The organism is Micromonospora wenchangensis (assembly GCF_002210435.1).
Lineage (GTDB): Bacteria > Actinomycetota > Actinomycetes > Mycobacteriales > Micromonosporaceae > Micromonospora > Micromonospora wenchangensis.
In genome coordinates this window covers 1-56,469 of record NZ_MZMV01000023.1, presented here as the reverse complement: position 1 = coordinate 56,469, position 56,469 = coordinate 1, and the positions used below count along the sequence as shown (strand labels likewise).

53 protein-coding genes and 2 pseudogenes (1 of these 55 only partly in view) are annotated in these 56,469 nt (G+C 72.2%); 19 read left to right on the top strand and 36 right to left on the bottom strand.

Going from position 1 to position 56,469, the window contains the following annotated elements; genetic code table 11:
- On the top strand, positions 1-1,238 hold the 3' portion of the coding sequence (locus B5D80_RS15480; RefSeq protein WP_144081682.1) for a thrombospondin type 3 repeat-containing protein. It extends 241 nt beyond the left edge of the window; the window shows 1,238 of its 1,479 coding nt (coding positions 242-1,479); its start codon lies beyond the left edge, outside the window; the stop codon is at positions 1,236-1,238.
- A 67-nt stretch (positions 1,239-1,305) separates the two neighbouring features.
- Here the strand turns inward: B5D80_RS15480 and B5D80_RS15475 are convergent, their stop codons facing one another.
- Entirely contained in the window at positions 1,306-3,882 is a 2,577-nt protein-coding gene (locus B5D80_RS15475) for a helix-turn-helix transcriptional regulator (RefSeq protein WP_088644577.1), read from the bottom strand.
- 578 nt (positions 3,883-4,460) lie between these two features.
- Complete coding sequence (locus B5D80_RS15470) at positions 4,461-5,144, bottom strand: alpha/beta fold hydrolase (protein ID WP_169733064.1); 684 nt, start codon at positions 5,142-5,144, stop codon at positions 4,461-4,463.
- Between the two features lie 49 nt (positions 5,145-5,193).
- On the opposite strand from B5D80_RS15470, the gene B5D80_RS15465 reads away from it, so the two are divergent.
- The gene (locus B5D80_RS15465; protein ID WP_211291509.1) at positions 5,194-6,054 is read left to right on the top strand and encodes a helix-turn-helix transcriptional regulator; all 861 of its coding nucleotides are present in this window, start codon (positions 5,194-5,196) and stop codon (positions 6,052-6,054) included.
- Between the two features lie 85 nt (positions 6,055-6,139).
- A pseudogene (locus B5D80_RS34340) lies at positions 6,140-6,262 on the top strand (transposase family protein); the annotation flags it as partial.
- A gap of 81 nt (positions 6,263-6,343) precedes the next feature.
- Here B5D80_RS34340 and B5D80_RS34335 read toward each other — a convergent pair.
- The 8 genes and pseudogenes from B5D80_RS34335 to B5D80_RS15425 all read right to left on the bottom strand — a co-directional run.
- Positions 6,344-6,628: pseudogene (locus B5D80_RS34335) on the bottom strand (GNAT family N-acetyltransferase); the annotation flags it as partial.
- A gap of 330 nt (positions 6,629-6,958) precedes the next feature.
- Positions 6,959-8,440 (bottom strand): phytoene desaturase family protein, encoded by a 1,482-nt coding sequence (locus tag B5D80_RS15455; protein WP_088644575.1) that lies wholly within the window; start codon positions 8,438-8,440, stop codon positions 6,959-6,961.
- 16 nt (positions 8,441-8,456) lie between these two features.
- Positions 8,457-10,274, bottom strand: coding sequence for an ABC transporter ATP-binding protein (locus B5D80_RS15450; RefSeq protein ID WP_211291508.1), 1,818 nt, complete (start codon positions 10,272-10,274; stop codon positions 8,457-8,459).
- Positions 10,271-11,041, bottom strand: a complete 771-nt coding sequence (locus B5D80_RS15445) for a class I SAM-dependent methyltransferase (protein WP_088644574.1) — start codon at positions 11,039-11,041, stop codon at positions 10,271-10,273. Before B5D80_RS15445 ends, B5D80_RS15450 begins: the two co-directional genes overlap by 4 nt.
- A complete protein-coding gene (locus tag B5D80_RS15440; protein ID WP_088644573.1) occupies positions 11,038-11,604 on the bottom strand; it encodes a hypothetical protein in 567 nt (188 codons plus the stop codon). Before B5D80_RS15440 ends, B5D80_RS15445 begins: the two co-directional genes overlap by 4 nt.
- Positions 11,601-13,490 (bottom strand): alpha/beta fold hydrolase, encoded by a 1,890-nt coding sequence (locus tag B5D80_RS15435; RefSeq protein ID WP_088644572.1) that lies wholly within the window; start codon positions 13,488-13,490, stop codon positions 11,601-11,603. Before B5D80_RS15435 ends, B5D80_RS15440 begins: the two co-directional genes overlap by 4 nt.
- Before the next feature lie 105 nt (positions 13,491-13,595).
- The gene (locus B5D80_RS15430; protein WP_088644571.1) at positions 13,596-13,826 is read right to left on the bottom strand and encodes a hypothetical protein; all 231 of its coding nucleotides are present in this window, start codon (positions 13,824-13,826) and stop codon (positions 13,596-13,598) included.
- Positions 13,827-13,859: 33 nt separating this feature from the next.
- The gene (locus B5D80_RS15425) at positions 13,860-14,084 is read right to left on the bottom strand and encodes a hypothetical protein (RefSeq protein WP_144081681.1); all 225 of its coding nucleotides are present in this window, start codon (positions 14,082-14,084) and stop codon (positions 13,860-13,862) included.
- A 161-nt stretch (positions 14,085-14,245) separates the two neighbouring features.
- Between B5D80_RS15425 and B5D80_RS15420 the strand changes: the two genes are divergently transcribed.
- The 3 genes from B5D80_RS15420 to B5D80_RS15410 are packed head-to-tail and all read left to right on the top strand — an operon-like array spanning position 14,246 to position 16,418.
- Positions 14,246-14,722 carry a helix-turn-helix domain-containing protein gene (locus B5D80_RS15420; protein WP_088644569.1) on the top strand — a complete coding sequence of 159 codons (477 nt, stop codon included), beginning with the start codon at positions 14,246-14,248 and terminating at the stop codon, positions 14,720-14,722.
- Positions 14,712-15,224 carry a hypothetical protein gene (locus B5D80_RS15415; protein WP_211291507.1) on the top strand — a complete coding sequence of 171 codons (513 nt, stop codon included), beginning with the start codon at positions 14,712-14,714 and terminating at the stop codon, positions 15,222-15,224. Before B5D80_RS15420 ends, B5D80_RS15415 begins: the two co-directional genes overlap by 11 nt.
- Before the next feature lie 15 nt (positions 15,225-15,239).
- A complete protein-coding gene (locus B5D80_RS15410; RefSeq protein ID WP_088644568.1) occupies positions 15,240-16,418 on the top strand; it encodes an MAB_1171c family putative transporter in 1,179 nt (392 codons plus the stop codon).
- A gap of 152 nt (positions 16,419-16,570) precedes the next feature.
- Here the strand turns inward: B5D80_RS15410 and B5D80_RS15405 are convergent, their stop codons facing one another.
- Genes B5D80_RS15405 through B5D80_RS15365 form a run of 9 tightly spaced genes read right to left on the bottom strand, consistent with a single transcriptional unit; the run spans position 16,571 to position 25,626 of the window.
- Positions 16,571-17,821, bottom strand: coding sequence for a metal-dependent hydrolase family protein (locus B5D80_RS15405; protein WP_088644567.1), 1,251 nt, complete (start codon positions 17,819-17,821; stop codon positions 16,571-16,573).
- On the bottom strand, positions 17,805-19,316 hold the full coding sequence (locus B5D80_RS15400) for an MFS transporter (RefSeq protein WP_088644566.1): 1,512 nt from the start codon (positions 19,314-19,316) through the stop codon (positions 17,805-17,807). The genes B5D80_RS15405 and B5D80_RS15400 overlap by 17 nt, the downstream gene beginning before the upstream one ends.
- Positions 19,313-20,122, bottom strand: a complete 810-nt coding sequence (locus B5D80_RS15395) for an S-methyl-5'-thioadenosine phosphorylase (RefSeq protein WP_088644565.1) — start codon at positions 20,120-20,122, stop codon at positions 19,313-19,315. The genes B5D80_RS15400 and B5D80_RS15395 overlap by 4 nt, the downstream gene beginning before the upstream one ends.
- Positions 20,119-21,318 (bottom strand): pyridoxal phosphate-dependent aminotransferase, encoded by a 1,200-nt coding sequence (locus B5D80_RS15390; RefSeq protein WP_088644564.1) that lies wholly within the window; start codon positions 21,316-21,318, stop codon positions 20,119-20,121. Before B5D80_RS15390 ends, B5D80_RS15395 begins: the two co-directional genes overlap by 4 nt.
- On the bottom strand, positions 21,315-22,049 hold the full coding sequence (gene mtnC, locus B5D80_RS15385; protein ID WP_088644563.1) for an acireductone synthase: 735 nt from the start codon (positions 22,047-22,049) through the stop codon (positions 21,315-21,317). Before mtnC ends, B5D80_RS15390 begins: the two co-directional genes overlap by 4 nt.
- A complete protein-coding gene (locus tag B5D80_RS15380; RefSeq protein WP_088644562.1) occupies positions 22,046-22,630 on the bottom strand; it encodes a 1,2-dihydroxy-3-keto-5-methylthiopentene dioxygenase in 585 nt (194 codons plus the stop codon). The genes mtnC and B5D80_RS15380 overlap by 4 nt, the downstream gene beginning before the upstream one ends.
- A gap of 43 nt (positions 22,631-22,673) precedes the next feature.
- Positions 22,674-23,342, bottom strand: a complete 669-nt coding sequence (mtnB, locus tag B5D80_RS15375) for a methylthioribulose 1-phosphate dehydratase (RefSeq protein WP_088644561.1) — start codon at positions 23,340-23,342, stop codon at positions 22,674-22,676.
- Positions 23,339-24,859 (bottom strand): S-methyl-5-thioribose-1-phosphate isomerase, encoded by a 1,521-nt coding sequence (mtnA, locus tag B5D80_RS34330; protein ID WP_088644560.1) that lies wholly within the window; start codon positions 24,857-24,859, stop codon positions 23,339-23,341. The genes mtnB and mtnA overlap by 4 nt, the downstream gene beginning before the upstream one ends.
- On the bottom strand, positions 24,856-25,626 hold the full coding sequence (locus tag B5D80_RS15365; RefSeq protein WP_088644559.1) for a class I SAM-dependent methyltransferase: 771 nt from the start codon (positions 25,624-25,626) through the stop codon (positions 24,856-24,858). The genes mtnA and B5D80_RS15365 overlap by 4 nt, the downstream gene beginning before the upstream one ends.
- Positions 25,627-25,963: 337 nt before the next feature.
- Between B5D80_RS15365 and B5D80_RS15360 the strand changes: the two genes are divergently transcribed.
- Positions 25,964-29,176 (top strand): non-ribosomal peptide synthetase, encoded by a 3,213-nt coding sequence (locus B5D80_RS15360; RefSeq protein ID WP_158224191.1) that lies wholly within the window; start codon positions 25,964-25,966, stop codon positions 29,174-29,176.
- On the opposite strand, the gene B5D80_RS15355 is transcribed toward B5D80_RS15360, so the two are convergent.
- On the bottom strand, positions 29,124-30,095 hold the full coding sequence (locus B5D80_RS15355) for a LysR family transcriptional regulator (protein ID WP_088644557.1): 972 nt from the start codon (positions 30,093-30,095) through the stop codon (positions 29,124-29,126). The genes B5D80_RS15360 and B5D80_RS15355 overlap by 53 nt on opposite strands.
- 150 nt (positions 30,096-30,245) lie before the next feature.
- Between B5D80_RS15355 and B5D80_RS15350 the strand changes: the two genes are divergently transcribed.
- Positions 30,246-31,205: a DMT family transporter gene (locus tag B5D80_RS15350; protein ID WP_158224190.1), complete on the top strand. Its 960-nt coding sequence runs from the start codon at positions 30,246-30,248 to the stop codon at positions 31,203-31,205.
- On the opposite strand, the gene B5D80_RS15345 is transcribed toward B5D80_RS15350, so the two are convergent.
- From B5D80_RS15345 to B5D80_RS15335, 3 genes are all read right to left on the bottom strand, one after another.
- The gene (locus tag B5D80_RS15345) at positions 31,199-31,570 is read right to left on the bottom strand and encodes a tRNA-binding protein (RefSeq protein WP_144081680.1); all 372 of its coding nucleotides are present in this window, start codon (positions 31,568-31,570) and stop codon (positions 31,199-31,201) included. The genes B5D80_RS15350 and B5D80_RS15345 overlap by 7 nt on opposite strands.
- 145 nt (positions 31,571-31,715) lie before the next feature.
- Positions 31,716-32,273: a dihydrofolate reductase family protein gene (locus B5D80_RS15340; protein WP_088644554.1), complete on the bottom strand. Its 558-nt coding sequence runs from the start codon at positions 32,271-32,273 to the stop codon at positions 31,716-31,718.
- 56 nt (positions 32,274-32,329) lie between these two features.
- Complete coding sequence (locus tag B5D80_RS15335; protein WP_088644553.1) at positions 32,330-32,776, bottom strand: AAA family ATPase; 447 nt, start codon at positions 32,774-32,776, stop codon at positions 32,330-32,332.
- 222 nt (positions 32,777-32,998) lie between these two features.
- On the opposite strand from B5D80_RS15335, the gene B5D80_RS15330 reads away from it, so the two are divergent.
- Positions 32,999-33,940, top strand: a complete 942-nt coding sequence (locus tag B5D80_RS15330) for an AEC family transporter (protein WP_088644552.1) — start codon at positions 32,999-33,001, stop codon at positions 33,938-33,940.
- Positions 33,941-34,055: 115 nt separating this feature from the next.
- Here B5D80_RS15330 and B5D80_RS15325 read toward each other — a convergent pair whose 3' ends face one another.
- The gene (locus B5D80_RS15325) at positions 34,056-35,453 is read right to left on the bottom strand and encodes a transposase (protein ID WP_088644551.1); all 1,398 of its coding nucleotides are present in this window, start codon (positions 35,451-35,453) and stop codon (positions 34,056-34,058) included.
- A 349-nt stretch (positions 35,454-35,802) separates the two neighbouring features.
- On the opposite strand from B5D80_RS15325, the gene B5D80_RS34325 reads away from it, so the two are divergent.
- The gene (locus B5D80_RS34325) at positions 35,803-35,979 is read left to right on the top strand and encodes a hypothetical protein (protein WP_245854609.1); all 177 of its coding nucleotides are present in this window, start codon (positions 35,803-35,805) and stop codon (positions 35,977-35,979) included.
- 157 nt (positions 35,980-36,136) lie between these two features.
- Here the strand turns inward: B5D80_RS34325 and B5D80_RS15315 are convergent, their stop codons facing one another.
- Genes B5D80_RS15315 through B5D80_RS15305 form a run of 3 tightly spaced genes read right to left on the bottom strand, consistent with a single transcriptional unit; the run spans position 36,137 to position 38,275 of the window.
- The gene (locus B5D80_RS15315; RefSeq protein WP_088644549.1) at positions 36,137-36,649 is read right to left on the bottom strand and encodes an O-acetyl-ADP-ribose deacetylase; all 513 of its coding nucleotides are present in this window, start codon (positions 36,647-36,649) and stop codon (positions 36,137-36,139) included.
- Between the two features lie 55 nt (positions 36,650-36,704).
- Complete coding sequence (locus B5D80_RS15310) at positions 36,705-37,622, bottom strand: Vgb family protein (RefSeq protein WP_088644548.1); 918 nt, start codon at positions 37,620-37,622, stop codon at positions 36,705-36,707.
- The gene (locus tag B5D80_RS15305) at positions 37,619-38,275 is read right to left on the bottom strand and encodes a CatB-related O-acetyltransferase (RefSeq protein WP_088644547.1); all 657 of its coding nucleotides are present in this window, start codon (positions 38,273-38,275) and stop codon (positions 37,619-37,621) included. The genes B5D80_RS15310 and B5D80_RS15305 overlap by 4 nt, the downstream gene beginning before the upstream one ends.
- A 48-nt stretch (positions 38,276-38,323) precedes the next feature.
- Between B5D80_RS15305 and B5D80_RS15300 the strand changes: the two genes are divergently transcribed.
- Positions 38,324-38,956, top strand: a complete 633-nt coding sequence (locus tag B5D80_RS15300; protein WP_088644546.1) for a TetR/AcrR family transcriptional regulator — start codon at positions 38,324-38,326, stop codon at positions 38,954-38,956.
- Positions 38,957-39,151: 195 nt separating this feature from the next.
- On the opposite strand, the gene B5D80_RS15295 is transcribed toward B5D80_RS15300, so the two are convergent.
- Together B5D80_RS15295 and B5D80_RS15290 are read right to left on the bottom strand one after the other, a co-directional pair.
- Positions 39,152-40,402 carry an alpha/beta hydrolase gene (locus B5D80_RS15295; RefSeq protein WP_144081678.1) on the bottom strand — a complete coding sequence of 417 codons (1,251 nt, stop codon included), beginning with the start codon at positions 40,400-40,402 and terminating at the stop codon, positions 39,152-39,154.
- A 471-nt stretch (positions 40,403-40,873) separates the two neighbouring features.
- On the bottom strand, positions 40,874-41,671 hold the full coding sequence (locus B5D80_RS15290; RefSeq protein WP_088644544.1) for a hypothetical protein: 798 nt from the start codon (positions 41,669-41,671) through the stop codon (positions 40,874-40,876).
- Positions 41,672-41,989: 318 nt separating this feature from the next.
- On the opposite strand from B5D80_RS15290, the gene B5D80_RS15285 reads away from it, so the two are divergent.
- From B5D80_RS15285 to B5D80_RS15275, 3 genes are all read left to right on the top strand, one after another.
- Complete coding sequence (locus B5D80_RS15285) at positions 41,990-42,394, top strand: VOC family protein (protein ID WP_088644614.1); 405 nt, start codon at positions 41,990-41,992, stop codon at positions 42,392-42,394.
- A complete protein-coding gene (locus B5D80_RS15280; protein WP_088644543.1) occupies positions 42,391-42,672 on the top strand; it encodes a winged helix-turn-helix transcriptional regulator in 282 nt (93 codons plus the stop codon). Before B5D80_RS15285 ends, B5D80_RS15280 begins: the two co-directional genes overlap by 4 nt.
- Before the next feature lie 71 nt (positions 42,673-42,743).
- Positions 42,744-43,439, top strand: a complete 696-nt coding sequence (locus tag B5D80_RS15275) for a hypothetical protein (protein WP_144081677.1) — start codon at positions 42,744-42,746, stop codon at positions 43,437-43,439.
- A gap of 40 nt (positions 43,440-43,479) precedes the next feature.
- Here B5D80_RS15275 and B5D80_RS15270 read toward each other — a convergent pair whose 3' ends face one another.
- Together B5D80_RS15270 and B5D80_RS15265 are read right to left on the bottom strand one after the other, a co-directional pair.
- Positions 43,480-44,184: an SIP domain-containing protein gene (locus B5D80_RS15270; RefSeq protein ID WP_088644541.1), complete on the bottom strand. Its 705-nt coding sequence runs from the start codon at positions 44,182-44,184 to the stop codon at positions 43,480-43,482.
- 24 nt (positions 44,185-44,208) lie between these two features.
- Positions 44,209-44,700, bottom strand: coding sequence for a hypothetical protein (locus B5D80_RS15265; RefSeq protein WP_211291505.1), 492 nt, complete (start codon positions 44,698-44,700; stop codon positions 44,209-44,211).
- A gap of 169 nt (positions 44,701-44,869) precedes the next feature.
- Between B5D80_RS15265 and B5D80_RS15260 the strand changes: the two genes are divergently transcribed.
- Positions 44,870-45,499: a TetR/AcrR family transcriptional regulator gene (locus B5D80_RS15260; protein ID WP_088644540.1), complete on the top strand. Its 630-nt coding sequence runs from the start codon at positions 44,870-44,872 to the stop codon at positions 45,497-45,499.
- A gap of 106 nt (positions 45,500-45,605) precedes the next feature.
- Here the strand turns inward: B5D80_RS15260 and B5D80_RS15255 are convergent, their stop codons facing one another.
- Positions 45,606-46,874, bottom strand: a complete 1,269-nt coding sequence (locus B5D80_RS15255; RefSeq protein ID WP_158224189.1) for a DUF4153 domain-containing protein — start codon at positions 46,872-46,874, stop codon at positions 45,606-45,608.
- 79 nt (positions 46,875-46,953) lie between these two features.
- On the opposite strand from B5D80_RS15255, the gene B5D80_RS33380 reads away from it, so the two are divergent.
- Together B5D80_RS33380 and B5D80_RS15250 are read left to right on the top strand one after the other, a co-directional pair.
- Positions 46,954-47,376 carry a hypothetical protein gene (locus B5D80_RS33380; protein WP_158224188.1) on the top strand — a complete coding sequence of 141 codons (423 nt, stop codon included), beginning with the start codon at positions 46,954-46,956 and terminating at the stop codon, positions 47,374-47,376.
- A 52-nt stretch (positions 47,377-47,428) separates the two neighbouring features.
- Positions 47,429-51,088: a WD40 repeat domain-containing protein gene (locus B5D80_RS15250; protein WP_088644538.1), complete on the top strand. Its 3,660-nt coding sequence runs from the start codon at positions 47,429-47,431 to the stop codon at positions 51,086-51,088.
- Here B5D80_RS15250 and B5D80_RS15245 read toward each other — a convergent pair.
- The 4 genes from B5D80_RS15245 to B5D80_RS15230 all read right to left on the bottom strand — a co-directional run bounded on the left by B5D80_RS15245 (position 51,074) and on the right by B5D80_RS15230 (position 54,399).
- Positions 51,074-51,601 carry a DUF6244 family protein gene (locus tag B5D80_RS15245; RefSeq protein ID WP_088644537.1) on the bottom strand — a complete coding sequence of 176 codons (528 nt, stop codon included), beginning with the start codon at positions 51,599-51,601 and terminating at the stop codon, positions 51,074-51,076. The genes B5D80_RS15250 and B5D80_RS15245 overlap by 15 nt on opposite strands.
- Positions 51,602-51,839: 238 nt before the next feature.
- On the bottom strand, positions 51,840-52,730 hold the full coding sequence (locus tag B5D80_RS15240; protein WP_088644536.1) for an NmrA/HSCARG family protein: 891 nt from the start codon (positions 52,728-52,730) through the stop codon (positions 51,840-51,842).
- An 85-nt stretch (positions 52,731-52,815) separates the two neighbouring features.
- Entirely contained in the window at positions 52,816-53,256 is a 441-nt protein-coding gene (locus B5D80_RS15235; RefSeq protein ID WP_088644535.1) for a MarR family winged helix-turn-helix transcriptional regulator, read from the bottom strand.
- A gap of 123 nt (positions 53,257-53,379) precedes the next feature.
- A complete protein-coding gene (locus B5D80_RS15230; protein ID WP_211291504.1) occupies positions 53,380-54,399 on the bottom strand; it encodes a LysR family transcriptional regulator in 1,020 nt (339 codons plus the stop codon).
- A gap of 103 nt (positions 54,400-54,502) precedes the next feature.
- On the opposite strand from B5D80_RS15230, the gene B5D80_RS15225 reads away from it, so the two are divergent.
- Together B5D80_RS15225 and B5D80_RS15220 are read left to right on the top strand one after the other, a co-directional pair.
- Positions 54,503-56,152: a CocE/NonD family hydrolase gene (locus B5D80_RS15225; protein WP_088644533.1), complete on the top strand. Its 1,650-nt coding sequence runs from the start codon at positions 54,503-54,505 to the stop codon at positions 56,150-56,152.
- A 34-nt stretch (positions 56,153-56,186) separates the two neighbouring features.
- Positions 56,187-56,469: SDR family NAD(P)-dependent oxidoreductase (locus B5D80_RS15220; RefSeq protein WP_144081676.1), on the top strand; the 283-nt coding region annotated here is incomplete at its 3' end.

The window sequence follows — 56,469 nt, the reverse complement described above, 5'->3', positions numbered from 1 at the left end:
GCTACGACCCGCTCGACCCGGCGAGCACCCCGCCGCTGTCCCTCGTCCTGGACGCGACGATCGACGGGAAACTGCCGACCTACGAACTCGGGTACGGCACGTGGGCCGTGTTCCCGGAGGAGTTCGTCAAGGGCCTGGAAAAGAAGTGGCTCAACCTGCAGGAACTGCCCGGTGGTGTCGAGTCGGGCCTGCCGTCGGAGGTCTTCGGGATCCCCACCCGCAGGGGCAGCCTCGCGCTCGCCGGGATCGACGACGGGCTGCTCAAGGGCCTCGGTGTCGAAGCGCCGTGGAAGACCGGCCTGACCTTCGGCCTGACCCTCGACAGCGGCGGCAAGACGATGGGGATCGACCTCGGCCGGTTCAACGGCAGCTGGTACGGCGCGTACGACGGGGTGACCGCCTGGTGGGCGGCCAGCCACGGCGGCGAGAAGAACACGAACCCCGACAACGGCACGAAGGTCACCGAGTACGGCGACGGGTCCTCGTCGAGGACCACTCCCGGCACCGCAGGGTGCGAGCTGATCTGCACGTCGAGCAGCCGGACCGAGTACTACGACCCGGGCCTGAACACGGTGGGCTCGTCGACCGACGAGGCGTACTACGACCTGAGCGGCAGGTACCACACCGAGCGGAAGCAACGCGACGAGAACGGGAACGTCGTCAAGGAGACGGAGACCGTCCACACGAAGAACAAGGACGGCGGCACGACGATCACGAAGGACACCACCGAGTACGAGCGCGACGAGAACGGCAAGACCACCGGGACGACGAAGACCCACACCGAGCGGACGGTCGACAAGAACGGCAAGGAGACCTCCTCGACCACCACGACCCAGAAGTGCGACGCCAAGGGCGAGAACTGCACCGATGCGATGACCACCGGCGAGGAGGGCACCGGCCTGACCCTGCCCGGCACGGCCTGGCTCTCGCACCAGGAGGCCGCCGCCGCGCTCGACAAGCTGTTCACGATGAAGGGCACGACGGTCACCCCGGTCCAGGACGCACCCTCCGTGATCGGTGTCCTGACCGACGACGACGTCACCGCGGCCATGCACCGCAGGGACCTGATCTCCCTGTTCTCGGGTGACGACACCAGCACCCACGTCGGGGCGATGGTCCTCGGGACCGGCTGGAACACCGCCGCGCCCGAAACCCGCCCCGACCTGCCCAACCCGCTCGACGGGGCGACCGGCGGCGGGGCCCCCGGGGGCTGCGCCTCCGGCGGCGGCACCTGCTGAGACCGCCGTCCGACGGCGGCGCGGCTGTCGTCGCCGACGCCCGCCGCGCCGCCGTCGGACACCACGACTACCGGCGCGGGATCCCGTACCGGGCAAGATCAGCCCGCGAGCTGATCCCGAGCTTCGCGTAGGCACGGGACAGGTGGTTCTCCACCGTCCGTACCGACAGGACCAGACGCCCGGCGATCTCGGCGTTCGACGCCCCACCCGCGGCGAGTTCGGCGACGAGGCGCTCACGGGAGGTCAACGGGTCGGCGGGCACGGGTGACCGGCGCAGCAGGGGAGTCGGCGGGTCACCCACCTGGTGCGCGAGCTCGTCGGCCCGTCGCCGGGCCGCCGCCGCGGCCCGGCCGGACGCGCACCGGGACGCCGCCGCCGCGGCCTCCGCCGCGTACAGGGGTGAACCGGCGGCCTCGAAGGCCGCCGCGGCCGCCAGCAGGGTCTCGGGGCAGGCGCGTTCCAGCCCGGTGGCCAGGGCCAGCCGCGCCGCCCCGACCGGGGACCCGACGGCGAGTGACGCCAACCGGACGCGTACCCCGGTGGTGTCGTGCATCCGCAGGCGTTCGTGCAGGATCCAGGACTCGGCGGCCACCGCCCGGTCCCGCGCGGCCCTGGCCTGACCCTGCCGCAGCAGGTCGCAGGCCAGGGCGTGACGACCCTCGGCGTACGCGGCCCAGCCCAGCGCGATCGGTACGGTGTGGCGCAGGAACCCCAGGCCCGCCTCGGGTGAGCGCAGGTGTGTCACCCACGCCTGCTCCGGGGCGAGACCGCGTGAGCCGTGGGCCACGGTCAGCACGGACAGGCTGACCCGGGTGCAGTCGGTCATCCCGGCGGCCACCGAGGTCACCAGGCTCCGCCGCGCCCAGAGCGTCGCCTCGTCCAGGTGCCCCGCCTGCAACCGGGCCGCACCGACGCACACCGCGGCCCAGGCGCGCTCGAAGACCACACCGTCGGCCAGCGCACCGTGGTAGGCACGTTCGGCGGTGCGGGCGGCGTCGTCGAGCCGACCGTGCTCGCGTAGGGCGTGGCTCGCGTACACGAGCAGTTTGTCGCGGGTCCCGGCGGTCGCCTCCGGCCCGGCGGCCGTGACCTGGTCGAGCAGTGCCTCGACCACGGCGACGGCCTCGCCGGTCCGTCCGAGGTGGGCCAGGGCGTTGCTGCGGCTCGTCGCCAGCATGGTCCGGACCGGCAGCGGCAGCGTGGTGCCGTCCCCGACGCCGGACGCGAGTGCCAGCGCCTCGTCCGGGAACCCGGCGTATGCCAGGGCGTCGGCCTCGGCGACGGCGAACAGGGCCCCGACCGGTGCACCCGCGGGATAACGGGCGGACTGCTGCCGCAGCACGTCCCGGGCGGCGGGCAGGTCGTGGCAGCCCCAGAGGACCACCTTGTGCAGGGTCACGGCGAGCAGGGCGGCGTCCCTGCCCGGTGGGGTGCGGCCCAGCGCGTCGCGCAGGACGGCCACGGCCTCCTCGGCACGCCCGGTCTCCCACAGGTTGACCGCGAGGACGAGGGCGGCACCGACGGCGACCTCCGGGTGGGCGGTCCACACCTCGGGGACCCGGTCGAGGCACGCCCGGGCCAGCCGTACCGCGACGTCCGTCGCACCACCCGCGGCGGCGACCCGCGCCGCGGCCAGCAACGGCCCCGGCTGCGCGGCCTCTCCGGCGTCGAGGCTCAACACGGTGCACCGCACGTGGTCGTGCGGCGCGAGACTCCGGACGACCGCGAGGTGCTCGCGGAGCACCGCCCGCCGACGGGCCGGCGACAGCCCCTCCCACAGCACCTCGGCGAACAACGGGTGCACGAACCGTACGGTCTCGGCCGCCCACACCGCGATCCCGTGGGCGACCAGGTGCTCGGTTCCGGCGACGTGCCCGGCCTGCGCGATCTCGTCGTCGTGCGCCCGGCCGGTGGCGGCCAGGAAACGGGCGGCGGCGACGGCGTCGTCGGGCAGCCCCGCCAGGCGGGCCGGCAGGAGACTACGCAGCCCGGTGGGGACCGGCAGCGGCCCGACGGCGTGCCAGCCGACCGCCGAACGGTGCAATGCGCCGCTGCGCCGCGCGCCGTCGAGCAGTTGGGTGACGAACAGGGCGTTCCCGCCGGTCCGCCGCCACACGTCGTCGACGATTCCGGCGTCGACCGGCCCGTCGAGCAGCGCGTCGACCAGTTCCTCCGTGCGCGTGCGGTCGAACGGCGCGATCGGCAGGAGCACGGTGTTCGACGACGCCGCGAGTTCGGCCACGGCGGGCGGCACCCGACCGTCGGCGGTCCGCACCGTGGCGACCAGGGTGCGGCCGGCGTCGCGGGCGACCCGTACCGCGACGGCCAGGGAGACCTCGTCGCAGCCGTCCAGGTCGTCGACCGCGAGCACCGTGCCGGCGGGGATCGCCCGCAGCACCTGGGCGACCATCTCCGGAAGCGACGTCGTCGCCGGGTCGACCAGATGCGCCAGGGCCGCCAGGGGGACGTGTGACAGGCCCCGCGTCCCCCAGGCGCGGACGGCGGGAACAGCCGTGGACACGGCGTCGAGCAGCCGGGTCTTGCCCACGCCGGCCTCGCCGGTGACCAGGACCACGTCCGCCTGTGGATCGTGCACCGCAGCGAGGACGGCGCTGAACTCCCCGGCCCGGCCGATCATCGTCATGCCGGGATCATCTCCCCATTCCCTGGTGGTGCATGAAGCGTGCGGCTGGCCCACTCGTGGTGGTGGCGGCATAGTGCTGCCTGCATTGTGGCCTCGACGAACCGGTACGCCAACAATGCGCCTCCATCGGAATTCCGACCGGCCGGCGCGGTTGACCGCAGTGTCCGTCGCCCCGTCCACACACCGTCGGGTATGTCCACAGTGGTTCGCGCGGTCGTCGCGGCTGCGGCCCTGGCATTCGTCGTCGCCGGTGCCCGGGCGGCGCTGGCGTCGCCCCGTCCGGCGACGTGGTCGCCATGTGCCCCCACGCGCCCCGGGGCTGCCACAGCTGACCCACCCTGCTGCGGCCGTCGCCCTAACTGCGGAATCGGGTGGCGCCTCGCCCGAGGTGCCACCCGAGGTCCGTCGAGGCGGGCAGTGCCGGCCGGCGCGGGGGGTTCGCTGCGGGATCACCGTGCCGGCACCGCACCGTGGCTGGAGTTCCAGCCGGGTCACGACGGCCCGGCCGAAGTGGCCGGCCCGTCGGTGAGGCGCAGGTTGTCCGGGCTCGCGCCGGTGGCCCCCGGCATTCGCAACGGCTACCGGGCCAGTACGGCGGTGAGGAGTCGTTCCGGGGCCTCCAGTTGCGGCAGATGACCGGCGTCCGGCAGCAGCGTGAACCGGGCGCCCGGGATGGCATCGGCGTACGCGCGGCCGTAGGCGACCGGCGCGATGCCGTCGGACGCCCCCCAGACCACGTGGATCGGCACGTCGACGCCGGCGAGCCGATCGCGCAGGGTCGGATCGGTCATGCGCATCCCCGTGTACGTCCGTAGCGCCACCAGGTCGGGCCCCGGACGATCCGGGTCCACCGGGATCCGGGCCGGGTCGTGGAAGGACAGCGCGGCAAGTCGCTGCGGGGTCAGCCCGGACACGTCACTGAGCGGTTGCTCAGGAACGTCGAGCCCGACGGCGTCGACCAGCACCACCCGGCCGACCCGCGGGCTACGCAGCGCCGCCATCTCGGCTGCGGCCCATCCGCCGATCGAGTTCCCGATCACCGTGACGCCATGGAGATGCTCCTGATCGAGCAGCCTGTCGTAGTGTCGGGCGAGCGCGGCGATGCTGTCCAGGCCGGCCTGCGGGGGCGTCCCCGCGAACCCCGGGTGCGTCGGCACGATCACCCGCGCACCGGGAACCGTGGTCCGCAGTAGCTCCCCGAAGGGCACCATCGAGTGCGGCCCGGCACCGCCGTGCAGCAGGAGAAAGCTGTTATCGGTCACCCACCCAGGATTCGTCGCCGGGGCCGCCGCCGGGAGAGGATGGTTCATCGTGGGACCCACACCAACACCCTCCTCGCCGACGTCGCAGGCGCGCCGTGCGGCCCTCGCGGACTTCCTGCGCACGCGCCGCGCGGCGCTGCGCCCGGCCGATGTCGGCCTGGATCCGGGTCCCGGCCGCCGCCGCACCCCGGGCCTGCGCCGCGAGGAGGTGGCCCAACTCTCGGGTGTGGGTTTGTCCTGGTACACGTGGCTGGAGCAGAGCCGCGCCGTCACTCCGTCCGGGCAGGTACTCCTCGCCCTCAGCCGCGCCCTCGCCCTCACCGCCTCGGAGCGCGACCACCTCTTCCACCTCGCCGCCCTGCCCCCACCACCCCCCGGCGACGCCCCGGTCGACGCCGACACCACCGCGCTGATCGACGCCCTGCTGCCGCACATCGCCTTCGCCCTGGATCCCCGCTTCGACGTGGTCGCGCACAACCGCGCCGCCGAGCTGATCATGGCCAGCCTGGTCGCCCCGGTCTCGAGCCACCGCAATCTGCTGCTGTGGCTCTTCGACCCGGTCACCTGGCCCACCGCCCCACCCGCGTGGCACCGCAACGCCCACGCGAACATGCTGGACTTCCGCAGCGAGTTCGACCGCCACTCGGGCGACCCCGCCTTCGTGGCCCTGGTCGAGGAACTCACCACGACCAACCCCGCGTTTCGCGGCTGGTGGGCCGACCACGACGTGCAGGTCCTGGAGCCCACCCGCAAGCTCATCCCACACCCGACCCTCGGCCCCCTGGCCTTCCTGTCCACCCAGACCCGCCCCGCCCACGCCCCGTGGCTCCGGCTGCGGATCCTGGTCCCCGCCGACGCCGGGACCCGGGCGGCCCTCGATGCGGCATCGGCCGGGTCGGATCCACTCTGACGGGGGTGCCGGTCGCCGAGTAGGCCGCCCGACGCACAGCCGGCTGAAGTGGCTTCGATGACGCCGGGCCCGCCGCTGGCCCGGCGGGGTGAACGTGCAGGTCGTTGCCGACGCGGCCGGGCGTCTCGTCTGGGCCTCAGCCGCGCTGCCCGGGTCGACCCACGACCTGACCGCCGCCCGCACCCCCGGCCTCATCGACGCGTTGACCTGGGGCCTGACTCAGGCGTTGTTGCAGGACCTGGCCCGGCCATGATCCGGATGGTCGGGCAACCTCGAATGCCTCGGTCGCAGTGAAACCCGCTCCTTCGTAGTAGCGGATCAGTGCCCGGTCCGGGCCTGCGTAGCAGTCGACCCGTAAGAGGCCAACGCCGGCGGTCCCAGCGACCGTACGAGCGTGTTCGAGCAGCCGGCGGCCGATCCCACGCCCGGCACAGGCCCGATCGGTCACCAGTAGCCGAACGTAGAGTTCGGGTTCCGCCGCGGGTGGCACGTGGTCCGGCGCCGAGCCGACGGCCACTGCGCCGACCACGATGTCCGTGCTGACCGCCACGTACAACTCCCCACCGGCGGCCATGCTCGAAATGGCAGCCGTGGACCGCGGGTTGGCGGAATACGGCTCAACCCCCCACTGCCCGGTGCGGCCTGCGGCGACCAGCCATGCGACTGCGCCGTCCATCAAGCCGACAACCGCAGACACGTCGTGTTCGTCTCCGGGACGAATCGATACCTCACCGCAGCGCACATCCATGCCTGCATCATCGCAACGACCACGCTGTCGGGGTCTGTCAGAACATCGCCGGTCCGGCGGTGCGGGCTTCATCGACCAGGAACCGGCACCCGAACTCCGGGTCGTCGCGGTGGCCGGTCGACGCCCGCCCGACTCGGTCGACGCCGCGCGGACCGGTCAGCGTCCGCCGCGGACCAGGTCGAGGGGGGCGGTGCGGATGCCGAAGTGCTGCCGCAGGGCGCGGCCGGCGGCGTGCAGCCCGGACATGCCGTGCACGGCCGGCCCGGGTGGGGTGGAGGCCGAGCAGAGGTACACGCCGGGCAGCGGGGTCCGGTACGGGTCCCAGCGGGCCGCCGGCCGCATCACCAGCTGCCACGGTGTGACCGCGCCGCCGGAGATGTCCCCGCCGACGTAGTTCGGGTTGTGCGTGCCGGCCTGCGCCGCCGGCACCACGTGGGTGGCCAGGATCAGGTCGCGGAAGCCTGGCGCGAAGCGTTCCACCTGGGCGACGATCTGGTCGCTGACGTCCCGTGGGGAGCCGTTCGGTACGTGCGCGTACGTCCAGAGCACCTGCCTGCCGGCGGGTGCGCGGGTCGGGTCGACGACGCCGGGCTGGACCGCGAGCACGTACGGGCGTTGCGGGTGCCGGCCGCGTACCACCGCGGTTTCGGCGATCCGGGCCTCGGTGGCCGAGCCGACCAGGTGCAGGGTGCCGGCGCGGGCGCAGTCCGGATCCGTCCACGGCACCGGCCCGGAGAGCGCGAAGTCGACCTTGCAGGCGGCCCCGCCGTACCGGAAGGAACGCAGACTGCGCACGTAGCCGGCGGGGAGCCGGTCGCCGGCGATGCGCAGCAGGCCGGCGGGGGAGACGTCGAGCAGGACCGTGCGGGCCGGCGGTAGTTGGGCCAGGTCGTCGATGCGGTCGCCGGTGACCACCCGGCCGCCGAGTTGCCGGAGCCGGTTCACCATGGCGTCGGTGATCGCCCGGCTGCCACCTGCGGGGACCGGCCAGCCGACCGCGTGTCCGAGCGTGGCCAGCAGCAGGCCGGCCCCGGCCGGGGCGAGCCGGCGCGGTGGGGCGATCGCGTGCGCCGCGACCCCGGCCAGCAGTGCGGCGGCCTCCCCGGTGCGGAACCGGGCCGCCGCGGCCGGGGTGCCCTGTTCCAGGGTGCGGATTCCGAGCAGCAGCGCGGCGAGCGGGTCGCGGGGCACCCGGCGCAGGTCGGACATGGCCGTGTCGACCACTCCCGACCAGCGTCGGACCAGCGGCCCGAGCAGGGACCGCCAGGCCGCCCCGTCCGGGCCCAGACCCTCGGCGGTGCGGTCCAGGTCCCGCCAGGCCAGCGCCGCCCGTCCCCCGTCGAGCGGATGGGCGTACGGGATCTCCGGCTGCAACAGCCGTACGCCGTGCGCGGCCAGGTCGAAGGCGCGGAAGAAGGGTGAGGCGAGGGCCATCGGGTGCACCGCCGAGCAGACGTCGTGGAGGAACCCGGGCAGGGTCAGCTCCTCGGTCCGGGTGCCGCCGCCGGTGGTCCCGGCGGCCTCGTGAACCTGGACGCTCAGCCCTGCCGAGGCGAGCACCAGTGCGGCGGCCAGCCCGTTCGGGCCGGAGCCGACCACCACCGCGTCGAGTCCGCCGGCTGCCGTCTGCGTTCCCATGGTGTGTCCTCCCGCCTCAGACCAACGCCTGTTCCGCAGCCAGGCTGGCGTAGAGCGCATCGGTGCGGACCAGTTCCGGATGCGAACCCACGGAACGGGCCGTGCCATTCTCCAGTACGACGATCTTGTCGGCGGCGAGGACCGTGGAGAGCCGGTGCGCGACCACGACCACGGTGGTCCGGCGGGAGATCTCCTGGATCACCTCGCGCAGGGCGGCCTCGTTGGCGGCGTCCAGTTGCGAGGTCACCTCGTCGAGCAGCAGCAGCCGGGGACGGCGCAGCAGGGCGCGGGCCAGCGCGATCCGTTGCCGCTCGCCGCCGGACAGGGAGAGCCCCCGGTGCCGGACCGGGGCGTCCAGGTCGTCGCCGAGGCGGTCCAGCAGGGTGCCGAGCCGGGTGGTCCGCAGCACCGCCCGGATCTCCTCGTCGGTGGCGCCGGGGGTGGCGTACGCGACGTTCTCCCGCAGTGTCCCGGCGAGCACCGCGACGTCCTGCTCGACGTACCCGATGGTGGCGCGCAGCTCGGCCAGCGGCCAGTCGGCCAGCGGCCGGCCGTCGACGAGGATCCGGCCCTGGTGCGGTTCGGCGAAGCGTTCGATCAGGGCGAGCACCGTGGTCTTGCCGGAGCCGGAGGGCCCGACCAGGGCGGTGAGCCCGCCCGCCGGCACGGTCAGGGTGAGGTCGCGCAGGGCCGGTTCGTCCCGGTCCGGGTACCGGAAGCTGACCTGTTCGAACACCACCTCCGCCGGCCCGGGGGCCGACCCCGCCCCGGTCGCGGTGGTCGGCCCGCCGACTCGCGCCGGCCCGGCCGGGACACCGGTTGCGGTGGCGGCCCTGACCGGCGGCGCGGTGGGCAGGTCGATCGGTTCGGTGGGCAGGGCGTCGATCTCGGCGATCCGGGTCAGCGCCGCCCGCCCGATCTGCAGGTAGGTGCCGGCACCGACGAGCTGCATCACCGGGTGGCTCAGGTAGGCCACGTAGAGCAGGAAGGCCACCAGCGCCGAGACCGGCATCGCGCCGCTGGCCACCCGCGCGCCGCCGACCCCGAGCACGACCAGGAACGCGACCTGGATTGCCAGGCCGGCGCTGGTGCCGGCGACCGAGCCCCAGCGGGCCAGGCTCACCCCCTGCCGGTACGCGGTCAGCGCCGCCGCGTCGATCCGGGCCGCCTCGGTGGCCTCGGTGCCGGAGGCCTTCATGGTGGTGAACGCGCCCAGCGCCCGTTCCAGGGCGGCACCCATGTCGCCCACCGACTCCTGCGAGCGCAGCGCGGCGGCACGGATCCGGGGCATCAGCAACCCCATGATGACCACCAGCAGCACCACCACGACCGCCGTCACCCCGAGCAGGGTCAGGTCGACCACCGCCATCAGGACCACCGCGCCGAGCAGCATGACGCCGCCGGTGAAGATGTCGATCAGGGACTGGCTGGCGATCTGCCGCAGCAGCATGGTGTCCCCGGCGACCCGGGCCAGCAGGTCGCCGGGGGCCTGCCGCTGCAACGCCGGCACGGTGAGCCGCAGCAGGTGCCGGACCAGGCCGCGCCGCCCGTCCAGGGCGACCGCTTCGGCGGTGCGCAGGATCAGGTAGTTGCCGACCCCGAGCAGTACGGCGGCGACGATCACCAGCCCGGTCAGCACGACCAGCGCCCGACCCACCCCCTGACCGGCGGTGAGGCCGTCGATCAGTGCCTTGGCGGCCAGCGGCTGGGCCAGCCCGAGCAGGCTGGAGGCGAGCAGCAGCACGGCGGCGGCCACGAACGGGCCCCGGTGTGGCCGGACGTATCCGGCGATCATGCGCAGCCAGTGCCGCTCACCGGCGGCCGGGGCGCTCACCGGTCACCCGGGGCGCGGTAGACGGTGACGTACATCGGTTCCGCGCCGGTGAACTCGTTGCCGGCCCAGTCGCTGTGCCGGGCCACCCGGACCAGTCCGGCGTGTTCGGCGTACCCGTCGACCTCGTCGGGGGTGGTGAGCCGGCTCAGTTCCGAGGCGATCCGGGACCGGCCCTCGGAGATCCAGATGTGCGCCAGGTGCCAGATCCCGTTCGCCACGTCGATGGTGGAGTACGACAGCAGCCCGGTGTCCTGGCCGGGGTAGGGCACGAAGAAGGAGTCCCGGGCCCGGCCCTGGTTGAGCACGGCCAGCGCGAACTGCGGGTTGTGGGTCTCCACCACGAGGAGCCCGCCGGGGGCCAGCCGGGCGGCGGCGGCCTGCACCACCCGTTGCTGCTCCTGCGGGTCCAGCAGCATCGACAGGGTGCCGCAGATGCAGTAGACCAGCCCGTACCGGCGCTCGTCGGACCAGTGGCGGATGTCGCCGTGCACCGGCGTGACCGGGCGGGGCCGTTCGGCGAGGGCGGCCCGCAGCGCGTCGAGCATCTCCGGCGACGAGTCCACCCCGACGATCTCGCCGACCCGGTCGGCCAGCGGCAGGGCGATCCGGCCGGTGCCGACGCCGAGTTCCAGGGTGGGTGCTCCGCCGCCCGGGTGCAGGCCGGCGAGGTACGCGACGGCCGGCTCCGCCGCCGCCCCGCCGGGGAACAGCTGGTCGTAGAAGTCGACGAACTGGCGTCCGTAGCCGCTGTCGGCGATCTCAGTCATCTCGGGGTGCCCTCCGGCAACGGTTCGAACGGGGAGACCAGCAGGTAGTCCGGCTGGTGGGATTCGTCGTAGCCGGCGCTGCGGGCGATCACGAACTGGAATCCCCGGGGTACGTCCGCCCCGGCGTACTGCCGGCGTACGGCGTGCGCGACGAAGTCCCGCAGCACCTCGTACGGCGGGGTGGCGGTGATCTCGACGCCGGGGGTGCCCAGGTGCACGATCAGGTCGGCGCAGATGTCGAAGATCGCCTTGTCCTGCCGGCGTTCCGGGAACCAGAGCACCTGCCGCCACTGCCGGCGTGGGATGTGGGTGGTCTCCACCCAGCGGGTCTGCGCGCCGTCGGCGGTGAGCACCCGGTGCAGGACGTGGAAGTCGTGCTGTGCCGGTTCGGGGGCGAAGAAGCGCCAGTTGCCGATGAGCAACCCGGGTACGTCGTAGCGGCGGAACCTGTCGAAGACCTGTTGCGGGTGCTGGCTGAGCACGGTCACCCCGAACCAGCCGACCAGGCCGGCGGTGATCGCCGTGGTCAGTGGGCGCAGGTCGGAGCCGACCCGGCGGCTCATCGCCGGACCTCCGGCGCGGTGACGTCGTCGACGAACGCGGTGAGGATCGTGACGACCTCGGCGGCCCGGTCGGCGTCGGTGAGGATCTCGTCGTGGTCGGCGTCGGCGATCAGGTGCCGCTGCGCCCGGGGTGCCGCGGCGGCGAACTCGTCGTGCAGGTCGGCCTGGACGGCGTCGGCACGCGCGGTCCGCCCGGCCGTCACCACCACCAGCGGTACGTCGATCCGGGGCAGCCCGGTGCTCTCGTCTCCGAAGCGTTCCTGCACCACCCGCCACTCCCGCCGGGCAGCGGCCCAGAGTTCCGGGTCGCGGTACTGGGCCAGGGCCAGCGGGCGGACGGACTCGGGCAGCCGGTCGATCCAGGGGGCCCGGGGCAGCAGCGAACCGAACCCGGCCCGCAGCGAACCGGGCATGATGGCCAGGGTGCTGGTGAGCGCCCGGCCGCCCTCGGCCTGCCGCAGCGAACGGCGGAGTTCGGCGGGGTGGCTGGAGTCGACCAGGGCCACCCCGCGTACCTGCCCGCCGAGTCGTTCGGCGGCGAGCAGGGCCAGGTAGCCGCCGAGTGAGTGGCCGACCAGGACCACCGGGCGGTCGCCGGCCACGTGCCGGGTCAGCTCGACCAGGTCGTCGACCATGGTCTCGAACCGGTACTCCCCGGTGCCCCGGTAGCGGCTGGCACCGTAGCCGGCCCGCTGGTAGGTGACGGTGGTGAACCGGTCACCGAGCGGACCGGCGATCCGCTCCCAGTGCTCGGCGGTGGCGGCCATCCCGCTCTCCAGCACCACCACCGGCCCGTCACCGGCAGCCCCGCCGGACCGCCCGCCGGCACCGGCGGTCCGGTCGGGTGGCGGGTTGCCGGCGTACCGGTAGGACAGGACGTTGCCGGCGGCGGTGGTGTAGGTGCGCTCGTCGCCGCGTCCCCGTTCGATCAGCCGACGTCGCCGGATCCGGGCGACCTGGCCGGCGGTGAAGAGCACCAGACCGGCGGTCGCCGCCACGGCGGGCAGGGTGTCGTCGCGCCGTACGCCGGCCGCGTCGCCGGTGCGTTCCCGGGGCCGGGTGGTGTAGGCGACCGCCGGATAGGTGGAGGTGAACGCCCAGAAGAACCGGCCGAGCCCCATCACCCGGGCGTTGACCAGGTGAAACGCCCCGGCGGTGGCGAGCAGGTACGGCGCGGGGCGGCCCTTCGCGGCGTAGGCCAGCGGGAACGCGCACTCCATCGCCAGCACCCCGTGGGCGGCGAGTTTCGTCAGCCGGGGGTAGCGGCGCATCAGCTGCCAGACCTGCGGGTCGCCGTAGGTGAGGGTCCGGGTGATGCCGGGCAGGGCGCGTCCGCTGCGCCAGGTCTCGCTGGGCAGCTTCGCCCAGCCGGAGACCGTGTACGACAGCACCGACTGCAGGGCGACGAACCAGAGGCAGGCGTCGACCACGGCGGGCCGGCGTTGGCCGGCGCGGGCGGCGGTGGTGAGCGCCTGGACCAGGAAGGAGACCTGGTCGGCGCCGTCGCTGCCGTAGAGGTGCTGGGCGTGCAGCGCGGCCTGGCTGCCGGTGAGCACCGCGTTCGCGGCGACCCGCTGCCGCCGGCCCAGCGGCAGCCAGAGCGCGGCCGCCGCGACGGCCCGGCTGACGTGCAGCGCGGTGGCCACCCGGTCGTTGGCGGCCAGGTCCAGCGCCCGGGTCAGGCGGGGGGCGTGCTCGTGGAAGGTACGCCGGTTGACCGCCCAGTTGTTCGCCCCGCCCCGCTGCCGGTCCCGGCTGCGGGTGAGGTACTCCAGGCTGGCGAAGAGGTGGGTCACCGAGCTGATCCGCTCGGTCCAGCTCAGCACGGCGGAGCGGTCGAACGTGGCCGGCGGCCGGAGCCGGCGGTGCCAGGGTGCTCTCTGCATGGGTCAGCGCTTCCTGATGGTGCGGGGTGGACCGGGGCGGGACGGTGGGCCGGTGGACCGCCGCGGCGGTCCACCGGCCCTGGTGCTGCTACCGCGATCGCGTCGTCACTTCGGGGCCGGCGGCCTGGTCCCGCCGAGGTTGCGCCCGGCGACGTAGCCGGCGCCGAAGAGCGCCGCCACCGAGCCGACCAGGCCGACGCCGGCCGCCACGCTGACGATGGTCGCCGGGGTGGCCAGCACCGGCATCCCGCCGACATGGTTGCGCGCCTCGTCGCTGTGGATCGGGATGGTGGCGAGGGCGGGGTCCGCGTTCACCCGGTTGGCGAGAACGGACATGGATCACCTCCTGGGGTACGGGTTGTCGGGCGACTACTTCGGCAGTGGCCTGGTGCCCTCGGCCATGTTGCGGGCGATGCCCACCATGTAGCCGGCGTGGAACGCCACGGCGCCGACGGCGACGCCGAGCGCCACCGCCGTCGGGGTGGCGAGCACCGGGGTGAGTCCGGCCAGCCCGTGGGCGTTCCGGTCGGCCTCGGTGAGCTCACCGAACATCTCCAGGGAGATGTCGTTGGTGTGGTCGACGAGTGCGGTCATCTGGTTCACCTCCTTCGGAAAGCTCTCAGCCAGTGTGAAAGGCAGCGCGCGCGCCGTTCATCTCAGCTAAAAATCTTGAATCGCTAGGATGTCCGAGGGGGTCGCCGCCGTCAACCACGGGAAACGGGGTCCACCCGATCCGACGAGGGGAGGGGCACCACATGGACCACCCGGGCACGGGCACCCTCGCCGAGAAGATCAACCGACTCTTCGAGGTGGTCCGCCGCCCCGACCGGGAGCAGTACCGCAACGAGGAGGTGGCCACCGCCTGCCGCGCGGCCACCGGGGAGAGCTTCTCCACCACGTACCTCTGGCAGTTGCGCAACGGCCGGCGGACCAACCCCACCAAGCGGCACCTGGAGGCCCTCGCCCAGTTCTTCCAGGTGCCGGCGGCGTACTTCTTCGACGACGAGCAGAGCGCGCGGATCGTCGAGGAACTGGAGCTGCTCGGCGCGCTGCGCGACAGCGCCGTCCGGCAGATCGCGCTGCGTGCGGTCACCCTCTCCCCGGAGGGGCTGGACACCATCAGCGACATGATCGAAGCCATCGGGCGGCGGGAGGCACGCCGCGCCGGGTCGACCGGCGCGCCACTGCCCGAGCCCGGCACCGGCGGGCAGGTGGGGCACGATGGCGGTTGATCGGGGCATGTGGCGTCGGTGCCAGCGGATCGTCGACGCGCTGTCGATCCCGACGCCGTTCGAGCCGACCCGGTTCGTCGACGCGTTGGCCCACCAGCGGGGCCGACCGGTCGAGCTGGTGCCGATGCCCGGTGGAGCCAGCCAGTGCGGTGCACTGGTCGCCACCGACCAGGCCGACTACCTCTTCTACGCCACCAGCACCACCCGGCTGCACCAGGAGCACATCCTGCTGCACGAGGTCGGGCACCTGCTCTGCGGCCACGTCGACGACCGCTCGCTGGCCGACCTGCCCGCCCTGCTGCTGCCGAACCTCTCCACCGACCTGGTCCGCCGGGTACTCGGCCGTTCCGACTACTCGGCCGCCCAGGAGCAGGAGGCCGAACTGGTCGCCTCGATGATCGCCCACCGCGCCCGCCGGGGCCCGACCGGCGACGCCGGCCCGGTCACCCCCGAGGTCGCCGACGGGCTGGCCCGACTCGGCTCGATCTTCGACACCGGCTGACCAGGGCCGGGCACCATGCTGACCTGGCTCAACTTCACCGCCCTGGCGCTCGCCGTCGTGGTCGCCGCCTACAAACTCCTCCCGGTGCCCGGCCGTCGACGTGCCGCCGGTACCCGCTACCTCTCCGCCTTCTTCCTCTGCATCGGCCTCGGCCTGGCGGTGATGGCCCACCCGGTCCTGATCGCGCTCAGCCACGTCGAGCCGGTGCCGAACCTCAGCCGGCTGCTCGGCAACGGCCTGGAGATGCTCGCCGCGTACTTCCTCGGCGCGCTCGGTCAGAGCATCGCCCGCCCGGCCGGCACCCGGCGCTGGCTGCGCCGGCACGGTGCCCTGCTGGTCGGCGCGGTCCTGGTGATGGCGGTGCTGCTGGCGAACGCCGACACCACCTTCACCCTGAACTTCGTCAACGCGTACTCACGGGATCCGGTCGTCGTCGGCTACCTCGTGGTCTTCTTCAGCTACATCGCGGTCTGCCTGGTCACCTTCATCACCAGCGTGGGCGGCTACCTGCGGCACGTGGCGGCCGGCGTACTGCGGACCGGGCTCAGCTTCGTGGTCACCGGCACCGCGCTGGGCATCGTCTGGGCGGCCTGGTCCGGGGTCCGGCCGGTGGTCACCCTCCTCACCGGCCGGTCCCTGGCCACCACGCTGCCGGTCGGCGCCACCCTGGGCTCGGTCTGCATGCTGCTCTGGCTGATCGGGGCGACCCTGACCGCCTGGGGCGACCGGATCACCGCGCCACTGCGGTGGCTGCGTGCGCTACGCCGGCTGCGCCGGATCGACCCGCTCTGGCGGGCGCTGCGGGCCGCGCTGCCGCAGATCGCCCTCAACACCAGCGGCGGCCGGCCGTTGCCCGGCGCGGAGTTCGCGCTCTACCGGCGGGTGATCGAGATCCGCGACGCGCAGTTGACGCTGCGTCCCTACGCCCATCCGGACGTGCCCCGCTGGGTCGACCCGGCGGCGGACCCGGCCACCGTGGAAGCGGCGGTGATCGCCGCCGCCCTCGTCGGTCACGCGCACGGCCGGGACTACCGTGCCGAGCACCCGTTCCAGGACGTGGACGCCTCGCTGGCCTCGGAGAGCGCCTGGCTGGCCCAGGTGGCCCGGCAGTTCACCAGCTCGCCGCAGGTGGCCCGGGTCCGCCAACTCGCTGCCGCCGAAGCCACCACGCCCCGGAACGCCGACCGGGCGTAGGCCCCTGGCGATCGGGTTGCGGCTGGCCGGTGACGTTGCGCCGTCCCTTCGCCCGCGGCACCAGGCCGGTGCCGCGCCGGCTCCCCGCCGACCCGGCCGAGCGCCTGCACGCCACCTCCGGATCCACCGGCCCCTGGCAGGTTCCGCCCTGCTCAGCCGGCCTGTGGTCCGGCCAGCAACCGCCCCGCCAGCATGAGCAACCGGCGGTACTTGGCCGGCTCGGCGAGCACCCCCAGGCGCTCCAGCGGATTGCCGTCCGTCGCGATCAGGTCGGCGTGCGCACCCGGCGCGATCACCCCCAGGGTGCCCTCCGCACCGAGCATCGCGGCGGCGGTGGAGGTGGCCGAGCGGATGATGTCGAGCGGGCTCAACACCTCCCGCCGCAACTGGAACTCGTCGAGCTGGTGGCGCTGCATCCCACCCAGCAGGTCGGTGCCGAAGACGATGTTGACGCCGCCCCGGTGCGCGGTCTCCAACGCTCCCAGGCCCGCGTCGAGCACGTCGTACACCTTGCGGTGGACGTGCTCCGGTATGCCGGCGGCCCGGCCGTCCCGGGCGATGGCCTGGTAGGTGACCAGGGTGGGGACCAGATAGGCCCCGGTGGCACGGAACAGTGCGACGCTGCTGTCGTCGAGCAGGTTGCCGTGTTCGATGCTCCGTACCCCGCACTGCAGCCCTCGGTTGATCGCCTCCGCCGTGTACGCGTGGCCGGCGACGTACCGCCCCGCCGCGCGGGCCTCGGCCACGATGGCGGTGATCTCGTCCAGTGCGAACTGGGTGGCGTCGATCCGGTCGGTCGGCGAGGTGACCCCGCCACCCAGCATGATCTTGATGTGGTGCGCCCCCTTGCGAAGTTCGTCGCGGGCCGCGCGGCGGCACTCCGCGACGCCGTCGCACACCCGGCCGAAGTCGGGGCAGCAGTACGGGACGGTCCTGACGTTGCGGCCGGGACGTCGTACGTCGCCGTGGCCCCCGGTCTGGGAGAGCGCCTTGCCGGCGAAGAACAGCCGGGGCCCGGTGACGAGGCCATCGGCGATGGCGTCGGCGAGGCCGTGGTCCGCGCCGCCGCAGTCGCGGACCGTCGTGAAGCCGCGCGTCAGCATGTCGTGCAGCGCCCGGGACGCGTGGGCCCCCACGTAGTAGTGCGACAGGTCCGGCAGCGCGGACAGGTCGGCCGTGGCCGCCGTGACGTGCACGTGGCCGTCGATGAGTCCGGGCATCAGGGTGGCCCCCTCCAGGTCCACCACCGGCGCCTGCCCGTGCCGCACCTCGGCACCGCCCACCTCGGCGATCAGCCCGTCGACGACCAGGACATGACGGTCCGGCGTCAGGGTGCCGGCGACCGGGTCCAGCACGGTCGCGTTGACCAGCAGCCAGGTCCTCCGGTCAGCTCGGGTCGACACGGGGACTCCTTCCCTCTCTGCCGACAGCGACGGGGCCGCGTGCACCGGTCACGGTCCGGTTGCCGGGGACCACCGGTGCCGGCCCGTCCGGCGCGGGTACGGTCGCCGACCCGCTGTCGCTGATCTCCTCCAGCGCCCGCCCGCTGGTGGACACCCCGAAGGCCAGGACCACCACCACACCGACGGCGAGCACTCCCGTGGTGACCAGGAAGACACCGTCGAAACCGATGACCGGATAGGTCGTCCCGATCAGGATCGGCGCGGAGATCCCGCCGATGCGGCCGACCGCCGACGCGGTGCCCATGCCCCGCGCCCGGACCGCGGTCGGGTACAGCTCGGGGGTGTACGCGTAGATCGCGGCGTAGACCCCGTTCATGAAGAAGGAGAGCAGTCCGCCGAAGATCATCACCTGCGCGGAGATGTCCGACCCGGACAGCAGGTACGCGGCCACCGAACCGCCGCCGAGGTACAGCGCGATCGTCCACTTGCGGTCCAGCAGGTCGTTGAGCGCGGCGGCGGAGTAGTAGCCGGGGATCTGGGCCAGGTAGATCACGATCGAGTAGGTGAAGCTCTTCGCGATGGTGAGCCCGTCCGCGTACAGCAGGGTCGGTATGAAGGTGAAGAAGCCGTAGAACGAGAACGTGATCACCACCCAGAGGACCCACAGGACGGCGGTCCGGCCGGCCAGGTCCCGTCGCCACAGTCCGCCGATGCCGACCCGCGGGGGCGGTGCGGTACCCGGTGCGGGGTCGGCCGGGGTGACGGTGGGTGACGGGGCGGCGGGGGAGGGCGGCCGGGTGGCGGCCGACCGCGCTGCCTGCCGTTCGATCGTCTCGACCACGGCGCGGGCCTCGTCGGTCCGCCCCCGGGCGAGCAGGAACCGGGGTGACTCCGGCACGGACCGACGCCACCACAGCAACAGGACGATGGGCACGGTCGCGACCACGTGGAGCACCCGCCATCCCTCCGGCCCCATCGGGACGATCCACCGGGCCAGCAGAGCGGCACCGACGTACCCGAAGGAGAAGAAGCCGGCGAGCGCACCGATGAACCGGCCACGGAGCCGTCCGGGGACGAACTCGGAGAGGAACGCCGGGATGATCGCCGACTCGGCCCCGGTGCCGATGCCGGCGACCAACCGGGCCAGGAAGAAGAACTCCCAGCTGGGAGAGACCGCCGCGACCAGGGTGGCCAGGCAGAACACGGCCAGCGCCCACATCATCACCCGACGCCTGCCGATCCGGTCGGCGATGATGCCGGCACCGAGGGCACCGAAGAAGAAACCGATGAGCGTGGAACTTCCGACCAGACCGGTCTGGCCGCTGCTGAGCTGCCACTCCTCGGTGACCGAGGGCAGGACGAAGGCGACTGTGGCGACGTCGAGGCCGTCGAAGGTGAGCCCGAGGCCACCCATGGCGAGCAGGGTCAGGTGTGGGCGGGAGAGCGGCAGCCGTTCCAGACGGGCCAGCAGGTCGGACCCCGGTTGTCCGCTCATGCCGGCTCGGACGGTAGATCGATGCCCTCCAGCGTCGCACCGCACCGGCAGGCGGGCTTCCGGGGCAGCGCGGCGACCACCCGGAGCAGGAGGGCCCGCAACCGTTCGACGTTCTCGGCGAAGACCTGGAAGACGTCCTGCTGCTGGACCTCGTCGCCGGGGGTGAGGCCGGCGTCCAGGTCGGTCACCAGGGCGATGGAGGTGTAGCACAGGGCGAGTTCCCGGGCCAGGCCCGCCTCGGGTTGGCCGGTCATGTTGACCAGCGACCATCCCTGCCCGGCGTACCACCGCGATTCGGCCCGGCTGGAGAAGCGCGGCCCGTCGATCACCACGGTGGTCCCTCCGTCGGTCACCGGGCTGCCGTGCTCGTGGGCGGTCTTCAGCACGGTCTCCCGACCGACGGGGCAGTACGGATCGGCGAACGAGACGTGCACCGCGCCCGAGTCGTAGTAGGTCCGCTGCCGTCCGGAGGTACGGTCCACGATCTGGTCCGGCACCACCAGGCTGCCCGGCCCGAGTTCGGGCAGGAGCGAGCCGACGGCACAGGGCGCGAGGACCTGACGTACCCCGACGGCGCGCAGCGCCCAGATGTTGGCACGATAGTTGATCCTGTGTGGGGGGAACCGGTGGTCGGCGCCGTGCCGGGCGAGGAAGGCGACCGTCCTGCCGCCCACGTCGCCCACCGTCACCGGACCGCTCGGTGGGCCGAACGGGGTGTCGACCGTTATCTGTTCGCTCTCCGCGAGCAGCGCGTAGAACCCGGTGCCGCCGACGATCCCGACGTCGGGCCGTGCCTGCGTGGTCATAATGCCTCCTGGTGGTACGGCGTTGTGAGGTCGGCCAGTCTGCGCGCCGCCTCGTCCAACACCTGCGGCTCCTTGCAGAACACGAAGCGGACGATCGGCAGCCCGTCGGCGGGGTCGTCGTAGAACACGGCGCTGGGGATCGCGGCGACCCCGACCCGGTGCGGCAGCTCCCGGCAGAAGCGGATGCCGTCCGCCACACCGAGGGGTCGGATGTCGGCCTGGAGGAAGTACGTTCCCTGGCATACGTACGGGGTCAGACCGGTGGCCACCAGACCGGTCCGCAACCGGTCCCGGTTGGCCTGCAACCGCGCCGCCTGGGCCCGCACCCAGGGCTGCTGGGTTGCGAGCGCCTGCGCCACCGCGACCTGGAAGGCGGTGCCCGAGGCGAAGGTCAGGTACTGCTTGACCCGCCGGACCGGCTCGACCAGATGGGCTGGACCGCACACCCAGCCGACCTTCCACCCGGTGGCGCTGAACGTCTTGCCCGCCGACGAGACGGACAGCGTCCGTTCCCGCATCCCCGGCAGGGTGGCGAGCGGGGTGTGCACGGCACCGTCGTAGGTCAGATACTCGTAGACCTCGTCGGTGACGGCGACCAGGTCGTTGCGCCGGCAGCAGGTGGCGATGGCGGCCAGCTCCTCGGCGTTGAATATCGTGCCGGTGGGGTTGTGCGGACTGTTCAGCAGCAGTACCCGGGAGCGGCGCGAGACCGCGGCCGACAGGTCGTCGGGGTCGAACCCGAACCGGCCGGTGGCGTCGGGACGCATCGGTACGACCCGTCGCCGACCCCGCGCCAGGGCGATGCTGGCGGCATACGAGTCGTAGTACGGCTCGAAGACGATTACCTCGTCGTCCGGCGCGCAGTGTGCCAGCAGGGCCGCCGCCAGGGCCTCGGTCGCTCCCGTCGTCACCAGGACCTCGGTGTCCGGGTCGTAGTGGGTGCCGTAGCGCAGGGCCCGCTGGGCGACGATCGCCTCCCGCAGTTCGGGGAGCCCGGCCAGCGGCGGGTACTGGTTCGCGCCCGCCGCGATGGCGGTCCGGGCCGCCTCCAGCATGGCCGGCGGGCCGTCGGTGTCCGGGAAGCCCTGCCCGAGGTTGACCGCCCCGGTCCGCTGGGCCAGGGCGGTCATCTCGGTGAAGATCGTCGTGCCCGAGCCGCTGCCGGTGTCGGTCGGGCAGGCGGGTGGCCGGATCATCGCGGCCCCCCGGCAACCGACCGCGCGGCGGGCCCGCCGGTCAGGTCGTCCCGCAGGTCAAGCTGGTCGAAGGTGGTGACGACCGCGTGGTCGCCGCCCACCGGCGGCGTGTCGTCCCGCTGGACCGCGACGGTGTGCCAGCCCGCCGTCCGGGCCGCGTCCAGCTCGGCGGCCACGTCGGACAGGAACACGATCGAGGCCGGGTCGGTGCCGATCGACCGGGCGATCGAACGGTACGAGTCCGGTTCCCGCTTGGCGCCGCCGTTGTCCAGGTCGAAGAACCCGGTGAGGTACGGCAGCAGGTCACCGTGCGGGCTGTGCCGGAACCACGCCCGCTGCGCGGCCACCGACCCGGACGAGAAGATGTGCACGGTCCACCCCCGCGCCGTCCACGCCCGCAGCGCCCGTGGCACGTCGTCGTACACGTGTGACACGAGCGCGCCGCCAGCGAGGGCGTCCTGCCAGATCAGCCCCTGGATGGTCTTCAGGGGCGCGACCTTGGCGTCCCGCCGGATCCAGTCCCGCAGGATGTCGACGATCTCGTCCCGGCCGGCATCCGGCCGGTCGGCGATCCTGGCCGCGGACCGCAGCGCGTCGGCGACCGCCGGCTCGCCGCCGTGGGTCGCCACCCAGGACCCCAACACCCGTGACGCGTACGGGAACAACTGGTCGTGCACGTAGCCGATCGAGCTGGTGGTGCCCTCCACGTCGAGGACGACGGCGCGGCTCATGGCAGCCGGGCCGTGCGCAGCTCGTCGAGGCTGGGGAACCCGCTGGCGATGCTGTCCGGCGAGAAGTTGCCGATCCAGCCGTCCTCCTCCTCGAAGAACCGGATGGCGGTGAACTCCGGGCGGTCACCCATGTCGAACCAGTGTGACGTGCCCCGCGGCACCCAGAGCAGGTCGCCCGCCTCGCACACCACCGCGTACACCTTCGCGCCCACGTGCAGGTAGAAGCAGCCGGACCCTTCGACGAAGAACCGCACCTCGTCCTCGTCGTGGGTGTGTTCCGAGAGGAACTTCGTCCGCGCCGCACGGGCCTTGTCCGGCCACTGCGGGTCGGTCTCGTCGGGCTTCATCCGTACGACGTCGACGAGCCGGAACCCGCCCTGGTCGCAGATCCGGTCCACCTCCGCCCGGTAGGCGGCGAGAACGTGGTCGGGCGAGGCGTCCGGGGCCACCTTCCGATCGAGTTCCCACTGCTCGAAGTCCACGTTGAGCGGGCTGAGGGCCTCACGGATCTCGTCGGGCCGGTCGGTGCGCTCCAGCACCGTCCGGGCGTCGTCGTCGGGCATGATCTGCAGCAGTGTCATGGTGTCCTCCCTCACTGGGTCGCTGGCGTCCGATGGGTGTCTGTCAGTCGCCGATGAGGAGGGCGAGCTGGCAGAGCGCTTCGAGGCACTCGAGGCGGTCGCTCGCCTCGGCCAGGTCGGCTCCCCAGGTGGTCGCGCCGTGGTGGGTGATGAGCAGCGCGGGTGCGGGGTCGGTCGCCGGGTGGGCGAAGTGGTCACCGACCTCCGCCGCGATCCGGGGCACCTCGCGCCAGTTGGCGAACAGGGGGATCTCGACGCTGTCCAGGTACGCCCGGCCCATCCCCTTGATCAACTCCAGGTCGGTGAAGCGCACCGGCCCGCCTCCGGCCCGGTACCTGCGGCTCGCCAGCGCGGTCGCGTACGGCGGATGGGCGTGCACCACCGCCCCGACCATCGGGAAGGCCCGGTAGACGGCCAGGTGGATGCAGGTCTCGGCGGAGGGTCGGGGCGAGCCGGGTCGTACCGGCGCACCGGTGTCGGCCCGGACGAGCACCGTGTCGGCGGAGGTGAGCCGCCCCTTGCCCAGCCCACTGGCGGTGATCAGGACCGCGTCGGCTCCGGACCGGACCGAGACGTTGCCCGAGGTGCCCGGCATCCAGCCCCGCTCGTAGAGGGTCCGCGCCGTCGCGCTCAGCCATCCGGCGGCGTCGTACGGGTCCGCGGCGGCGCCGTACGGGGCGGTGGAGACGACGTCCACGGGGTGCGCCGTCATGACCGGTCGGTCCGGAGCGCGACCAACCGGTGGGGGTGCAGTCGACGGACTCCGCCCAGCCCGGCCAGCTCCAGCAGCACGCCGAACCCGGCCACCCCGGCGCCGCCCTCGGTGACCAGCTTCGCCACCGCGGCCAGGGTGCCGCCGGTGGCCAGCACGTCGTCCACGATCAGCACCCGGCCGTCCGGTGGCACCGCGGACTCCTGCATCTCCAGCACGTCCTCGCCGTACTCCAGGTCGTACTTCACCGACCGCAACGGGCCGGGCAGCTTGCCGGCCTTGCGGACCAGGACCAGCGGCTTCCCCGCGGCCAGCGCGACCGCGGTGCCCAGCGTGAAGCCGCGTGCCTCGACCGCGACGACGTGGCTGAACGCGTCCCGGTACGCGGCGGCGAGGGCGTGGGCCGCCGCCCCGAACGTCGCCGGCTGCGCGTAGACACCGGCCAGGTCACGGAACCGCACCCCGGGCCGGGGGAAGTCCTCGACCATCGTGGCGAGCCGGTCGATCCGGTCCGCCAGGTCACCGGTGCCCGGGTCGGCGGGGTACCAGACGCGGTCCTCGGTCACGATCGCGGTGACCAGATCCCCCGGTGTGACGTCGAAGGCCGGGTTGAACGCCTGGGTGCCGGCGCAGGTGGTGTCGACGCCGGCGACGGAGGTCACCTCGTCGCTCGGCCGTTGCTCGATCGAGATCGCGGCCCCGTCGGGCGTTGCCCCGTCGATTGTCGACTCCGGCGCGACGACCACGAACGGCACGCGGTGGCGGGCCGCCGCGACAGCCAACGGGTACGTTCCGATCTTGTTGGCGACGTCGCCGTTGGCGGCGATCCGGTCGGCACCGACCACGACGCAGTCCACCAGGCCGGCGGCCAGCGCGCTCGCCGCCGCCGAGTCCACCAGGAGTCGATGGGGTATGGCGGCGTCGCGCAACTCCCACACGGTCAGGCGGGCCCCCTGCAGCAGCGGTCGGGTCTCGGTGGCGAAGACCATCTCGACCTGGCCCTGCCCCGCGAGGTGGTGTACGGCGCCCAGCGCGGTACCCACCCCGCCGGTGGCCAGCCGCCCGGTGTGGCAGTGGGTCAGGATCCGCAGCCGTGGCCGGCGGCAGAGTCCCCGCAGGAGATCCGCGGCCCGGGACGACGCGGCCCGGTTGACCCGCTCGTCCTCCGCGGCGAGTGCGGTGGCCTCGGCGAGCACCGCGTCGGCGCCCTCGGCCAGCCGGCTCAGGGCACGGTCGACCCCCCAGGCCAGGTTGACCGCCGTCGGCCGGGCCGCGGCCAGGCGCGCGGCGTCCCGCCGTACCGGCTCGTCCGCCCCGTGCCGGTAGGCGGACAACGCGACGCCCAGGGCGCCCGCGATCCCCAGCGCCGGGGCTCCCCGGATCGCGAGTCGTGCGATCGCGTCGACCAGTTCGTCCACCGTGGTGATGCGCAGGACGTTGTGACGGTGCGGCAGTGCGGTCTGGTCCACCGTGACGATGGCGCCGTCGTCCCACGCCAGGGTCGGTCCGGCGCTCATTGCCCGGCCCCCGCGGCGTTGCTGGCCCCCGCGACGAGGTACATCTGGCCTGGGGTCGAGATGTTGTTGTTCAGCATGTATGCCTGGATGCGGTCGGGCGAGTCCTCGTGCGACCCGATCCAGTGGTCGATCTGCGCGTCGGTGAACGGGCAGAAGTGCTGCACGTCGACCGTGCCGAAACCGGCGGCGGTCAGCATCGCCGCGGTCTCCTCGGGCGCCGGCGTGGCCCGCACCAGCCACTCGCGGTCGGCGGACCCGTAGAGCGACAGCATCCGTCCGTCCGGCCACGAGGTGTTCCAGTTCGAGATCACCACAGATCCGCCGGGGGCGAGGAGGCCGTGGACGGTGGCCAGCGTTTCGATCCGGTCGGCGTCCGGGATGTGGGCGAACGTGCCCATCATGAAGGTCACGAGATCGAAGCTCTGCTCCGGGAACGTGACGGTACGGATGTCCCCGCAGACCAGCTCCACCCGGTCGGTGACGTCGGACCGGCGTAGTTCCTCCCGGGCCATGGCGACCGCCGCGTCCGCGACGTCCAGGCCGACGCTGCGCCATCCGGCGCGGGCGAACAGCATCGGGTACCGGCCCGTGGCGGTGCCCACGTCGAGCATCCGGCCGGTGAGCTGTCCGCGCGCGGCGAGCGTGTGGAACAGTGCGTCGCGCTCCAGACGCTTCTTGACCTCGTCGACCCCTCGGAGATGGCGGTACTCGCGGTACCAGTCCGAGCGATAGGTAATCGTGTCGGCGAACTGGTCGGTAGATGACATGGATCTCCCCTAACCGAAACGAATGTTCGAGCAGAACCAAACCGACTGAGCAGAACCAGCAACCGGATCGCTGCGCTGCGAGGTGCCCGCTGCTCGGCTTGGCGGAACCGAACCACCGCCGTTGCCCCTACTCCCCGTCATTCTGGGCACACTGACCGTCAGGCGACTCCCGTATTTCTATCTGCATCGATGGCGTAAATCAATTAAGATTTTCTATATCGAGCTTGTAGTGATTCTGCGCCAAATGACAGGCCCACCAATAGGGCGGTCCCCCTACAATTGCCGAACGACGGATGATGATCGCGCCGAATCACGCAGATATGCAGGAGGTTGGGCCGTGCCTGGCAACGAGACGCCCACCGGTGGGACGGTCGACACGCTGCTGCGCAGAAGCGTGCAGGCCCATCCCGACCGCTGCGCCCTGCGCGGCCCGGGACGGAGCTGGACCTACACCGAGCTGGACCGGCGGGTCCGTCGGTTGGCCGGCGTGCTGCGCGAACGCGGGGTGGGCCCCGGCACCCGGGTCGGGCTGCTGCTGCCCCGGTCGGCCGAGTGCGTGGCGCTCGTCCTCGCGGTCCTGCGCCGGGGCGCGGCCTACGTCCCGCTGGACCCCGGCCACCCGGTCAGGCGGTTGGCATACGTCCGCCGGCACAGCGGCGTCCACCTCCTGGTCACCGCAGGTGGGCACACCGCACCACCCGGCCCCGGGCAGGACGTCGCCCTCGACGACCTGCTCGTGGAGGCCGAGGCGTCCACGACGGACGCCCCGTCGTCGGGCGACGCCACCCCCGACGGCACCGCACACATCCTCTACACCTCGGGCTCCACGGGAACTCCGAAGGGCGTGCGGCTCAGCCAGCGTGCGGTGGCGAACAACGTCCGCGCCTGCGTGCGCACCTTCGGCCTACGGCCCGACGACACCCTCGTGCTCAAGACACCGCTGACCTTCGACGTGAGCGCGTACGAGATGTTCTCCGCCCTGGCCGCCGGGGCCTGTCTGGTCGTCGCGCCCCCCGGTGCCGAGGGCGATCCCGACCTGCTCGCAGCGACCGTCGACGACTACCGGGTCACCGTCCTGCACACCGTCCCGGCGCAGCTCCGGGCGTTGACCGAGACCGGGGCGTTCGTCCGGAACACGTCCCTGCGGGCGGTGATGAGCACCGGCGAGAAGCTGCCGGTCGCGCTGCAACGGGCCTTCCACAGCGTCCGCCGGGAACCGCTCTACAACTTCTACGGCCCGACCGAGACCGCGTACGCGACCGCCTACCGGGCGGTGCCCGAGAACGCCGCCGCCCTGGCGGAGCAGGCCACCGTCCCGATCGGACGGCCGCTGGACAACGTCCGGTGCTACGTCCTGGACGACGCCGGACGGCCGGTGCCCGACGGTCAGACCGGCGAGCTGCACATCGGCGGGGAGAGCCTGGCGGACGGCTACCTGGACGACGACGAACGCACCCGGGAACGGTTCCACCACGTCGACCTCGGTGAGGGGCGGACCGACCGGGTCTACCGCACCGGTGACCTGGTCCGCCGCCTGCCCGGTGGGGACCTGCTCTACCTGGGCCGGGTCGACGACCAGATCAAGATCGCAGGACAGCGGATCGAGCTCGGCGAGGTTGAGTCCGCCATCCTCGATGTGCCGGGCGTCCGCGCGGTGGCGGTCACCGTACGGGAACGGGACCCCGACGGGGCCCCCGAACTGTCGGCCTTCGTGGAGTTCGACCCGACGGGTCACCTCACCACCACGGGCCTGCGTACCGCGCTCGCGGCGTGGTTGCCCGGACGCATGCTCCCCGCCCGTCTCGTGCCGGTGGCGAGCATCCCCCTGCTGTCCAACGGGAAGACCGACCGGCTGGCCCTGGCCCGGCTGCACCCGTCGGCCCCCACCCCCCGGTCGCCCGGGGGCCGGCCGGTCACCCCGCTGCGACAGGACACCCCGGTGGCGGAGCTGGTCCGCCGCTGCTTCACCGAGGCGCTGGGCGGCCCGCCACCGACGGACGACAGCCACTTCCTGCACGAGGGGGGCGACTCCCTCCTCGCCATGCGGGTGGTGGCCCGGCTACGCCGGGCCGGCGTGGCGATCTCCGTGGCCGAGTTCCTGTCCCACCCGGTGCTGGCGGACCTGGTCGCCTACCTGGGCAGCTCCCCGGCCCGACCGGTGCCGCCGGAGTCCGGCGGCACCCGCCCGGCCACGGCCCCGACGGCTACGGCGCCGGTCCACGACTGGTTCACCGAACGGGTCCGCACGGACCGGACGTACTGGAACATGTTCGTGCGGCTCCGCGTGCTCCGGCCGCTCACCCCGGCGCACCTGGAGGCCGCGCTCCGGGACCTCCTGGCAGCGCACCCCGCCCTGCGCGCCCGCTTCGTCGACGACGGGACCGGGGTGCGGATGGTGCCCGACGACCGGATCACCTCCGACCGGCTGGTACGCACCCTCGACGTGACCGGCACCGCCGAGCGCGACGCCGCCGTCGACCGGCTGCACCGGTCCCTCGACCCGTCCACCGGCGACCACCTGAGGGCGTTGCTGATCCACGACCGGGCGGGCGACGCCATGTACCTCGTCGTCGCGATCCACCACCTCGTCGTCGACATCGTCTCCTGGCACGTGCTCCTCGACGACCTGGTGGTCGCGCTGGACGCCCTCGAACGCGGTGAGGAACCCTCGCTTCCGGCGCAGGCAGAGACCTTCCAGGGCTGGGTCGAAGCCCTGCCGCCACTCGGCACGGACCTCGACGAGGCGGCCTACTGGCTCTCCGTTCTACGCCTGCGGCAGGCGGCACCGGGCCTGGCGGCGCGCGGCGCGGCCCGGCCCGAGCAGGCCGGAGAACTCCTGACGTTCCGGGTCCCGGCCGCGACGACCCGGCAGTTGCTCGGTCCGGCTCCGGTCCGGCTCGGCATGTGCGTCCACGACGTCATGGCGGCGGCCGTCGGGCTCGCCCTCGCCCGCTGGCGTCCGGACGGTGCCGTGACGTTCGACCTGGAAACCCACGGCCGGCACCGGTGGCCGCGACTGGACAGGGTGGTCGGGTGGTTCACCGCCGTCTTCCCGGTTGCCTGGCCCAGCGCGCCGTCGACCGACCTGGCCACCGAGTTGGCCCCCGCGCGGGCGGCGTTGGCGGCGGTGCCGCACGGCGGTACCGGCTACGGCGTCCTGCGCCGTCACGCCGGCGACGCGGGGACGGCGGCGGCACTTCGGGCGACGCCGCCGGCTCTGGTCTGCTTCAACTACCTGGGCCGGGGTGACCTCGGCCCGCCCGGCGACCGGTTCCGGACCGACGGCACGCCCGTGCCGTGGGAGGCGCGCTCTCCACGTGCCGAGCGGCCCTACCCGGTGGAGGTGTCGGCCGTGGTCCTCGACGACCAGTTGGCCGTGTGGCTGAGCTGGGCCCCCTCGCCCGCCGACGGGCTGGACGAGTCGTCGGCGCGTCGCCTCCGGACGCACCTACGGACCGTACTGGACGAGCTGGCGCTTGCCTGCGCCGCCGGGGCGGTCAGTGGTGCAGCACCGTCCCCCGCCCACCGTCAGCCGGGCCCGCAACGGTAGTGCCGAGCCTGATGGTGTCGTCCAGATTGGCGGTGACCGCAGTGAACGCGTTGATCAGCCGCCGCAGCGTGGGCCGGCTGCGGGCGGCGCTGCGCACCGCCACCGAGATCCGTCGGCGTAACGGGCGCTCGGCCAGCACCAGGCACCGCACGTCGTACCGGCTCTGGGCGATGGTGATCGCCGGCACGAACCCGATGCCCAGACCGGCCTCGATCATGGCCAGCATGACGGTGAAGTCGTTGCTCATGTACGCGATCTCGGGCGTGAACCCGGCGTCGACGCAGGTGCTGACCATGGCCGCGTGGCACAGGGTGCCCACCTGGCAGGTCAGCCACGGCTCGGCCGCGTACGCGGTCATGGGGAGCGCCGGCCGGGCGAGCGGGTGTTTCGTCGGGAGGACGAGACACATCTGTTCGCTGAACAAGGGGGTGAACTCGGTCCCGGGCTCGACCAGCGCCGGCAACGGGTCGTACTCGTCGATCAGCGCCAGGTCGATCTCTCCACGGCGCAACGCCGGCAGGCTCTCGTGGGCCTCCATCTCGTGCAGGCCGATCTCGACCGGGCGTTTCTTGTTCACGCAGAACGCGAGGGCCTGCGGGACCACCAGTCGGGAGACGCTCGGAAAGGACGCCAACTGCACGACGCCTTCGACGCCGTCCCGCAGATGCGCGAGCTCGGTCTTGGCCCGCTCCACCTCGGCGAAGATGCGCTCGGCGCTGCTGACCAGCACCCGCCCGGCCTCAGTCAGGGTCAGTTGACGGCCCTTGCGCTCCAGCAAGGGCATGCCAATTTCCTTTTCCAGGGTCGCAAGCTGCTGGGACACCGCAGAGGGAGTCAGCTGCGCCGATTTTGCGACCGCACTGACCGTGCCCAGGGAGGCGAAATGGGAAAGCAGGCGGAGTCGCCGCAGATCGAACATCGGTTCCAGACTTGTCGGTCGCGCCCAGGTGCATCACCGAGGGATTACTTTCCGCGTCTTTCGCCTCTACTCAGAGTGAGGCGGTGTTGAAGGTACTACAGGTTCAAGATCCGTTCAATGGCTCCGGTACAAGAGACAGCAGGCACAACTATGGATCATCAAACCGCATCCCTCCACGCCGGTCCGGACGGGCAGATCACCCCGATTCCCGACGCCAATCGGCAGGGGGCCCTCCTGGTACTGGTCGCCGCCGTGTTGTGGGGCACCACCGGCGCCGCCCAGGTGCTCGCGCCGTCCGAGGCGTCCGCGCTCGGCATAGCCACCGCCCGACTCTGCACGGGCGGACTGATCCTGCTGGCGTGGGCCCTGGCCTCCCGTGGGACCGTCGGGATGGCCGCCTGTTGGACCCGCTCCACCTGGGCGCTCACCGTGGTCGGGGTCGGTTCGGTCGCCGCCTACCAGGCGCTGTTCTTCTCCGCCGTGCGCAGTACGGGCGTCACCACCGGGACCCTGATCGCGATCGGCTGCGCGCCGTTGATCACGGGCCTGCTCGGCCTGGCGATCAAGGAAAGGCTCACCCGCGTCTGGGCGCTCGGGACCGCGATGACCGTCGCCGGACTGGCGCTGCTCTCCGTTCCAGGCGGCGCGGTGCTGGTCCGGCTCTCCGGGGTGCTGTACGCGCTGGCCGCCGCCGCCGCGTACTCGACGTACACGGTGGCCGGACGGATGCTGCTCTCCCGTGGGGTCGACGGGCGGGTCGTGGTCGGCACCTTCTTCGGTTTCGCCTGTCTGCCGATCGTCGCGCTCTCCGCCGGTGACGACTTCACGTGGCTGACCGCGTGGAACGGGATCGGTGTCACCCTGTGGCTGGGCGTCGGCGCGACGGCGGTGCCGTACCTGCTGTGGATCCGTGGCCTCCGGACCACGGCGGTGTCGTCGGCCACCGCCATCGGCCTCGCCGAACCGTTGATGGCGAGCGCACTCGGCATCTTCGTCCTCGGCGAGGAGGCCACCCCCTGGACCCTCACCGGGATGGCGGCCATCGTCGCCGGACTGGCGGTGGTCGGCCGCGCCGGCACGGACGCCGGGGAGCCGGCGACACGTCAGTAGATGGCGTCCCCGGGGACGGCGTCACCGGCGACCACGAGCGGGATCGCCTGGGCCTGCCCCTCGGGGCTCGCCGGATGCGGAGCCCCCAGCACCAGCGCCTGCGACACGTACGGGCCCATTTCGCGCTCACCGAGATTGACGCACGCCACCACGTTCGCGCCGACCAGCTCGTCCTCGCCGATCAGCGCGTACTGGCCGACCGAGACGCGTTTGCCCAACGGTCCGAGATCCAACTCGATCACCCGGCACGGGAAGCGCGTGTTCTCGGCAATGGGTGCCGACAGGACCCGTGCCACCCGCAGATCGACATTCTGGAACTTGCCAAAAGTGATCTGCGGCTTCACCGCCGCAGCAGCTCCGGCCATCGTCCGTCCTTTCCAATCGCCCGGTGCCGAACCGCCCGGTAGCGGATTCGGCGGCCCCAGGCTCGGTAGCGAACCGGCCCCACTCTATCGGGTCGTCACGCTCGGCCACGCCGGTGGTGGTGGACGATCCCGGGGATTCCGGTGGTCAGTCCGCGCGGCGGTAATGCACCGCCACCACACCATTGCGCATCGGCTTCGCCGAGAGCAGTTCGAGCCGGCGTGCGCCGGGCAGCCCGCCCTGGAACAGCGTCGGGCCGTGACCGGCGATCCGGGGTTGGAGGAGCATCCGGTACTCGTCGATGAGGTCCAGCCGGTCCAGCTCGGTCGCGAGGTTGCCGCTGCCGAGGAGGACCCCGGCCGGGGTCGCGTCCTTGAGCTTCTGCACGCCCTCGCGCAGGTCGCCGGTGACGTGGTGGCTGTTGGTCCACGGGAAGTCCGTGCGCGTCGTCGACACCACGTACTTGGGTTTGGCCTCCAGCTTGGCCGCCCACTCCTGCATGGCGGGCGGTGCCTCCTGGTCGCCGCGGGCGACGGCCGGCCAGGCGCTCTCCATCATCTCGTAGGTGACGCGACCCCACAGCATCGCCCCGCTCTCGTCCATGAGCCGGGTGAAGAAGGCGTGCGTCTCGTCGTCGGCGATCCCCTCCTGGTGGTCGACGCAACCGTCCAGAGTGATGTTCAGGCCGAAGGTGAGCAGTCCCATGACCGGCGAGTCTAACGCCGGTGACGCACGGACCGGGCGCGACAGGCAATTCGCGGTCAGCGCCCTTCCCGGACCAGAACCTCGATGGTGTCCGCCAGTTCGGAAACGCTCCGACGCCCGTCGATTTCGATGGTGGCACCACGTCTGAGCAGTGGTTCGACGGTCCGGACGTAATGGGCGATCTCCGCCTGCTGTTCGGGGGTTCTTCCATAGGGGTTCGTCCGGCGGGTGACCCGGTGGAGCAGAACCTCCAACGGTGCGCTGAGCAGAACGATGTGGTGAAAGCGGTGGTAGAAGCGGACCTGGTTCTCCACCGTCCCGGACACGACCAGATCGTGGTACCGGTCGAGCAATCGGCTCATCCGCGGCTCGTCCCAGGTCCCGTCGGGCAGTTCCCAGCCACCGTAGTCCGTGTCGACAGTGCGGAAACCCCGGCGGCGAAGCTCGTCGAGGACCGTGGTCTTGCCCGCGCCCGACATGCCGGTCACCAGTACCCGCGCCACGTCCGTAGGGTAGCGAGGGAGCAGACACGAGTCGGTGCCTCCGTGGCGATCGTGTCGGGGGAGTGGCACGGATCGAGGCGATGCTGATGGCGGGGCACACGGGGACGGCCGCCATCGGGTGCGACGATCCCTACCCTGCCCGTCGGCGCAACTGCGGTGGATCGCCCCCCGATGCCTGCCGTCCCTGGGCCGGCGCGACGTCCGCCCGCCGGTGACACCCGGATGAGTCTGGTGTCGGCGTTCGTGCCGATCTGGATTCTCACCGTCGTCGGCTACGCGGCGTGCCGGTGGGGTCTGCTGGGCGAGGCGGGGGCCGCGGTGCTCGGCCGGTTCGTGTTCCAGTTGGCGATGCCGGCCGCCCTGTTCCTGGCGCTGTCCGGGATGCCGCTGTCCGGGTTCGCCGGCCGCCCGCTGCTCGCCTTCGCGGCGAGCACCGCCGCGGTGGTCGGGTTCGGGTGGTTCGGTGCGAGCCGGCTGTTCGGCCGCGAACCAGGCGAGCGGCCCATCTGGGGCATGGCCGCCGGGTACGTCAACTCGGCGAACCTCGGCATCCCCATCGCCACCCAGGTACTGGGCGACGTGGCGTTCCTGGCGCAGGTGGTGCTGCTACAGGTACTGGTGGTGGCACCCGTGATCCTGGTCGCCCTGGACCGGCACGGTGACCCCGCCGGGCGGGTACGGGTCCGCCGGATCGCCTCCCTGCCGGTACGCAACCCGGTGATCCTGGCGTCCCTGCTCGGTGTCGCCTGCTCGGCTGCCGGCCTGCGGCTGCCGTCGGCGGTTGACGCGACACTCACCCTGCTGTCGGGCGCCGCAGCTCCGGCCGCCCTGGTCGCGCTCGGCGCGTCGCTGCACCACCCGACGTCGTCGCGCGACGGTCGGGCCGCGCCGGCTGGTCGGGCCGCGCCGGCCGAGCTGGCCGTGATCACCGCGCTGAAGCTCGTCGCGCAGCCGGCCGTCGCGTACGCGGCAGGGCTGGCCCTGCACCTGCCCGCGCCGCAGTTGCTCGCCGTGGTGGTGTGCGCGGGCCTGCCGACGGCGCAGAACACGTTCATCTTCGGCCAGGAGTACGGCGTAGGCGAGGCGGTGACCAGCCGCGCGGTGCTGCTGACCACGACACTGTCGCTGGCCACCCTGGCCGCGGCAGCGGCCCTGCTCAGGTAGGCCCGTCGACGGAGACGTCCGGTAACCACGCTGAGCGACACCTACCGTGGCGCTGACGGCCAGACCTGTCGATCGTCGCCCGGCGAGCCGGTCCGGAGAATCTGGCCGGGGCAGCCTAGCCCAGGATCGCCTCGATCAGGCGCATGGTGCCGTCACGCTCCCAGGTCGACTGGTAGTTGGAGACTCTCGGGCCGGGTGGATAGTGCGCCGGCATGTTCGACCAGGTGCAGCCGGTGCGTTTGCGGTGGTAGATCGCTTCCACGATCAGCCGGAGGTCGTACAGCCGGCTCCGCTGCGAGTTGCCGCCCGGCAGGACCGCCGCGACCTGCCGCCACTGCTCGTCGGTGATGCCGCCCATAGGTGACCGTCCGTGCTGCTCGCCCCGTTCGGGCCGGCGTGATGGTGGGCGCGGAGCCTCGACGACCCTCGGCGCTTCGACAGGTTTCGGCGGTTCCGCCGCGTCCTGCCGGTTCTCCCTGGCCGACAGTCGGGCCCGTGCCGCCGCCGCGATCTGTTCCCGAACCGGTATCGGTTGGGCCGGCGGATATCCGGTGAAGCCGGGTTCGAGGGCGGCGGTGAGGTGCCCGCAGGCCTGGCGGAGCTGCTCCCACTCGGGGGCGAGGGCCAGCAGGTGGGCGGTCGCCGGATCGTCGGGCTGCCCCTGCGGCCCGCCGAACGCCTGGAGGCGACCCAGGATCATCGGTTGGCGGTGGGCGTACCAGGCCAGGACGCGGGCGATGGCATCGTGCACCGACGACCGGTACTCCTCCTGGTACGGCCCGGCGAGGTTGAACGCGTACGCCTGCGTGTTGTAGTCGGCGATGTCGGTGGCGAGGTCCGGGCAGTCCGCCAGCGCCTGCGGGAACTGGGCCGGTTCCAGGTAGTCCAGCCATCGGGGCGCCGGCTGGTCGCCGCCGTCAGGTGCCGGGCCGCCGGGCTGACCGGGCAGGTCCGGCTGCGCGACGGTGGCGGTCAGATACCACTGCTGCAGGTGCTCGTCGCAGGCCGCGGCGAAGTACGGCAGGTACGCCTCGGCGACCTCGCCGGCGAGGGCCTCGGCGGCGACCGACCAGAGGGCGAACGTGAACCCGGTGTCTACCTCGAACACCTGCGCCAACCGGGCGACCAGCGCGTACATGTCGTCGATCTGTGCGAACTCCGCGACGAGCGTCGGATCGACCTCCCGGAACGCCACCGCCAGGGGGTGGTCGACCCACGGCGGCCGGACGGTGTCCACCAGCGCGACGACGAGGTGGTCCCGGTCCAGTTGCCCGCTGGCGTGCTGCTGGAGCAGCGTGATCGTGGCCAGGCTACGGCGCAGCTGGTCGACGCCGGTGTGGGCGGCCTGCTCGTCGGCCCAGGCATGGAACATCGCCAGGCAGGTGCCGTTCTGCTGGGTCTCGGCCCAGGTGAGGCGCTGGAAGTACGCCGGCTCGTGCTCGGCGAGCCAGGCGAAGGTCGTGGCGAACGTGTGTTGCCATGGCGCCGGCTGGACGTCCTGATGCGGATGCACGCCTGTCTCCCGGTCGGTGGGCTGGTCGGCACGAGCATGCGCCGGATCTGCCGGCCCGTGCCCCGGTCGCCGGCCGGTCCTGCGGGCAGTCCGGGTTGCCCCTGCGGGCAGCTTGACCGCATCCGCTTCGGCACCCACCCCGGCACCGTCGACGTCACGAGCGGACCGGGGCCGGACGCGTACGCCGAGGGGATGGGCACGCGATGATGGTGGCGTGAAGGCGATCTACCCTGACGACGGCGGTGGAGACCGGAAGGCGAACCCCGGGGCGGTGCCCGGTCTGCGCCCCGAACCCGCGGGTTCGGCCGACGCCACGTCCCGCACTATCGAGGTCGATGGGGAGACCTTCGTGCTCAGGCCGAACGCTTTCGGCGGCACCGACTACGCCTGGGTCAGCGGGCCGAACCCCGGCTACGGCTTCGGCGTCAGCCCGACGACGAACCTGTCGCCTGACGAGCACACCAGGAACATCCGCGACTTCCTGGACACCGTCGACCCCGGCACCGGATACATCGAAGACGAGTGAGCCGGTACGACGCTTCGGCCGTGCCGGTGCGAGCCTGTGCTCAGCGACATCGTGACTACCGGTACGACGACCCCGTCGATGCCTGGAGCGACACGCCGGTCCTGGAGTCGGGTGGACCGCTCGACCACCGGATGGCGAACCGCCTCGTCCCGGCCGGTCAGCCGGCCGAGGCGGTCAGCGCGGCGTGCAGGTGGTCCCGGGTGTCGTCGTCGAAGGCGACGAGTCGTACCCGGTGCACGTTCGTCGGGGTGGACCTGAGCGTCGCCACGGCGATCCGCGCGGCCCGCTCGGCGGGGAAGCCGTACACACCGGTGGCGATCGCGGGGAAGGCCACGGTCCGGGCGTCGAGCTCGTCGGCGACCTGCAGGCTCCTGCGGTAGCAGGAGGCCAGGATCTTGTCCTCGCCGTGTCCGCCGCCCTCCCAGACCGGCCCGACGGTGTGGATGACGTGCCGCACCGGCGGGTCGAGGTCGAACGCCGGCGTCGGCATCGCGTCACCCGGCGGGCAGGGGCCGATCGCGCCCCCGGCCCGGGCCAGCCGGGGACCGGCGGCGCGGTGGACCGCCCCGTCGACACCACCGCCACCCAGCAGCGACTCGTTCGCGGCCGTGACGATGACGTCCACGTCCTCCCGCGTGATGTCGCCCAGCACCACCTCGATGGTCACCACGGCAGAATCCTGGCACACATCGGACGACCGTGTCGTCACGACCGCGCCTGTTGCGTCAACCACCGGTTACGGCACGCGGCCGCCCGTCGGTCGACCAGATGCGGGCCAGGGTGCCGTTCTCCAGGGCCGTCCACAGGGCGTCGTCGGGTCCGACGGTGATGCCGTGCGGCTCGGAGCGCGGGGTGGGCAGGTCGTGGACCGCGATCGTCCCGTCGGTGGTGATGGAGCCGACCCGGTTACCCGCCCACTCGGTGAACCACAGGTCGCCGCTGCCGCTGGTAGTGATGGCGTGCGGGCGGCCGGCGCGGTCGGGTAGCGCAAACTCGTCGATCGTGCCGTCGGGGGTGATCCGCCCGATCTGGCCGGCGGCGATCTCGACGAACCAGACGGCCGCGTCGGGGCCGGCGGTGATCCCCACCGGGGCGGCGGCTTCCGTCGGTAGCGGGTGCACGGTGACGGTGCCGTCGGTGGTGTCGATCCGGCCGATCGCGTTCGCCTGGTTCATGGTGAACCACATGGCGCCGTCGGGGCCGGCCGTGATGGCCGACGGGTAGGCGCCGGTGACCGGGAGCGGGAACTCGGTGACCTCACCGTCGGTGGTGATCCGGCCGACGCGGTCGGCGTTCATCTCGGTGAACCACAGGGCGGCGTCGGGCCCGGGCGCGATGCCGTACGGCCCGCCGTCGCGGCCGGGTACGCGGAACCGGGTGGTCTCGCCGTCGGTGGTGATCCTCCCGACGCGGTGGGCCCGGGACTCGGTGAACCACAGCGCGCCGTCGGGGCCGGGAACGATGATCGTGGGCTGTCCGGCGGGGTCGACGGGGTAGGTGGTGGGTGCCTCGCCCGGGACCACACGTCCGACCTGGCCGCTGTGGGCGAGCGTGAACCACAGTGCGCCGTCGGGTCCGGTGGTGACGCCGTACAGGCCGCTACCGGCGTCGGTCACCGGGTGTTCCTGGATGACGACGGTCACGGGGTCCGCTCCAGTCCGTTGGCGACGGCGATGCGTTCGATCTCGGCGGGTGTGCCGGCCATCAGGGTGCGGCAGTGCCGGGTGACCAGGTCGGCGGGCCAGTCCCACCACGCGGCCCGTCGCAGCCGGTCGATGTCGTCGTCGCCGAAGCGTTGCCGGATCGGTCGGGCCGGATTCCCGCCGACGATCGTGTAGGCCGCGACGTCGGTGGTGACCACCGCACCGGCCGCGATGATCGCCCCGTCGCCGATGCGTACGCCCGGCATGACCGTGGCGCGGTAGCCGAACCACACGTCGTTGCCGACGACGGTGTCGCCGCGGCTGGGCATGGCGGTCACGACGTCGAGGGTCCGTTCGGCCCAGTCGCCGCCGAAGAGGGTGAACGGGAAGGTGGACGGGCCGGCGACCGGGTGGTCGCCGCCGGCCATCAGGAACCGGGTTCCTGCCGCGATCGCGCAGAACCTGCCGATGACCAGCCGTTCCGGCCCGAAGTGGTAGAGCACGTTGCGCTGCTCGAAGCCGGTCGCGTCGTCGGGATCGTCGTAGTACGTGTAGTCCCCGACGACGATCCTGGGCGAGGTGACCAGCGGCTTGAGGAACACCACACGCGGATGCGTCGCCACCGGGTGAAGGGCTGTCGGGTCGGGCGTCACGGGGAACCTCGCTCGCTAAGGCTACGGCTGTAGCGATAGCATCCTGGCATGGCGTCGCCACGACCGACAAGCGATCACCCCGACGAGCTGGTGACCGCTCCCACGCGTCGACCCGGCGGGCGCAGCGCGGCGGTCCGCCGCCGCGTCCTCGACGCCGCGCTCGCCCAGTTGGTGCAGCACGGCTACGACTCCCTGAGCATCGAGGTGGTCGCCGAGCGCTCGGGTGTCCACCGCACGACGGTCTACCGGCGTTGGCGGGACGTCGGTGGCCTGCTCGCCGACGTCCTCAACGAAGCGGGTGCCGACGCCTGGCGTCCCCCCGACACGGGATCGCTCGAAGGTGACCTGGTCGCGGTCAACCGCGAGGTCTACACCGCCCTGACCACCGACCCGGTGACCGTCGCGCTGATCGCCGCGTCCTTCCGGTCGGAGCGGGCCGCCCGGGCCTTGAGCGCCTTCTGGGCCGGCCGGTACGACCGCTGCGCGGACATCACCCGCCGCGCCGTCGACCGCGGTGAGGTCCCGGCGGGCACCGATGCGCGCCGACTGCTCATCGCCACCACCGCCCCGCTGTACCACGAGCTCGTACTCCTGCGGGCGGCGACGGACGCGGACCTTCCCGACCGTGTCGCCCGCAGCGCGACCACCGCCGCCCGCGCGGGCGCTTTCGCCGACCCGTAGCCAGCGCAGGTCCGACGGCACGTTCTCCTACTACGTCTGGCGCAACGGCAACTACGCAGCCCGTGTCTGGTACAGCAGCGGGTCGTTCAACCTCGACAACGTCGCCGGCCGCCTCGTCCTCGGCAACTGGTAGATGCGGTGCGGGCCGTCGGTGACGGACAGCCGCAACCGGTACGCCGCACCGGCGAGGCGGCGCTACGTGATGTCGAACAGTTGCCTCAGCCGGGCCTCGATCAGGGGTTGGCCGGCGGCGGACACGTCGTAGTGGCCGGCTCCTTCGAGGACGGCGAGGTTGATGTCGTTGTCGTTGATCAGCATCTTGTTGACGGTGTCGTAGGTGACCGTGGCCGGGCTGGTGATGTCGTCGGTGCCGTACAGCCAGAGAATCGAGCCCGGCAGCGTCGAGTTCTCCAGCCTGCCCTGGTTCTCCGCGTAGAACCGCTTGTTCTCGGGCAGGGCGTTCGGGGTGTCGCCGCGAATGCCGGGGTAGGTGGTCAGCCGGTTCGCCGGCGACGCGTTCAGGTAGTGCTGGATGTCCCGTTTGACCAGGGCGTTGAGGTCGTCCAGGCAGGTACGCCAGTTGTCGCGGTAGAACCTCAGCATGGTGGGGCCGTAGATCGTGGCGGGGTCGATGTCGTAGCCCGCGTACCGTTCGGTCCTGGTGAAGTAGATGGTCTCCGCGTTGGCGAAGACGAGTTGCTCGATCTGGTGTTCCGTCGGCGGGAGCCCGGACCGCGAGGCCGCCGCGATGTCGTTCCACAGGACCCGGTTCATGGCGGGCACGTCCGGGACCGGGGCGAGGGTGATGGTGCCGCGGTACTCCAGGTCGGGGTCGGCGATGGTGGCCCGGTCGGAGTAGTACGCGGCGGCCAGGGCGGCGAAGCCACCTTCCGACCAGCCGGCCGGCACCCACTGACCCGACAGTTGGTCACCGAGGAGCCGCTGCGCGGCCACCGCGGCGAAGACCATCGAGTTTCCCTCGCTGGACAGCTCGTAGTAGCCGTGCCCCTCCGGGACGCCGTCGGCCACCGGGCCGAGTCCCTCGTAGTCGGGGGCGACCACGGCGATGTTCATCTTCAGGATGGACGCCAGCAGGGGAGCGTTCGGCCCGTCGGCCCACCGGCCGTGTTCCTGGAGTTGCACGCTCGGCGCGCATTCCGGGGCCCACCCGACGGTGCCGTGCCCCCACACCACGAGCGGCCAACCACCGGCCGGTGGTGCCTGCGCGGGCAGGAACAGCATGGCGGTGGCGTTGATCTGGCCGCCCCGGATGCCGGGCATGCGGTAGACGACGAGTTGGCCGTCGGCCACGTCGGCGATCACCGACGGCACGTTACGCAGCGGCGTGGGTGTGCCGACCACGTCCCCGTCGGCGGCCATCTCGACGGCACCGGTCGGGCCACCATCGGCACCCCACGCCGGGGCGACGGGGATCAACAACCCCACCAGCAACACGACGACCGGAAGTCCGCGCCGGACCCGACCACGCCGTCCGCGTGATCCGATGGGGCAACTGATCATGGTGCTCCCGTCGTCGTGAGTTCCCGGGACCGCTCCCGCGGGGTCATCCACCGCCACCGACGTGGCCGTCGCGGCGTCCGCGCACCACCGGCAGGCCCCCCGGTGGTCGTCAGGACGTGCCGTCGGGTGTGACGGGTCAGCGGACCGGCCCCGCGAGATCCTCCGGACCCGGTGCCTACGGGTCGAGAATAAGCCGGTGCGGTCGGGTCAGAGATGGTTTTCCGGGGTCACCCCGGGGCAGGCGGTGACGACCTTCCCCTCCGACGTCATGACCACCCACCCGGCCGTACCCGGGGCGACCCCGCCGCCGCGCCGCGCCTGGCCCGCGCCGTGCAGGGGGCACCTCGGCCCGGCGACGTCCGCCATCACCGGGGCGACCTCACCCTCACGCCGGGTCTACCCGGCGGAAGGCTCGCTCAGGAGCACGACAGCCGTGGCACCCTGGCCCTCACCGAACTCCCAGCTGGCGATCACGCTGCTGCCCGGCAGGTCGGCGATCGGCTGCAGGTCGCCTGGGCAGTCACCGGGGCCGAGGTAGTACGCGCCGGTCATCCGTGCCCACCGGGCGTCGAGGCACAGCCCGCGCAGGTGCCGCCGGAGTGCGTCGTCGCCGATCTGGTCCAGGGTCGATTCCCAACGGGGGTCGACCACACTCACCCCGGGCTCGACGTACCCGTGCCGCACCAGACTGTCGCCGATGTCGCTCAGGCCGTCCGGAGCGCTCATCGTCCACGTCGCCGCGCGCATCGCGTCCAGCAGCGAGCCGTCCGTCCGTGGCCGCAGGAGCAGATGGGGGTACCGCCGGTAGCCGTCGGGGGTGAGCTCGTCGAGACTCAGCGAGCCGGCCTTCAGCGCCCGGCCGATGTCCCTGCCCCACACCACGGCCCGGTCGTCGTCGGTCGTGGCGGTGATCAGCGGCTGGAGCGCGGCGGGCCGCACCTGCGTGGCGACGAACGCCGACCTGGCCAGGTCCGGCACCCAGCGGTCCGGATGGAGCCAGTCACCGCCGAGGTCGCCTGACCTGCCGTTGACGTCGGCCACGAGTTCTCCGGGATCGAGGTCCTCGATCGCCTCGCCAGCGGTCTCGTCGTCGTAGTGGAACACCGCGTACGTGCCCGCCGTGTCGAACTCCGCCAGCGGCCGGCCGAGCAGCAGGCCGAACGCGTGACCGAGCAGGTCGTCCCAGTGGGACACGCCGTCTCCTTCCAGCAGGTGTCGCCAAGCGCGACCGGCGACCCGGGACCGCCGACAGGAGATGATGCCAGCCCCGAATCCGCGGCTGCACAACGCAGGTACTCCCGACAGCGCCACCCCTGCCGTTCGTGCCGTGATCCGTTCGTCGCCCGGTCAGCGCAGCGCTCCGCCGGGTTTCCCGGCGCGGTCGCCGGTTGGCCAGACGGGGGACCTTCCGGACGAACCCGGCTCGTGGCAGGTCGACGCAGGCAGCAGCCGATCCTCGTGCGGGGCGGGCACCGCTTGACGGTTCACTTGCATTTTGCAAGCATGGCCCGCATGAGCATCTTCATCACCTGCCCGGTCGAGAGCGTCGAGCGCGCCACCGCCTTCTACACCGCCCTCGGCTGGACCCTCAACGCCGAGATGTCCGACCACAACGTGTCGTGCTTCGCGATCGCCCCCGAGCAGTACGTCATGCTCGGCAGCCGCGAGATGTACGCGAGCGTCGGCGGAGTCGAAGAGCTGATCGGCGGACCGCAGACGCCCTCGAAGGTCACGGTCTCGTTCGACCTGGGCAGCCGGGAGGCGGTCGACGAGCTCGTCGACCGCGCCGGCGCCGCTGGCGGGCGGATCGGTGACACCGACGACTACCCCTTCATGTACCAGCGTCAGTTCGACGACCCTGACGGCTACCACTACTCGCCGTTCTGGATGAAAGCGGACGCCGACCCGACCGCGTGAGCGACCTCGCCGCGGCCCTCGACATCGTCGGAGCGCGGTGGGCCCTACTCATCGTGGAACGGCTGCTCGACGGGCCACAACGCTACGGCGATCTGCAGCGCGACCTCGGCGTGCCGACCAACATGCTCGCGACACGCCTACGCGAACTCGAAGCGGCTGGAGTGCTGATCCGCCTGCCCCTTCGACACAACACCCGGGCCTACGCGCTGACCGATCGCGGGTTCGCCCTGCGCGAGGCGATCGTCGCACTCGGCAACTGGGGCAGGCGCGACTCCTGATCCGGCGGCGACCGTCCGGCATCATGGCTCATCATTCACGGGAGGCGCAGTATGCAGGGCACGGTGGAGAGATGACTGCCACCGCGGGCGGTCCGATGGTACGAGACATGACGCCGCGCCAGTCGGCCGACGTACGGGTGCACCGCTGGCTGATGATCGTGGGGGCACTCCTCACCGCCGTGGCCCTCCTGCTGTTGTCGCTTCTTCCTGACCCGCCTGCCGAGGCGACCGCGATCACGGCGTGGGTCGAACGCGGCCACTCGTTACTACTGTGGAGCAACGAACTGCTGTTCTTCGCGGTCATCTGCTGGGGAGCCGGTGCGCGCGGCCTCCTCAGCACGGGCCGGGCCGGCCCGTCGGCGCGGATCGACGCGGGAGGGACCGCTCTCACTGTCGCCCTCGTCGCGCTCGTCGTCGTGCTGCTCGCGGTGGGGCGTCTGGTCTACCCGGTGTTTGAGATCGACCTGTCAACCGAGGTCGTAGCCCTGCTCGTCAGCTCGACGTTCGGCGCCCTGCACGTGGCGTTCCTGGGTCTCGCCGTTGCCGCGGTCACGCTCAGCTGGTCGACCCGCGCCGGACTGATCGGGCGAGCTGTCGGCATCGTTGCCGCAGCCGCATTCGTCGCGGGCTCCTTCCCCTGGTTGACACCGAACTGGTGGAACTCACTGGTACCGGCGCTGGTCGCCGCGTGGGGCGTCTCTCTCGCCACCGTCACCCGCACCGGGAATTCCGGCGACGCGACGGAAAGCACGAGTACCACTGGCTAGCGCATCAACCGCCACAAGCGACACGCTTGCTCGTTTCCGGCTACAGTCCGACCTTGCCCGTGGCCCAGTAGGGCCGCGTGGTGATCGCGCGTCGGTCGAGGAGGCCCGCGCCGACGAGTGCCTCTCGTTGGCATTGGATGGACTGGGCATGCCCGAGCAGGAGCACGCCGTCGATACCGGTGAGCTCCTCGCGGCGAATCGACTCGTCGAGCCACGAGCGGATCGTGGCCCCCGGATCGTCGGCGAGCGCGGCGAGGAACCGGTAACGCGGCCATCGCTCGCGGAGCTGGTCGACCGCGTCGGACGGAGCCTCGACCAGAACGGTCGGCGCGTGGGGGTCGGCGCTGGCGACGGCATCGAGGGTGCCGAGCGCGGAGCCGTCGCCGATGAGCAGCCGCCGAGTGCCAGTCACCCTCAACGGGACGTGGCGACCGGCCAACAGCGTGGTTTCCGTCCCTGGGCGCAGGTTCTGCAGCCATCGCGCACCCGGTCCGTCGCCGTGCAGGACGGCGAGAACGGTGATGCGGTCGGCTGCTTCGACAGTGCGGACGGTGTAGCGGCGTCCCTCTGTCGCAGTGGCGCGAACCTGCACCTCGTGGCCGGGCCGCCACCCGCCCGCCGGCGGTTGGGCGTGGAACTCGACTTCCAGGAAGTGAGGCGCGATCTGCGCAGCACGCAGCACGCGCGCTCGACGTCCGAGGAAGGTTTCGGCGAGTCTGCCGACGAGGGCCGGTGCTGTGGGCATGAGGGTGTCTCCTTACCGAGGGGCTCAGGGAATTCGCGGTGGAGGGGGCTCGGCGAGGTCGATGGTCACCTCGGACAGGGGTTGGCCGACACACGTCAGGGTGTAGCCGGCGGCCCGCTGCTGCGGGGCCTGCGCGCAGTGCACGTACGCCTGCCTGATCGCCACCGTGGTCCGTGCTCCCTGCCGGGAGGTGACCGTGCCGTTGACGCGCAGGACCTCACCGACGCCTGGCAGCAGGAAGAACATCGACGCCGGCCCGGGGGCGGCGTCGGCAGCGGGGAGGGCGAACGAGAGCCGCGTGGGGGAGTGGACGCGGGCGAACCCGGTGACGCCGCCGACGAACGTCGTCCGGCTCGTGCCGCCGGTGTCGCGGTAGCCGAACGCCGCGACCGGGCTGTGGGCCAGGACGGTGCGGCAGCCCGCGTCGAGGGCACCGACCTGTTTGAGCATGACCGCGGCCGGTGGGCGGCCGACGAGCGCCTCGACCTCGTCCACGGTCGTGAGTCGATGCAACACCACGGTTCCTCTCGGCCGGGGGCGGGGTGGGCCGGGTAGCCGGCGAAGGTGCCGTCGGCTGTCGATGCACCGAATCGGTGACACCTTGTTTCGGCAGCTCAGAGCTCTATTATGAGCAATAGCTCAGCTCTTTGCCTACTCGCTTTCCGTGCCCCGGAAGGACCCTCGGATGCCGTCAGCCGACCGTCGTCTCCAGCCTCGTCGCGAGCCCCGCCAGGTGCGGGCCGAACTCACCCGGGAGCGCATCCTGGCCGCCGCTGCTCACGTTTTCAGCGAGTACGGCTACGCCGCCGGCACCACGAACCGCATCGCCGAACGGGCCCGGGTCTCCATCGGATCGCTGTACCAGTACTTTCCGAACAAGGACGCGATCCTCGCCGCGCTGCTGGTGCGGCACATCGATCGCGGCACCTGGACCCGGGCCGACGAACTCGACCTGTCACCGGGCACCCTGGCGGCGACGGTCCGGGCCCTGGTCCGCGACGCGATCGACAACCACAGCGAGGACCCGCAACTGCTGCGCATCATGATCGAGGAAGCGCCGCTGTCGCAGGAGCTGCTCGACACCATCGACCGGCACGGCAGGCAACGCGTCGCCCAGATCCGTGACCTGCTCGCCCTGCACCCGGACGTCCGCGTGACCGACCTCGACACGGCAGCCGAACTCATCGTGTTCACGGTGGAGATCAACACGCACAAGCTGATGGCCGACCCCCGACCGATCCCGGTCGAACGATTCGAGCGCGAACTGGCGAACATGGTGACCCGGTACCTACGCGGCGACCGACACGCGGAATGACCGCCGTCGGCGTGCAACCGGGGCCGGCCCCGTCCAGCCCGCCATCATCCGGGAACCCCACGACGAGGCCCGCGACCTGCCCGCCGACCGTCGTCAGGCCGGGAGCTCAGTCAGCGTCAGGCAAGTACTGCCCGTACGCCGCCGAACACGGACGCAGGGCGTCATCGTCGAGGTGGGCCCGGGCGGTGGCGCGGCCCAGGTTCCACTCCTGCCACGCGTCGCGCCGGTCGGACCCCGACGAGGGTGCCGAGCCGCCGTTCAGTTCGTCGGCGATTACGGCCAACGCACAGGAGCGGTACGGCTCCGGCAGCTTCCGCAGCGCCGGAACGGCATCTGCGGACAGGGTGCTGAGGTAGTACAAGTCGATCCCGTGCTTCTCGGCCCGGTTCACGTTCTGTCGGGCGATGAACGCGTCGGGATTGAGCACGGCCAGGCCGATCAGCGCGCCGACGGCCGCGGCGAGGGCGGCCCGGGGCACCCATCGTCCCCGCAGCTTGATCCCGGCCACCAGGGTGAGCAGGAAGAGCACCCCCAGCCACAGTTCGCCGACGGTCACCAGCAACCGTTGCCTGGTGAACCCGTACGCCTGCTCGTAGGCCGCCATCCGGGACAGGGCCGAGGCGACGATGACCAGGGTCAGGACCGACAGCAGTCCCAGCAGCGTGCGCAACAGCACCCGGTCGGACACCGTGGCCCGGGGCGCGATCTGGGCCGCCACGCCCACCACGATCACGGTGAGCCCGGTGACCACCAGTAGCTGCCAGAAGCCGGCCCTGGCGTACTCGGCGTACGTCAGCCCGGCGGTCTTCGCCACGTGCTCACCGCCGCCGAACAGGACCGTCGCCTGGACCGCGACGAAGCCCGCGAACAGTGCGACCAGTCCGCCGACCGGAAGGGCCCACTCGACCCGCCGGACCAGCCCCGGCCGCGACCCCGGTTCGGGCACGGGCGTGCCGGTCAGCAGACCGTGAGCCGCGACCGCCGTCACCACGACGGCGGCGACCGCCGACCCCAGCCACCGCACCAGGGTGCCGCCGTCGACCGACGGGATCAGCACGGACAGCATCTCGGCGAACGCCGCGTCCGCCTCGGCCAGCAGGAACCCGAACACGGCCAGCAACGCCACCGCCACCAGCCCGGCGACGGTGGTCCGCCGGGCCGCGCCCCGATCCTGAACGTGGATCCTGATCGCGCCCCTGAGCAGCCACCGCAGCGCTGCCGGCACCGAACCGGCCACCCGCAGCGGGGCGGCCACCAGGCTGCCGGCCGACCAGCGATCGGTCAGGGCCACGCAGCCGACCACCCCGGCGGCAAGCACGCACAGCACGAACAGCCACTCCGCCGCGCGCACCGCGCCCACGGCGATCAGCACCACCACGGCTACCGCCTCACCGGCCCGGACCGCAGTACGACCGGACCACGCAGAACCGCGGCCGGCCGAGACCACTGTCGCGGTGGCGACGGCGAGCGCGGTCAACAGCCACCCGATGCCCGGCCGGTCCCACGACAGCGCGACGGCCGCCACGATCGCGGCGCCCGCGGTGGCGGTGATCGCCGCCCGGGGCCGTGGCGCGGGCGTGGCTCCGGGCGGCCCGGACCCGGGCGACGAAGGCCCGGTCGAGGACGACGGCTCGGGCGGCTCGCCCGGTGGTGGCGTGGCGCTCGTGACGGGCAACGACATCAGATCCCCTTTGGACGCGGTGACGCGGCTTACGGATCTGTGTCTAGCGGGCGGTGGGTTGTCCGGCTTCGGCAGTGCGGTATGGACAAACAACAGTGGACAACCGACTCGACCGTTTCCGTGGTTCGACGTTGTCCGGTTTCCGGGGGTGGGAACTGAACAACCGCCGACCAGGCGATTCGACGACGGCCGCTGATAGCATTCGCATCTGTCATTGGGGGTGGGAAATGCCGCGTCCGGAGCGTCCGGTGGATCCGGGCGAGGGGCCGGCGCAGCGGTTCGCCGTCGCCCTACGGGAGCTGCGGCAGTCGGCGGGCAATCCGACGTACCGCGTGTTGGCCAAGCGGGCGCACTACTCGGCAACCGCGCTGGCGCAGGCCGCTGCGGGTGACCGGCTGCCGACCCTGGCGGTGGCGGTGGCGTACGCCCGCGCCTGCGACGGCGACCCCGACGAGTGGACGGCCCGCTGGCGGAGTGCGGTCGCGGAACTGGACGCCGCGACGCCACCGACGACCGGTGCCTCCGATCCGGTCGGGGACCGGCCGCCCTACCTGGGCCTGGCCGCCTACGGACCCGACGACGCGGACCTGTTCTGCGGTCGGGACCGCCTCGTCGCCGACCTCACGGACCGGCTGGCCCGGCACCGGTTCGTCGCGGTGGTCGGGCCGTCGGGCTCGGGCAAGTCGTCCCTGCTGCGGGCCGGTCTGCTGCCGGCCTGGCGCGCGAACGAGGAGCTGCGGACCGTGGTGATCACCCCCGGTGCCCACCCGGTGCGGGAGCTGGCGGACAACCCGGTGGCGGGAACCGACGGTCTGCTGATCGTCGACCAGTTCGAGGAGGTGTTCTCCCTCTGCGCGGACGAGTCCGAGCGGGAGACCTTCATCCGCGCGTTGCTCGCGGTGGCGGGCGAGGCGGGCGGCCGCACCCGGGTGGTGATCGGGTTGCGGGCCGATTTCTACGCGCACTGCACCCGGGTGCCCGAGCTGGTGGCGGCGCTGCAGGACGCGCAGCTACTGGTCGGCCCGATGACGCCCGAGGAGCTGTCGGTCGCCGTCACCGAACCGGCGGCCCGGACCGGGCTGATGGTGGAGAAGACCCTCGTCGCCACGATCATCGCCGAGGCGGCGTCCCGGCCGGCGGTGTTGCCGTTCGTCTCCCACGCCCTGTGGGAGACCTGGCGGCGGCGGCGCGGCGCCGGGCTGTTCCTGGCCGGCTACGAGGCGGCCGGCGGCCTGGACGGCGCGCTCGCGCAGTCGGCCGATCGGGTGTTCGGGGAGCTGGACGAGGAGCACCGCCTGGCGGTCCGACGGATCCTGTTGCGGCTGACCGCGCTGGGCGACGGCACCGAGGACACCCGCCGGCGGGTCGCCCGCGCGGAGCTCGGCGACGACGCCGTCACCGCGTACGTCCTGGAACGACTCGCGGCGGCCCGGTTGGTGACGATCGGCGAGGAGACCGTGGAGATCGCCCACGAGGCGCTCATCCGGGGCTGGCCGACGCTTCGGGACTGGCTCGCCGCCGACCGCGAGTCGTTACGCGCCCACCGCCGCCTCACCGGTGCCGCCACCGACTGGGCGACGCACGGCGGGGACGACGCGTTCCTGTACCGGGGCAGCCTGCTCGCGGGCTGGGCCGACCGGGACACCGAAGCCCTCAACGGGACCGAACGCGATTTCCTCGCCGCCAGCCTGGCCCGGCAGACCCGCGAGCACGCCCGCCGCCGGCGGCGGATGCGGGTCACCATCGGCAGCCTGGTCGCGGGCCTGGTCACGGTCAGCCTGCTGGCCGTCCTCGCCGTGGTGCAGACCGTCGCGGCGAACGCCCAACGTGACCTCGCCGTCGCCGACAGCCTGGCCGCCCGGTCGCGTGCGGCGCTGGCGACCCAGCCCGACCTGGCGAACCTGCTGGCGCTGGCCGGGCTCGGCCACTCCGTGACGGCGCAGACCGTGGCCAGCGCGCAGGCGGCACTCTCGGTCCCGATGCACGTCGCGCGGCCACTGATCGGTCACTCCGGCGCGGTGACCGCCGCCGCGTACAGCCCCGACGGCGGCACCGTCGCCACCGGCGGCGACGACGGCACCATCCGGCTGTGGACCGCCGGCCCGACCGCCGCGCTCACCCAGGGCAGTGCCGTGACGGCGATCGCCTTCACCCGGGACGGACGTCTGCTGGCGACCGGGGGAGTCGACGGCACCGTGCGACTGTGGGACGCGACCACCCACCGACCCCTCGGCACGTTGACGGCTCGCGCCGCAGTCGACACGGTGGCCTTCCATCCGGACGGTACGACCATCGCGACCGGGCACGCCGACGGTGCCGTCCGGCTCTGGGACACCCGCACCGGCCTTTCCCGGCCCGTGCCGGTCGGCCACGACGGCCCGGTGAACGCGGTGACCTTCGACCGCACCGGGCTGATCCTGGCCACCGGCGGGGACGACAACACCGCCCGGCTGTGGAACACGGCGACCCGTCACACGACGGTCCTCTCCGGGCACACGGGCGAGGTCTTCGCGGTCGCGTTGAGCCCGGACGGCACGACCCTCGTCACGGGTTCCGCCGACGGCACCGCGCGGATCTGGGACGTCACGACCCACGAGTCCCGGGCCAGTCTCGTCGGGCACACCCGCGTCGTGCGGGCCGTGGCGTTCGGAGCCGACGGCCGCACCGTGGTGACCGGAAGCTGGGACGGCACCGCGCGGATCTGGGACACCATCACGCACCAGCCCCTGGCCACCCTCACCGGCCACACCGACGAGGTGCTCGCCGTGGGGACGAGTCCCGACGGTACGACCGTCGTGACCGGCAGCCGGGACGGCACCGCCCGCACGTGGGACACGAGGACGAGCAGTTCCGTCGCCACGCTCGGGGGCCACACCGGCTACGTCGACGCGGTGGCGTTCAGCCCGGACGGCCGAACCGTCGCCACGGGAAGCAGGGACGGCACCGTCCGCCTGTGGGACACCGCCCAGCAGGGTCAGCTCGCCGTCCTCGACGCCCGGGCCGGCTTCGTCTTCACCGTGGCGTTCAGCCCGGACGGTACGACCCTTGCCACCGGGCACAAGGACGGCCGGATCCGACTCTGGGACACCGGCACCCGCCGACGCAAGGCCACCCTCACCGGGCACACCGACGGCGTCGCCTCGGTCGCCTTCAGCCCCGACGGTCAGCTCCTGGCCAGCGCGTCCACCGACGGAACGGCCCGGTTGTGGGACCTGGCCACCCGACGTGCGTCCGCCGTGCTGACCGGCCACACCGGCTGGGTGGACGCCGTGGACTTCAGCCCCGACGGCAGCACCGCCTCGACCGCCTCGACCGACGGCACGGTCCGGCTCTGGGACTCCGACGCCGGCAGCAGCATCGTCACCCTGGCGCCCGGGACCGGCCACCTGAACGCGGTGGCGTTCAGCCCGGACGGCCGGACCCTCGCCATCGCCCCCGCCGACGGCACCGCCCTGCTGTGGGACATCGCCGCCCGTCGGGTGGCCTCCGTCCTGACCGGGCACACCGCGGAGGTGAACGCGGTCGCGTTCAGCCCGGACGGAAGGACCGTCGCCACCAGCAGTCGGGACGGCACCACCCGCCTGTGGGACCGCGACCGTGGCCGGACGATCGTCGGTCTCACCGGTCACGTCGGCTGGGTCACGGCGGTGGCCTTCAGCCCGGACGGCAGGACGCTCGCCACCACCTCCTGGGACCACACCGCCCGCCTCACCCCCACCCCGGACACCTGGCCCGCCGAGCTCTGCCGCCGGGCGGGACGGAACCTGACCGACGACGAATGGGCGTACCACGTCGGGTCGGAGCCCTACCGGCGTCTCTGCCCCGAGCTACCCTCCGGCCAGGGAGCCGACCCGACCGCGCCCGCATCCACCTACCCCGACCTCCGGCCCCGGTCAGTTTCCCGCTGATCCCACCCGCTGTGCTTCGGCGATCGCCGCCTCGACGGCCTGCCGTGCGCCGCCCGTGCGGGCGACGACCTGCATCAGCACCTGTTTGATGCCGTCCAGGGCCTGTAGCAGTGGTCCGGGTTGTCCGCCCTGGAGGATCGTGGTGACGAGCTGCTGGGTCTCACCGATCCGGGTGATGGCACCGCCGGCCGCGTCGCGGGCGCCGCCGACGGCGCTCTGCACGGGCGTCAGCGCGGCGATCGTCTCCTGCGGGGTGGCCTGCTGGGGTACGGCGGCGACGGCCTTCGTCGCCTCACCGATCGACCCACCGAGCCGCCCCAGGCCGCCCTGCACGTCGGTGAGGGCGCTCCGCAGCCGGGCCACGCCCGCCGCGACAGCGAGGAAGCCGGCGCTCGCGGCACGCAACGCCACCTCCTGCGCCTGCCGGTCGGCGGCGGTGGTCAGCCCCTGCGCCCGCTCGACGCCCGCCATCAGGGCCTTGAGCTCACCGGTGATCTTCTCAATGTGTGACACGTGGGTGACGTCCCCAATCGATGACGGCGAACCGTGCACCTGACGCTACCGAAGACACCCCGGGGCCACCAGAGACAGCGGCAGACGCCTGACCCGGTCGACCAGCCGTGGCGGGTACGTCGGCAGCGCCGCCATGCGTCATCGTGTCCCGGTCGGCGGCCCACTGGTTGCCTGGTCCAGCCGCGCGCAGGTCTGCTTGGGCTGGGGCGGCAGGTTCTCGGCTGTGGGGCCGGGGGGCTCAGGAACCCGCCGCGTTCGCAGGCGCGGTCCAGCCGGTGGCTCGGATCCACTCGACCAGGTCCAGGGCGGTCGGCTCGATCGAGCGCACCACCGCGAGGTCCGAAGGGTGTGCCGCCGCCTCCGCGAACTGGCGGAACATCGCCTGGTCGAGTTCGTTGGGGAGCACGCTCAACGGGAGGGCCTCGTACCGTGCCGGGAGCCCGGCGTGCGCGCCGAACGCCGCGGCGATCCGGGGGCCCGTCAGCTCGTCGCCGACGAGTTCGACGGCTCCGCCGGGTGCCTGCGCGGTGTCGAGCAGGAGCGCGGCGGCGACCCGGCCGATGTCCCTGATCGAGATCATCTTCAGGGCGACGTCCTCGGACAGCGGCATCCTCAGCACGATCTCCCCGTGCTCCAGGCTCGGTGCCATCACGCTCGCGAAGTTCTCCATGAAGGCGGTCGGGCGAACCATCGAGGCCCGCAGGCCGGAGGTTCTCAGGTGCTCCTCGATCCGGTGCTTCGAGTCGTGGTGCGGCACGCCCGACTCCCGGTCCGCTCCGAAGACCGAGTTGAACACGACGTGCGGGACGCCCGCCTCGACCGCCGCGTCGACGAGCGCCTTGCCGATGCGGACCTCCGCCTCGACCTCTTCGAGGCTGTTCGCCTCCGGGGTCATGAAGTAGAACCCCTCGACCGTCGCCAGCGCGGCGGCCAGCGACGCCGGGTCGTCGGCCCGGGTGGCAGCCAGTTCGACGCCGCGGGCGGCCAGCGCCTGAGCCCGGTCGGACTGCGGGTTGCGGACCAGGGCCCGCACCTGCGCCCTGTGGTCCAGCAGCGCGTCGACCACCGCCCCGCCCTGTTGCCCCGTCGCGCCGAAGACTGCGATCGTGCCGGTCGCCTGTGCGCTCATCGCTCTGCCACCCCTCACTAGTTCATGCCATGAACGAAACTAGTTCACGGCATGAACAACGTCAAGGTGTCGGTGTGACAGGACCTCACGGTGTGGCTGGTGGGTCCGCGACGGGCGCAGAGAGGTCCGCAGTGTCCACGACGGCGGTGGCCACGCGCTCGAAGTCGCGCTGGTCGTCGGCGTCGAGGTTCCTCGCGATCTCGGGCAGACGCTCGACCACCTGGGTGTAGAAGGCCTCGGCGAGCACCTTCCCCGTGGGCGTCGCGCCGAGCATGACGACCCGTCGGTCCTGCGCCGAACTCGCCCGGCCGACCAACTCGCGCCGCGCGGTGCGGTCGACCAACTGGCTCAACGCGTTCTTGGTCATCCCCAACGACGCGGCGAGGTCAGCCATCTGCCGCGGCTCGTTCCGGACTGCGCAGAGCAGGGTGGCCTGGGCGGGGGTCAGGTCGAACTCGGCGCAGATCTGCGCGTACTTGCGTTGGATCACCACCGAGAGCCAGAACAGCTTGTCGCCATAGCCCACGCCGGCCTCCCCCGTCCGATGACGAACGGTCAGCCTACCCGCCGGGCCGGCAGACCACGCCGCTCACCAGGGGATGCACACCGCTACGAGACCAGCCGGCACTCCTGCCCCGTCCTCTCACCCTCAGGTGGCGCCTCCACCGGTGCGCGCCGGCGCCATGGGTCCGGTCAGGGCTGCGCGAGGGCGCGGTGCTGGTTCCGTGACGTGTGTCTGCGCGAGTTTGGTGAAGGCCACGAGCAGCCGGTTGGTGTCGTTCGCGCGGGTGGCGAGCACGACTCTGCTCGGCTCGATGCCGACGATCGGCATGAGGATGAGATCGGGCCGGAAACCACCGATGCCCGCGGGGACGATGGCGACTGCCTGCCCGGACGCGACAGCCTCGAACTTGTCCTCGATGTTCTCGACGTGGGCACCGTCGGGGACGGGATGTCCGTCGGGGCGGGGCTCGACGCGCCAGAAGGCGTGCCACTCGGCCGCGAAGTCCTTGACGCGCAGCATGGGTTCGCCGTCGAGGTCGGCCAGGGTGACAGACGGTCTGCCGGACAGCCGGTGCCCTCGCGGCAGGAGCAGCGCGCGAGGTTCGTCGTAGAGGATGGTCACCCGCAGGCCGTCGGTCGGGAACGGCAGCCTGGTGACCACCGCGTCCGCCCGGTGTTCGAACAGAATGGTCCGCGGGTCGTCCCAGCCGACGTGCTGGACGCGGACGTCGGCGTCCGGGTGGTGCCGGCGTAACTCGCGGACGGCGGAGGTGACGATCAGGCCGGACAGGTAGCCGATGGTGATACGGGTTGGCTGGGCCGCGGCCTGTGTCGTGGTGATCGCCTGGCTCGCGGAGCGCAGCACCTTCTTCCCCAGCGGTAGGAAGACCTCGCCTGCCTCAGTGAGCCGGCTGCCTTGCGGGCCACGGTCGAGCAGGCGTGCGCCGAGCTGACGTTCAAGGCTGCGGATCTGCCGACTCAGCGACGGTTGGGTGGTGCGCAGCACTTCAGCTGCGCGGCCGAAGTGCCGATGCTCGGCGACGACCGTGAAGGCCCACACCAGCCTCAGGTCGAGGTCGACGGAATGCTGTGACGGCTCAGCCATACGCCAAACGTAACCCCACCCAGCCACGGCATTACCGGCGAACAGTGCCTTGACCTGCATGAATACGTTAACCGTATTACGCCTTGCAAGCTTCTCATTGGACGCCAAACCGATCCGGCCCGAACACTCGTGACGTGTTCGTTGGTGACGGAAGGTTGAGTAAATGACAGTGGCGAAGCGACCCGGCCTGGCCGCCCGGCTGTACGACCGGGCGACGGCCCGGCAGCAGCGCCTGCCCAAGGCACGCTGCGACATCCGCGTGGAACACGGCCTCGCGGTCCCGGCGCGGGACGGGGTCACGTTGGTGACGGACCACTACCTCCCGGTCGGGCAACAGGGCCGGGGAACGGTGCTGATTCGCACGCCGTACGGACGTGGCCTGCCGATCAACGCCGATGCGCGGCTGTTCGCGGGGCAGGGCTACCACGTGGTCGTGCAGAGCTGCCGGGGCACGTTCGGCTCCGGCGGCCGGTTCATGGGGTTGGCCAACGAGATGGATGACGGGCAGGACGCCGTGGCGTGGTTGCGCCGGCAGCGCTGGTTCGACGGGCGACTGGCCACCTACGGCGCTTCCGCCGTCGGCTGGACGCAGTGGGCCCTGCTGATGGATCCGCCGCCGGAGTTGCGTACGTCGATCATCATCGCCGGGATGCACGACGTGGGCCGATTCGCCTGGCCGGCGGGTGCGATGCGGGTCTACGACCTCCTGACCTGGGCCAGGGCGATCGGCGTCCAGGAGCGATTCGGGGTGCTGGGGGTCCTGACGGTCTTCTCCCTCGCCGCCAGGCTCAACGCGCCGACCCTGGCGGGGCTGCCGTTCGCCGCGGCAGCCGAGCGCTCGCTCAGGAACCGGGCGCCGTGGTTCGGGGAGATGCTGTCCCACCCGGACCTGTCTGACCCGTTCTGGGAGCCCTACAACGCCTGCGCAGCGCTGGAGAAGGTGCAGGTGCCGGTTCGGCTGGTTGCCGGCTGGCAGGACGTGATGCTTCCGCAGACCATGCGCCAGTACGCGGTGCTGCGTGAACGCGGGCTCGACGTGTCGCTCACCGTCGGTCCCTGGATCCACCAGGTGACCGTCGTCGGCGGCAACGGCGAACTGGCCGGGGAGAATCTTGACTGGCTCGCCGAGCATCTCGCCGGTGCGCCGGTGACACGCCGACGTCAGGCGGTCCGTATCCAGGTCACCGGCACTGGCGAATGGCGTGAACACGCGGCCTGGCCACCTCCGGGCACCGAGCAGGTGCACTTCCTGCACCCTGGTGGCCTGCTCACCGAACGCCAGGTCCCGCAGGGCGACTCCTCCTTCGTCTATGACCCCGGCGACCCGACGCCGACCGTCGGCGGGCCACTGCTCGACCGCAGCGCCGGTGTACACGACAACCGCAGCCTGGAACAACGCGCAGACGTACTGACCTTCACCACTGCGCCGATCGTCGACGAACTGGAGATCATCGGCACGCCGGTCGTCGAACTCGACCACGTCACGGACAACCCGCATGCCGACCTGTTCGTCCGGCTCTGCGACGTCGATCCGAAGGGCCGCTCGCACAACTTCACCGAGGCGTTTCTCCGCCTGGAACCGACCGAGAACGGGCCGGTCCGGCTGGAACTCGACCCCTGCGCGCACCGGCTCGCCCCCGGACACCGGCTGAGGTTGCAGGTCTCCGGCGGCTCGTTCCCGCACTACCTGCGCAACGAAGGCACCGGCGCACAGCCAGGCACCGGCGTCCGGCTGGCCCCGTGCACCCACACGGTCCACCACGGTCGGTCCCGCGTCATCCTTCCCGTCGCTCAGCCGGTAGCAGGACCGTGACCGCCGCCCATTCCCGAAGGAGAAGGTGTCAACGATGAGCACGTACGAGGGCAAGACCGTGGTGATCACGGGAGGCGGCAGCGGAATCGGCCTGGCCACCGCGCGGCTGCTGGTGGACGCAGGAGCACGCGTCCTGATCACCGGGCGCGACCACGCGACCCTGGACGCCGCCCGTGATCAGCTCGGCGAGAACGCAATGGCCGTACGCAGTGACGCGGGATCGGTACCGGATATCGAGGCACTGGTGGGCCTGCCCCGTTTTGACGGACATCCGAGATCAGGGGACCTGGGGTCTCCGGGAGGATGTCCATCATCAT

Bases quoted from the DNA above. Each gene is read 5' to 3' on its own strand.
- B5D80_RS15475 (WP_088644577.1), bottom strand. From the start codon at position 3,882: ATGACGATGATCGGCCGGGCCGGGGAGTTCAGCGCCGTCCTCGCTGCG.
- B5D80_RS15455 (WP_088644575.1), bottom strand. From the start codon at position 8,440: ATGGGAACGCAGACGGCAGCCGGCGGACTCGACGCGGTGGTGGTCGGC.
- B5D80_RS15445 (WP_088644574.1), bottom strand. From the start codon at position 11,041: ATGACTGAGATCGCCGACAGCGGCTACGGACGCCAGTTCGTCGACTTC.
- B5D80_RS15440 (WP_088644573.1), bottom strand. From the start codon at position 11,604: ATGAGCCGCCGGGTCGGCTCCGACCTGCGCCCACTGACCACGGCGATC.
- B5D80_RS15435 (WP_088644572.1), bottom strand. From the start codon at position 13,490: ATGCAGAGAGCACCCTGGCACCGCCGGCTCCGGCCGCCGGCCACGTTC.
- B5D80_RS15430 (WP_088644571.1), bottom strand. From the start codon at position 13,826: ATGTCCGTTCTCGCCAACCGGGTGAACGCGGACCCCGCCCTCGCCACC.
- B5D80_RS15425 (WP_144081681.1), bottom strand. From the start codon at position 14,084: ATGACCGCACTCGTCGACCACACCAACGACATCTCCCTGGAGATGTTC.
- B5D80_RS15420 (WP_088644569.1), top strand. From the start codon at position 14,246: ATGGACCACCCGGGCACGGGCACCCTCGCCGAGAAGATCAACCGACTC.
- B5D80_RS15415 (WP_211291507.1), top strand. From the start codon at position 14,712: ATGGCGGTTGATCGGGGCATGTGGCGTCGGTGCCAGCGGATCGTCGAC.
- B5D80_RS15410 (WP_088644568.1), top strand. From the start codon at position 15,240: ATGCTGACCTGGCTCAACTTCACCGCCCTGGCGCTCGCCGTCGTGGTC.
- B5D80_RS15400 (WP_088644566.1), bottom strand. From the start codon at position 19,316: ATGAGCGGACAACCGGGGTCCGACCTGCTGGCCCGTCTGGAACGGCTG.
- B5D80_RS15395 (WP_088644565.1), bottom strand. From the start codon at position 20,122: ATGACCACGCAGGCACGGCCCGACGTCGGGATCGTCGGCGGCACCGGG.
- B5D80_RS15390 (WP_088644564.1), bottom strand. From the start codon at position 21,318: ATGATCCGGCCACCCGCCTGCCCGACCGACACCGGCAGCGGCTCGGGC.
- mtnC (WP_088644563.1), bottom strand. From the start codon at position 22,049: ATGAGCCGCGCCGTCGTCCTCGACGTGGAGGGCACCACCAGCTCGATC.
- B5D80_RS15380 (WP_088644562.1), bottom strand. From the start codon at position 22,630: ATGACACTGCTGCAGATCATGCCCGACGACGACGCCCGGACGGTGCTG.
- mtnB (WP_088644561.1), bottom strand. From the start codon at position 23,342: ATGACGGCGCACCCCGTGGACGTCGTCTCCACCGCCCCGTACGGCGCC.
- mtnA (WP_088644560.1), bottom strand. From the start codon at position 24,859: ATGAGCGCCGGACCGACCCTGGCGTGGGACGACGGCGCCATCGTCACG.
- B5D80_RS15365 (WP_088644559.1), bottom strand. From the start codon at position 25,626: ATGTCATCTACCGACCAGTTCGCCGACACGATTACCTATCGCTCGGAC.
- B5D80_RS15355 (WP_088644557.1), bottom strand. From the start codon at position 30,095: ATGTTCGATCTGCGGCGACTCCGCCTGCTTTCCCATTTCGCCTCCCTG.
- B5D80_RS15350 (WP_158224190.1), top strand. From the start codon at position 30,246: ATGGATCATCAAACCGCATCCCTCCACGCCGGTCCGGACGGGCAGATC.
- B5D80_RS15345 (WP_144081680.1), bottom strand. From the start codon at position 31,570: ATGGCCGGAGCTGCTGCGGCGGTGAAGCCGCAGATCACTTTTGGCAAG.
- B5D80_RS15340 (WP_088644554.1), bottom strand. From the start codon at position 32,273: ATGGGACTGCTCACCTTCGGCCTGAACATCACTCTGGACGGTTGCGTC.
- B5D80_RS15330 (WP_088644552.1), top strand. From the start codon at position 32,999: ATGAGTCTGGTGTCGGCGTTCGTGCCGATCTGGATTCTCACCGTCGTC.
- B5D80_RS15300 (WP_088644546.1), top strand. From the start codon at position 38,324: ATGGCGTCGCCACGACCGACAAGCGATCACCCCGACGAGCTGGTGACC.
- B5D80_RS15285 (WP_088644614.1), top strand. From the start codon at position 41,990: ATGAGCATCTTCATCACCTGCCCGGTCGAGAGCGTCGAGCGCGCCACC.
- B5D80_RS15275 (WP_144081677.1), top strand. From the start codon at position 42,744: ATGACTGCCACCGCGGGCGGTCCGATGGTACGAGACATGACGCCGCGC.
- B5D80_RS15270 (WP_088644541.1), bottom strand. From the start codon at position 44,184: ATGCCCACAGCACCGGCCCTCGTCGGCAGACTCGCCGAAACCTTCCTC.
- B5D80_RS15260 (WP_088644540.1), top strand. From the start codon at position 44,870: ATGCCGTCAGCCGACCGTCGTCTCCAGCCTCGTCGCGAGCCCCGCCAG.
- B5D80_RS15240 (WP_088644536.1), bottom strand. From the start codon at position 52,730: ATGAGCGCACAGGCGACCGGCACGATCGCAGTCTTCGGCGCGACGGGG.
- B5D80_RS15230 (WP_211291504.1), bottom strand. From the start codon at position 54,399: ATGCAGGTCAAGGCACTGTTCGCCGGTAATGCCGTGGCTGGGTGGGGT.
- B5D80_RS15225 (WP_088644533.1), top strand. From the start codon at position 54,503: ATGACAGTGGCGAAGCGACCCGGCCTGGCCGCCCGGCTGTACGACCGG.